General features: G+C 33.7%; 48 protein-coding genes. 9 read left to right on the forward strand and 39 right to left on the reverse strand.

Annotation, left to right across the window (positions count from 1 at the left end; all coding sequences use genetic code 11):
- From ACSVDA_RS18670 to ACSVDA_RS18690, 5 genes are all read right to left on the reverse strand, one after another.
- A partial coding sequence (locus ACSVDA_RS18670; RefSeq protein ID WP_485885100.1) for a helix-turn-helix domain-containing protein occupies nucleotides 1-320 on the reverse strand: 320 nt, incomplete at its 3' end.
- A gap of 234 nt (nucleotides 321-554) precedes the next feature.
- Complete coding sequence (queD, locus tag ACSVDA_RS18675; protein ID WP_485885102.1) at nucleotides 555-1,034, reverse strand: 6-carboxytetrahydropterin synthase QueD; 480 nt, start codon at nucleotides 1,032-1,034, stop codon at nucleotides 555-557.
- 236 nt (nucleotides 1,035-1,270) lie between these two features.
- Nucleotides 1,271-1,546, reverse strand: a complete 276-nt coding sequence (locus tag ACSVDA_RS18680) for an HU family DNA-binding protein (RefSeq protein WP_214481923.1) — start codon at nucleotides 1,544-1,546, stop codon at nucleotides 1,271-1,273.
- Between the two features lie 103 nt (nucleotides 1,547-1,649).
- The gene (locus ACSVDA_RS18685) at nucleotides 1,650-2,834 is read right to left on the reverse strand and encodes an acyl-CoA dehydrogenase family protein (protein WP_485885104.1); all 1,185 of its coding nucleotides are present in this window, start codon (nucleotides 2,832-2,834) and stop codon (nucleotides 1,650-1,652) included.
- A 456-nt stretch (nucleotides 2,835-3,290) separates the two neighbouring features.
- Nucleotides 3,291-4,085 (reverse strand): DUF3298 and DUF4163 domain-containing protein, encoded by a 795-nt coding sequence (locus ACSVDA_RS18690; RefSeq protein ID WP_485885106.1) that lies wholly within the window; start codon nucleotides 4,083-4,085, stop codon nucleotides 3,291-3,293.
- A 472-nt stretch (nucleotides 4,086-4,557) separates the two neighbouring features.
- On the opposite strand from ACSVDA_RS18690, the gene ACSVDA_RS18695 reads away from it, so the two are divergent.
- Complete coding sequence (locus ACSVDA_RS18695) at nucleotides 4,558-6,051, forward strand: UDP-N-acetylmuramoyl-L-alanyl-D-glutamate--2,6-diaminopimelate ligase (protein WP_485885108.1); 1,494 nt, start codon at nucleotides 4,558-4,560, stop codon at nucleotides 6,049-6,051.
- Nucleotides 6,052-6,418: 367 nt separating this feature from the next.
- Here ACSVDA_RS18695 and ACSVDA_RS18700 read toward each other — a convergent pair whose 3' ends face one another.
- The gene (locus ACSVDA_RS18700) at nucleotides 6,419-7,228 is read right to left on the reverse strand and encodes an alpha/beta fold hydrolase (RefSeq protein ID WP_485885178.1); all 810 of its coding nucleotides are present in this window, start codon (nucleotides 7,226-7,228) and stop codon (nucleotides 6,419-6,421) included.
- Between the two features lie 555 nt (nucleotides 7,229-7,783).
- Here ACSVDA_RS18700 and ACSVDA_RS18705 point away from each other — a divergent pair.
- Nucleotides 7,784-8,029, forward strand: coding sequence for a phospholipase (locus tag ACSVDA_RS18705; RefSeq protein WP_485885110.1), 246 nt, complete (start codon nucleotides 7,784-7,786; stop codon nucleotides 8,027-8,029).
- Nucleotides 8,030-8,265: 236 nt separating this feature from the next.
- On the opposite strand, the gene ACSVDA_RS18710 is transcribed toward ACSVDA_RS18705, so the two are convergent.
- The 6 genes from ACSVDA_RS18710 to pflB all read right to left on the reverse strand — a co-directional run bounded on the left by ACSVDA_RS18710 (nucleotide 8,266) and on the right by pflB (nucleotide 16,852).
- The gene (locus ACSVDA_RS18710; protein ID WP_485885112.1) at nucleotides 8,266-9,867 is read right to left on the reverse strand and encodes a glycoside hydrolase family 43 protein; all 1,602 of its coding nucleotides are present in this window, start codon (nucleotides 9,865-9,867) and stop codon (nucleotides 8,266-8,268) included.
- Nucleotides 9,868-9,894: 27 nt separating this feature from the next.
- Nucleotides 9,895-10,920: a Gfo/Idh/MocA family protein gene (locus tag ACSVDA_RS18715; RefSeq protein WP_485885114.1), complete on the reverse strand. Its 1,026-nt coding sequence runs from the start codon at nucleotides 10,918-10,920 to the stop codon at nucleotides 9,895-9,897.
- A gap of 151 nt (nucleotides 10,921-11,071) precedes the next feature.
- On the reverse strand, nucleotides 11,072-11,857 hold the full coding sequence (locus ACSVDA_RS18720) for a DsrE/DsrF/DrsH-like family protein (protein WP_485885115.1): 786 nt from the start codon (nucleotides 11,855-11,857) through the stop codon (nucleotides 11,072-11,074).
- Nucleotides 11,803-13,545: a CoA-disulfide reductase gene (locus ACSVDA_RS18725; protein WP_485885117.1), complete on the reverse strand. Its 1,743-nt coding sequence runs from the start codon at nucleotides 13,543-13,545 to the stop codon at nucleotides 11,803-11,805. Before ACSVDA_RS18725 ends, ACSVDA_RS18720 begins: the two co-directional genes overlap by 55 nt.
- 326 nt (nucleotides 13,546-13,871) lie before the next feature.
- Nucleotides 13,872-14,600, reverse strand: a complete 729-nt coding sequence (gene pflA / locus ACSVDA_RS18730) for a pyruvate formate-lyase-activating protein (RefSeq protein ID WP_485885118.1) — start codon at nucleotides 14,598-14,600, stop codon at nucleotides 13,872-13,874.
- Nucleotides 14,601-14,605: 5 nt separating this feature from the next.
- Nucleotides 14,606-16,852 carry a formate C-acetyltransferase gene (gene pflB / locus ACSVDA_RS18735; protein ID WP_485885180.1) on the reverse strand — a complete coding sequence of 749 codons (2,247 nt, stop codon included), beginning with the start codon at nucleotides 16,850-16,852 and terminating at the stop codon, nucleotides 14,606-14,608.
- 364 nt (nucleotides 16,853-17,216) lie between these two features.
- Between pflB and ACSVDA_RS18740 the strand changes: the two genes are divergently transcribed.
- Nucleotides 17,217-17,447: a YjcZ family sporulation protein gene (locus ACSVDA_RS18740; protein WP_485885120.1), complete on the forward strand. Its 231-nt coding sequence runs from the start codon at nucleotides 17,217-17,219 to the stop codon at nucleotides 17,445-17,447.
- Between the two features lie 88 nt (nucleotides 17,448-17,535).
- Here the strand turns inward: ACSVDA_RS18740 and purU are convergent, their stop codons facing one another.
- From purU to ACSVDA_RS18765, 5 genes are all read right to left on the reverse strand, one after another.
- Complete coding sequence (gene purU / locus ACSVDA_RS18745) at nucleotides 17,536-18,435, reverse strand: formyltetrahydrofolate deformylase (RefSeq protein WP_485885122.1); 900 nt, start codon at nucleotides 18,433-18,435, stop codon at nucleotides 17,536-17,538.
- Between the two features lie 490 nt (nucleotides 18,436-18,925).
- Nucleotides 18,926-19,420, reverse strand: a complete 495-nt coding sequence (locus ACSVDA_RS18750; RefSeq protein WP_485885124.1) for a GNAT family N-acetyltransferase — start codon at nucleotides 19,418-19,420, stop codon at nucleotides 18,926-18,928.
- A gap of 1,570 nt (nucleotides 19,421-20,990) precedes the next feature.
- Nucleotides 20,991-22,382: a lanthionine synthetase C family protein gene (locus ACSVDA_RS18755; RefSeq protein ID WP_485885126.1), complete on the reverse strand. Its 1,392-nt coding sequence runs from the start codon at nucleotides 22,380-22,382 to the stop codon at nucleotides 20,991-20,993.
- A 44-nt stretch (nucleotides 22,383-22,426) separates the two neighbouring features.
- A complete protein-coding gene (locus ACSVDA_RS18760) occupies nucleotides 22,427-24,334 on the reverse strand; it encodes an ABC transporter ATP-binding protein (protein WP_485885128.1) in 1,908 nt (635 codons plus the stop codon).
- Nucleotides 24,331-27,621: a lantibiotic dehydratase gene (locus tag ACSVDA_RS18765; RefSeq protein WP_485885130.1), complete on the reverse strand. Its 3,291-nt coding sequence runs from the start codon at nucleotides 27,619-27,621 to the stop codon at nucleotides 24,331-24,333. The genes ACSVDA_RS18760 and ACSVDA_RS18765 overlap by 4 nt, the downstream gene beginning before the upstream one ends.
- Nucleotides 27,622-27,856: 235 nt before the next feature.
- On the opposite strand from ACSVDA_RS18765, the gene ACSVDA_RS18770 reads away from it, so the two are divergent.
- Nucleotides 27,857-27,991 carry a hypothetical protein gene (locus tag ACSVDA_RS18770; protein ID WP_485885132.1) on the forward strand — a complete coding sequence of 45 codons (135 nt, stop codon included), beginning with the start codon at nucleotides 27,857-27,859 and terminating at the stop codon, nucleotides 27,989-27,991.
- 463 nt (nucleotides 27,992-28,454) lie between these two features.
- On the opposite strand, the gene ACSVDA_RS18775 is transcribed toward ACSVDA_RS18770, so the two are convergent.
- The 3 genes from ACSVDA_RS18775 to ACSVDA_RS18785 all read right to left on the reverse strand — a co-directional run bounded on the left by ACSVDA_RS18775 (nucleotide 28,455) and on the right by ACSVDA_RS18785 (nucleotide 29,651).
- Nucleotides 28,455-28,664, reverse strand: a complete 210-nt coding sequence (locus ACSVDA_RS18775) for a hypothetical protein (RefSeq protein WP_485885134.1) — start codon at nucleotides 28,662-28,664, stop codon at nucleotides 28,455-28,457.
- Nucleotides 28,665-29,083: 419 nt separating this feature from the next.
- Complete coding sequence (locus tag ACSVDA_RS18780; RefSeq protein WP_485885136.1) at nucleotides 29,084-29,284, reverse strand: FDLD family class I lanthipeptide; 201 nt, start codon at nucleotides 29,282-29,284, stop codon at nucleotides 29,084-29,086.
- Nucleotides 29,285-29,510: 226 nt separating this feature from the next.
- Nucleotides 29,511-29,651: a hypothetical protein gene (locus ACSVDA_RS18785; RefSeq protein ID WP_485885138.1), complete on the reverse strand. Its 141-nt coding sequence runs from the start codon at nucleotides 29,649-29,651 to the stop codon at nucleotides 29,511-29,513.
- Nucleotides 29,652-29,806: 155 nt separating this feature from the next.
- Here ACSVDA_RS18785 and ACSVDA_RS18790 point away from each other — a divergent pair, with 155 nt between their 5' ends.
- A complete protein-coding gene (locus tag ACSVDA_RS18790) occupies nucleotides 29,807-30,691 on the forward strand; it encodes a helix-turn-helix domain-containing protein (protein WP_485885140.1) in 885 nt (294 codons plus the stop codon).
- 277 nt (nucleotides 30,692-30,968) lie between these two features.
- Here ACSVDA_RS18790 and ACSVDA_RS18795 read toward each other — a convergent pair whose 3' ends face one another.
- The 9 genes from ACSVDA_RS18795 to ACSVDA_RS18835 form a co-directional block, all read right to left on the reverse strand.
- Entirely contained in the window at nucleotides 30,969-31,907 is a 939-nt protein-coding gene (locus ACSVDA_RS18795; protein ID WP_485885142.1) for an ABC transporter ATP-binding protein, read from the reverse strand.
- 6 nt (nucleotides 31,908-31,913) lie between these two features.
- On the reverse strand, nucleotides 31,914-32,966 hold the full coding sequence (locus ACSVDA_RS18800) for an ABC transporter ATP-binding protein (protein WP_485885182.1): 1,053 nt from the start codon (nucleotides 32,964-32,966) through the stop codon (nucleotides 31,914-31,916).
- Between the two features lie 18 nt (nucleotides 32,967-32,984).
- Nucleotides 32,985-33,932, reverse strand: coding sequence for an ABC transporter permease (locus ACSVDA_RS18805; protein ID WP_485885144.1), 948 nt, complete (start codon nucleotides 33,930-33,932; stop codon nucleotides 32,985-32,987).
- Between the two features lies 1 nt (nucleotide 33,933).
- Nucleotides 33,934-34,866 (reverse strand): ABC transporter permease, encoded by a 933-nt coding sequence (locus ACSVDA_RS18810; protein ID WP_485885145.1) that lies wholly within the window; start codon nucleotides 34,864-34,866, stop codon nucleotides 33,934-33,936.
- 205 nt (nucleotides 34,867-35,071) lie between these two features.
- The gene (locus tag ACSVDA_RS18815) at nucleotides 35,072-36,718 is read right to left on the reverse strand and encodes a peptide ABC transporter substrate-binding protein (protein WP_485885184.1); all 1,647 of its coding nucleotides are present in this window, start codon (nucleotides 36,716-36,718) and stop codon (nucleotides 35,072-35,074) included.
- A 649-nt stretch (nucleotides 36,719-37,367) separates the two neighbouring features.
- The gene (locus ACSVDA_RS18820) at nucleotides 37,368-37,760 is read right to left on the reverse strand and encodes a GNAT family N-acetyltransferase (protein ID WP_485885147.1); all 393 of its coding nucleotides are present in this window, start codon (nucleotides 37,758-37,760) and stop codon (nucleotides 37,368-37,370) included.
- Nucleotides 37,761-37,775: 15 nt separating this feature from the next.
- The gene (locus ACSVDA_RS18825) at nucleotides 37,776-38,375 is read right to left on the reverse strand and encodes a GNAT family N-acetyltransferase (protein ID WP_485885149.1); all 600 of its coding nucleotides are present in this window, start codon (nucleotides 38,373-38,375) and stop codon (nucleotides 37,776-37,778) included.
- Between the two features lie 336 nt (nucleotides 38,376-38,711).
- Nucleotides 38,712-40,367: a DUF4179 domain-containing protein gene (locus ACSVDA_RS18830; protein ID WP_485885151.1), complete on the reverse strand. Its 1,656-nt coding sequence runs from the start codon at nucleotides 40,365-40,367 to the stop codon at nucleotides 38,712-38,714.
- Entirely contained in the window at nucleotides 40,345-40,911 is a 567-nt protein-coding gene (locus tag ACSVDA_RS18835) for an RNA polymerase sigma factor (protein ID WP_485885153.1), read from the reverse strand. Before ACSVDA_RS18835 ends, ACSVDA_RS18830 begins: the two co-directional genes overlap by 23 nt.
- 431 nt (nucleotides 40,912-41,342) lie before the next feature.
- Between ACSVDA_RS18835 and ACSVDA_RS18840 the strand changes: the two genes are divergently transcribed.
- Nucleotides 41,343-41,810 (forward strand): hypothetical protein, encoded by a 468-nt coding sequence (locus ACSVDA_RS18840; RefSeq protein ID WP_485885155.1) that lies wholly within the window; start codon nucleotides 41,343-41,345, stop codon nucleotides 41,808-41,810.
- A gap of 170 nt (nucleotides 41,811-41,980) precedes the next feature.
- A complete protein-coding gene (locus ACSVDA_RS18845; protein WP_320259622.1) occupies nucleotides 41,981-42,151 on the forward strand; it encodes a DUF8096 family protein in 171 nt (56 codons plus the stop codon).
- A gap of 304 nt (nucleotides 42,152-42,455) precedes the next feature.
- Here ACSVDA_RS18845 and ACSVDA_RS18850 read toward each other — a convergent pair whose 3' ends face one another.
- Both ACSVDA_RS18850 and ACSVDA_RS18855 read right to left on the reverse strand, forming a co-directional pair.
- Nucleotides 42,456-42,818, reverse strand: a complete 363-nt coding sequence (locus ACSVDA_RS18850) for an RNA polymerase sigma factor (protein ID WP_485885157.1) — start codon at nucleotides 42,816-42,818, stop codon at nucleotides 42,456-42,458.
- 23 nt (nucleotides 42,819-42,841) lie between these two features.
- Nucleotides 42,842-43,105: an RNA polymerase sigma factor gene (locus ACSVDA_RS18855; protein WP_485885159.1), complete on the reverse strand. Its 264-nt coding sequence runs from the start codon at nucleotides 43,103-43,105 to the stop codon at nucleotides 42,842-42,844.
- Between the two features lie 90 nt (nucleotides 43,106-43,195).
- On the opposite strand from ACSVDA_RS18855, the gene ACSVDA_RS18860 reads away from it, so the two are divergent.
- Nucleotides 43,196-43,630 carry a VOC family protein gene (locus ACSVDA_RS18860; protein WP_485885161.1) on the forward strand — a complete coding sequence of 145 codons (435 nt, stop codon included), beginning with the start codon at nucleotides 43,196-43,198 and terminating at the stop codon, nucleotides 43,628-43,630.
- 1,125 nt (nucleotides 43,631-44,755) lie between these two features.
- Here ACSVDA_RS18860 and ACSVDA_RS18865 read toward each other — a convergent pair.
- The 7 genes from ACSVDA_RS18865 to ACSVDA_RS18895 all read right to left on the reverse strand — a co-directional run bounded on the left by ACSVDA_RS18865 (nucleotide 44,756) and on the right by ACSVDA_RS18895 (nucleotide 54,001).
- A complete protein-coding gene (locus ACSVDA_RS18865) occupies nucleotides 44,756-45,193 on the reverse strand; it encodes an NUDIX hydrolase (RefSeq protein ID WP_485885163.1) in 438 nt (145 codons plus the stop codon).
- Between the two features lie 308 nt (nucleotides 45,194-45,501).
- Nucleotides 45,502-46,785, reverse strand: coding sequence for a histidine--tRNA ligase (locus ACSVDA_RS18870; RefSeq protein WP_485885165.1), 1,284 nt, complete (start codon nucleotides 46,783-46,785; stop codon nucleotides 45,502-45,504).
- A 1,067-nt stretch (nucleotides 46,786-47,852) separates the two neighbouring features.
- On the reverse strand, nucleotides 47,853-48,272 hold the full coding sequence (locus tag ACSVDA_RS18875; protein ID WP_485885167.1) for an NUDIX hydrolase: 420 nt from the start codon (nucleotides 48,270-48,272) through the stop codon (nucleotides 47,853-47,855).
- 163 nt (nucleotides 48,273-48,435) lie between these two features.
- Nucleotides 48,436-50,589: a peptidoglycan D,D-transpeptidase FtsI family protein gene (locus ACSVDA_RS18880; RefSeq protein WP_485885169.1), complete on the reverse strand. Its 2,154-nt coding sequence runs from the start codon at nucleotides 50,587-50,589 to the stop codon at nucleotides 48,436-48,438.
- Nucleotides 50,590-51,457: 868 nt separating this feature from the next.
- Nucleotides 51,458-52,207, reverse strand: a complete 750-nt coding sequence (locus ACSVDA_RS18885) for a class I SAM-dependent methyltransferase (protein WP_485885171.1) — start codon at nucleotides 52,205-52,207, stop codon at nucleotides 51,458-51,460.
- A 365-nt stretch (nucleotides 52,208-52,572) separates the two neighbouring features.
- Nucleotides 52,573-53,484: a hypothetical protein gene (locus ACSVDA_RS18890; protein WP_485885172.1), complete on the reverse strand. Its 912-nt coding sequence runs from the start codon at nucleotides 53,482-53,484 to the stop codon at nucleotides 52,573-52,575.
- Entirely contained in the window at nucleotides 53,468-54,001 is a 534-nt protein-coding gene (locus ACSVDA_RS18895) for an RNA polymerase sigma factor (RefSeq protein WP_485885174.1), read from the reverse strand. Before ACSVDA_RS18895 ends, ACSVDA_RS18890 begins: the two co-directional genes overlap by 17 nt.
- 512 nt (nucleotides 54,002-54,513) lie before the next feature.
- On the opposite strand from ACSVDA_RS18895, the gene ACSVDA_RS18900 reads away from it, so the two are divergent.
- Complete coding sequence (locus ACSVDA_RS18900) at nucleotides 54,514-55,539, forward strand: metalloregulator ArsR/SmtB family transcription factor (protein ID WP_485885176.1); 1,026 nt, start codon at nucleotides 54,514-54,516, stop codon at nucleotides 55,537-55,539.
- Between the two features lie 128 nt (nucleotides 55,540-55,667).
- Here ACSVDA_RS18900 and ACSVDA_RS18905 read toward each other — a convergent pair.
- A partial coding sequence (locus tag ACSVDA_RS18905) for an IS3 family transposase (protein WP_485884303.1) occupies nucleotides 55,668-55,749 on the reverse strand: 82 nt, incomplete at its 5' end.

Below are 55,749 nucleotides of genomic sequence, written 5' to 3' on the forward strand. Positions count from 1 at the left end.
TTATTCTTTTTAGATTTGAATCTAGGGATGTCATTTTGCTTTTTGAAAAAACGGTTAAAAGCATCCGAAAGGTTGCGTAGTGAGGATTGTAGTGAAATGCTATCAACTTCTTTAAGCCATAGCAAATCTTTTTTCAACTTTGTTAACTCCGCAGAACAAGCGCTGTATGTTAAACCTTTTCCAGTCTGTTTGTATGTTTCATTCCATGCAGCTAAAAAATGATTGAACACAAAACGGCTACAACCAATGGTTTTAGCAATTAATATTTCTTGTTTTTTAGTGGGATAGATACGAAATTTAAAGGCTTTGTTGACTAGCATTTGATTCACCTCACTTATCTATTAATTAGGTTAATTATACCATATTAGAAGTGAGTTTTGGCTTACGCAAACCGCCATTCATCACCCACTTAACCTTCACTCGCTTCGCATTGTTTTGGTTTGAAGTGGAGGTCTTCTGTCTAGGGTTGATAAAATGCTTTCGCATACGAGGGTTCATTAATGCAGTGTAGGAGCTCACTCTACTTAGCTCGATTAGTTGAATTAACATGTACATTAATACCTGTCTTCCATCCACTCTCTTTTCGCTTCAGCAAAGCATGTAGGAGTTTCATATAAGCGAACAAATTCAACCCTAGCACCTTTCAATTTATCTTTTCTCATTTCAATTGACTCATGCATTTGCTCATAAATCCATACAACCATGTTTTCTGCTGTCGTATTCATAGGGGGCAACATTTCATTTATATAACGATGATCTAGAAAAACTTCAATGTTATTTGTCCATATATCTTTGATTTCTCCAAAATCTATTACTAATCCTATGTCATTAACGTAACCACTTATACCAAAAACAACTTTGTAGGTGTGACCGTGCAAATTTTTACACTTTCCATCATAACAATGTAAATGATGCGCAGCATCAAACGTAAATTCTTTGCTTACTAATACACGTTTTGTATGATATTTTAGTTGACTTCTATGAATATCCTTATCAATTTTTTGAAGCTTATTAACAATATTAAATCCATACATGCTGTAAAAATCCCTTCTGATTGCAATTATTATTTACCTCTTAAATGTTAACAAATTTTTAAATTTGCATGAATGGACAATTTGTGAACGATAGATTCAACAACTATGAGCAGCAATTACTATAGCAATTAATTATATTGCTCATAAACAATTATTATTCTTATAATACATTCACTATTTCTATCAAAAAAAGATACGTCATCCAAAATGGATGACGTATCTCTATGAGATCATTATTAGTTATTGACAGCTTCTTTTAACGCTTTCCCTGCGACAAATGCTGGTACTTTACTTGCAGAAATTTGAATCTCTTCACCTGTTTGCGGATTACGCCCTTTTCTTGCAGCACGTTCACGGACGACAAAATTACCAAAGCCAATTAATTGAACCTTTTCTCCTTTTGTCAATGGTTCCTGAATTGCGTACAATACAGCATCTACTGCCTTCGCAGCATCTTTTTTGCTCAACTCCGCCTTCTCTGCTACAACATTTACTAATTCTGATTTATTCATAATCTTTCAATCTCCCTTAGTTTAATTTTTTTCACTATCATATTGCCCTAGCTTAAGGAAAAATATACGTGTTTATATAAAAACTTCCATAAACCTGTTGAATTTATTCTTTCTTTGTTGATTGTATTTTCGATTCTGTATTCGTTATCTCTGAAAATGCATGCTGTGCAAGAGTTCCAATTACAGCATCATCCATTGGTGGATTATGAAGTCCTGCTCGAACATTACGATAATATCTCTCGAGTGGTCGATCGTTAAACAAGCTTTGGGCACCTATTATACGCATTGCCTTATCTACTACTGAGAGAGCACTGTTTGTCACCACATGTTTTACTGCACCTAATTCAGGAATAAGCAATTGTTTATGTTGAGATGTATCGTATCGTTCTGCAACTGAATACATAAAATGGCGTGCTTGCATAAGTTCCAGCTCCATTTCTCCTGTCATTCTTTGGATGTTTGGCAGTTCTCTAATTGGTCCACTTATACTACTAGGTGAATATGTATGAGCAAAATGTAAGGCATAATTACGTGCCGCAATAGCTATCCCCATATAACAGGCAGGAATATGAAGTAACCATCCATTTGCTAATCCTTTTCTTTCCCTCGTTTTCCTTTCAACTAGAAATTTTTCTTCTACCTCAACTTGGTCTAAAACAAGATCGTGGCTGCCAGTTCCACGCATGGACATTGTATCCCATGTTTCCTCAATTCGAAGTCCAGTGGAGTCACGAGGTATTAAAAACTCATATAATTGATCATCAACAGCTGCACTAACAAGAAAGAAATCCAAAGCTGGAGCCATTGTAGTAAAGGTTTTTCGTCCATTAATAATCCAGTTTGAATTCTTTTTTTTAGCATACGTTTGTGGTTTACCACCCCGTGTAGGACTTCCAGTTTGCCGTTCAGTTGCGGCTCTATTAATAAGCTTTCCTTTTTTCACTTGATCACAAAGATAGGTTAACATATTATGCTCCCATCTACTTTTTTCTGTTATATCCATGATGCAACCTATATGCCAACCAATTGAGAGTGCTGTAGCTCCATCACCTTGTGCAAGCCTTTCCTGTAGCAAAACAAGCTCATACAATGAGATATTTTGCCCCCCAAATTGTTTAGGAATCGTTAATGATGTATATCCAGCTTCCTTTAGTTGTTCAATATTGTTAAATGGAAAGGCTCCATGATTATCATAATGTTTCTCACGTTTTGCAAATTCATCTGAAAGCTTACCTATCTTGTTATACCACTCTTGTTGAAAGGGAGTTTTCACAAAATCTAAGCCCATGTTGTTTCACCTCAATGATTTTTATTATGGCTCTTTCCTTACATTTTGTTACTTCTTTTGCTTAAGGCTGGATATTATCACCAAATTCGTACCAAAAGAAGTGGCTTCATATGTTAGTCACCATATTAAAGAAGAAAAGATGAAACAAACACTAGTTGTGTAAATACTTACTTCCTAATAAGGTAAACAACAATCAATGCGATAACAACCTTGTTTATTAAATAAGAGGCTTATGCAAATATTATCGTTTTATAAAAAAAGACACATCAAAACTCTATGTATAGTTTGTTTCTTAGTACGATAACATCAATCAATGTAAAAGCAGCCTTTAGTATAGTTTATCAAATGTTACCTTATTCTGACGGATAACCTTTTTCAATTCAAGTAAAAAAGCCTCTTTTCCAATAAGGTATTTAGAGGCTTTTACAACTGTTCATATTAATATATGTGACTATTTTATTTTTTGGCACTAATTATACTTTTACCAATAGGTGTTAAGTTATTTTCGAAATCCTTAAGAGGAATTTCAAAACTTGGCAAACCTGATGCATATGATGTTAATTCGTAGGCTTTAAATTGAACGACAATGGCATTGTCTTTAATAAAATAATTAAAGTTTACATCTAGACGATCAACTGTAACTAAAGCATCTTCAAAATATTCTTCAGGTTGTTTAGAAATTTCTTCTTTAATTTTTTTGTTTATTTCTTTTTGAAAATGAAAGTCAGATTTAAATAAATCACTCACATAGATCAATTCACCTGTTTCTAAATTAAAGTTATATCCAATAATTTCTGTATTTGAGTGTGCTCCCCCAGCATATTGTGTGTATGTGACTGGTATACTGACAATTTTATCATTATTAAACGTTACTTCATAAGTTGCATCACCACTAAATCCAAATGACGTTTCACCGTTAAGGTCTAAATACGTTTGAGCAAATTGATTACGCAGTCTATTTTTAAAGTCTATGATTTCATAGTCCATTATCGTATTAATTCTTTGTAATGAAGAAATATTATTTTCATTTTCAATTACTGGGATGTTAATCGTAAATGTTGAAGAAATTTCTTCCAAATTCTCGCTTGCTGTTTTATTAGTTATTGTTAGTCCGTTTAGATCCTTATCAGATTTTACTAGTACTGATTCTTTTGCTTTAGCCTTTTCAGGTACTTGCACAAAGCCAGTCACTGTACCTCCTACAAGCAATGCAGACAATACAGTTGTTACTATTACTTTGTTTCGTTTCATGTAAAATTCCCCTTTCACTTACTTCTCTATATTTATCCTCCATTTCATTTTAATAGCAACAGGGAAATGATTAGTTACAAACAAGTTACAATATAGTTATTATAGGTTCTTTTCGACAACTTTGTTGCTATTATCAAGAAGGGGCTATATATGTTAGTCATCATGTTAGACAAGTAAGGTGCTACAAAACATATTTAGTTCTTAGTCCCAAAAGCAACAATTAATACAAAAACAGCCTTTAACTAAGGATTTTTGTTCATATACTTCAACAGTCTAAATGATGTAATTGTGTACAAATAATAACGAAAAGAATTATTAGTATAAAGGTAGCTTTAGCTTTCATGTTAAAATTGTTGTATATTTTAAGCTTGCTTAACAATAATGCCGAGAAAATTTTACATATTGACAATTGATTTAATGTAAAGAGACTTATTTTTGTTTTGCAAAACATACTACGAAGAGGTGGAAAATGTTGAGGTTACAAGAGATAGCATCCCTTTTCACTATTAAGCGAACTGAAGGGAACTTAGAAACGGAAATTACAGGATTACAGATGGACTCAAGAAAAATAGTAAAGGGAAATTTGTTCATTTGTGTTCCTGAAATAAAAGGTTTTTTAAAGGATAGACACCTTTTCGCAAAAGATGCAGTAAAAAATGGTGCAGCAGCACTTATCGTTGAAAAGGATGTAGATGTAAATATTCCAAAGATATTTGTTAAAGATGCAAGACACGCCTTAGCAATTATTGCTTCACACTTTTATAATTATCCATCTCACGAGATGAAACTTATTGGGATAACTGGAACGAACGGTAAAACTACTACCTCTTACATCATAGATAAGATACTATCAGATTATAGCTTTACAACAGGTTTGATGGGAAACAATGGGACAAAAATTAACGGTAAAGTAGTCCCTTCTGATATAAATACACAGGAAGCTCCTGTACTGCAACATAACCTTCGAAGAATGAGGGATTGCGACACAGATTATTGTGTAATGGAAGTTACATCTCAAGGGTTAGATATGAATAGAGTGTTAGGTTGCAACTTTAGAACGGCTATTTTTACAAACCTTACTCAAGATCACTTAGATTATCACGGAACGTTTGAAGACTACAGAAATACAAAAGGTCTATTGTTCACTAGATTAGGTAATACATTTAATCCAAATGAAAAAAAATATGCTATTTTAAATGCTGATGATCCATCTTACCACTATTTTCGCAAAATAGCCTCATCAGAAGTTATTACATATGGGATAAACAATGATGCAGATATTTCTGCTACAAATATAAACATGACATCAAAAGGGATCCATTTTCAACTTGCTACTTTTAAAGGAGAAGTTGATATAAACCTCCAATTAGTAGGACTGTTTAATGTCTACAATGTATTAGCAGCTATAGCAGCAACTTTAGTTGAAGGAATACCACTTCAAAGCATTAAAAAAAGCTTGTCTCAATTAAAAAGTATCGATGGTAGAATGGAGATTATCGATGAAGGTCAAGATTATGTTGTTTTAGTAGACTATGCACATACACCTGATGCTTTAGAAAATGTACTAACTTCCATTAAAGATTTTGCAACTGGGAGGGTTATTACAGTATTTGGATGTGGTGGAGATAGAGATACGTTAAAACGACCAATAATGGGTCACATAGCTAGCAAATACAGTGATATTGTAATAATTACTTCTGATAATCCACGTTCTGAAGACCCACATAACATTATGAATGATATTAATCAAGGGATCATAGAGTCCCTTTCACTACAATATGACAACATAGTTAAACGTGAAGAAGCAATCAATCAAGCTATTAAGGTTGCTTCAAAAAATGATGTTGTGCTGATAGCTGGTAAAGGACATGAAAAGTATCAAATTCTAAAAGATAAAACAATTCAGTTTGATGATAAAGACATCGCTCGCAAAGCCATTATAAGAAAAGAAAGTAAAAGAACATAATATTCTAAAAGTTAACTTAGGTATGTGTAGAGAACAGTCTGTAATAAAGATTGATGTATGATAAAGCTTTTAACCTTGGTATACATTTTTTTGCCTCCGTCGAGATTATAAGACGGAGGCAAAAATGTATAGTTAATAAATTTATGTCTTTGTATGTTGATTAGTTAAAAACGTTATAAGTTGTTATCCCTTATAGCGTCATCACAATAAAAATATCATGTTATCACAATCCAGAACCTTCGATCCAAAAGGCTGTTTTCGCATTAATTGAACTTAATAATCCTTGAGAAAAAATTAATTAAAACCCCTATTTATTTATAAATTGAATATATAAAGATCAATATTCTCAATTCGTACTAAATATAATTTATGAAAAAAATTCATAGGTGATTTCTATCATTTTTTCTGGACATTCTACAACAGTCCAATGACCACAATTATCGATTTCTACTAGTCTTGCATGAGGGATATATTTAATCAACAAGTCTTCAATTAAAGTTGGTGTTAAAATATCATGACTACCTTGGGCTACTAGAATTGGTATATTTGAGAGCAAAGCTAACTTTGGTGATAAGTCAAAGTTGTTTAGTATATCCTTTCCTATCATTTCATTAACTACATGATTATTAATGGTTTTTTCTTTACGGTTTAAGGCTTCTGTATTATATACATAATAAGGGTCTAAAATACTAAAAATTTTATCCAGAGCCGAATGGTCAGTTTTTAATCTCACTTTTAATTTGGCTAATTTGTCTTTTGCCTCTTTGGGAAGTTTTTTCTCTACTTCTCTTCCAAACATTTCAAACCCTTCTTTTGTTACTCCGATTGCAGCAGTTAATAGTATTTTGTTTACTCTGTCCGGATATGTTGTTGCATATAATAATGCAAGCATTGATCCCCAAGACTCACCAAATAAGTTAAGCTTGTCATAACCTAATTTTTCACGAAGTAATTCCAGTGTGTTTACTTCATCTGCCATAGAATAATCGTGTTGTTTAGATCGTTCTGATTTACCACAACCTCTTTGATCATACAATATTAATTTATAATCTTTCGCTAATGGGAGAATATGTGGCAAAAAGAAACGATGCTCACTTCCAGGACCTCCGTGAAGAAAAACAATCGGTTCACCTTCACCAACACTAGTCGTATAAAAATTACTTCCATTAACATTTATGTATTTTTCTGAATACTTAGAACCCTACACTTAATCTCCTCCTAAATATATCTAACTCAAAATCCATATAAGGTAAAATTCTAGTGTTTTAATTACAAAATATCATAATTTCTTTAGAATTGCTCTCTTATTCATTTATGAGCGGCACCGAACCATGGTTATTCCGTACTTTCTATTTTGGTTTAGTTAGCCTTCATCATTCATATACCTATCTATCTGTTCATCAAAATTTATCTTTAACCTGTCTTCAGGCTATATTCTACAAAAGTTAAAACATCTTTTTCACAAGGCTGTTTTCGTATAGATTGTTGCTTTCTTGACCATCTCACAGTTAGTTTCAATAAAAATACCTCTTAAACTACGCATTCTAACTATTTGTAACTGATGTGTAATTTACTAGGTGAAGAAACACTCACTATAACACTTCCATTCATATACTAATTATCAAAACACTCCTTTATTAACGCGAAATATCCTTCTTCTGAACGGTTTAATAATAAGTGGAAAAATTGATTGAAAGGGGGTTTCACCACTGTGATTATAAGGAGGACGAGTTTGCGTCCGAGAAGGTGCCTTTTCCCCGGCTATAAATGGTGTGGCCCAGGCTGTAGTGGACCTGGTGCTCCAATCAATGATGTTGATGCAGCATGTAAGGCACATGACGAATGCTACCGTATATACGGCAGAACTTATGAATGTGATTTAATGTTTGTTCGCCAACTACGCCCAAAAGTCAATCCTTATACTGAAAAAGGCCGTCATGCTCAACTGATGTATAATTTTATGAAGTCTCGATTGTAAAATTTCCACAACAAAAAACTCTAAAGTTCTTCTACTAACGATTTCTATGAATTAACTTGAATAGCAGTTTAGCATACAGAGAACAACTATATTATCCTGATTTAATGTACCTATCTAAGAATTGCAGAAAATAATCAGATATTAAAAGGGCTGTCTCTATACAGATACAGCCCTAATCAGCGTAAACTTACGTTTAAATTTTTTATTGTTCGATTCACACCAAAACTATTATCAGCTTAATCATGTTCAATATACTTAAAATAATCAAAATCCGCATACTTCTGTTGACCAGTCAAATCTTGTACTGCCATGCCAATAAACGCCCCGGTGAAAGCTAATTCAGTAGCCGAACCATCTTCATAATTAGTGATGTAATCATCAGAAAGAATACTAGCATCCAATTCAGCACCGATTTTTTCCCATTGGACACTATCTTCTGAATAATAGAATTGTAGTTTTTGGTGATCGACAGTTATCTTTAACAATATGTTAGCAGACTCTTCAACTGATACCTTCTGAAAACTCAGTTCATGATATCTACCCTTATCACAGCTAATCAAGCCGATATGTTTACCTAATTCTTCATCCTGACTTATATATAAGTAATAGTGGTTATTCGTATTATAGTAATACACTAACCCAGCCATTTGTTGAAAATTGCTCGGGTCAAATTGAACGGCTGTCTCCGCTTCAAACGTAAATGCTTGCTGCCTTCTAGCAAGTAGGCTTTGTTTATGAAGTGAGTTCAGCGATTCTCTGCCTTTCATCCTTAAATAGCCTGGTCTTGTCGTCAATGAAACCCACTCCTCACTTGCAAAATCGCGCAATGCGCTAAGATGTATATTCATTTGTTCTTTATTAAAGTGATCAATTTCACAATTTTCTTCGAAGTAGTGTTCAGGTAATTGCGGGGCAGTAACCTCAACTTTTGGGTTACTTCCTTCTTGAAGCCTTAACCAGCCATCATCAGTCCAATACACCTTCTGAATTGCTGTCTCACGTCCTAATATACACCTCATTTGTGGCTTTAGTGGACGACTACATAAATGGACAATATACCATTCATTTGATTGGGTCTTCACTAGACTGGCATGTCCGGCTTTCTGCAATAGTAAGTCAGCATGATTCTTTGACGTTAACATTGGATTTAATGGATCAACTACATACTCCCCTAGTAAAGATTTCGAACGAGCAATTGTAACAGCATGCTCGTACCCCGTTCCACCTTCAGCTACCATTAAATAATAATAATCATCTTTTTTATACATATGAGGGGCTTCAGTGCAACCAAGATTTGTTCCTTTAAAGATTTGACGGGTTGGACCTATTAGCTTTTGCTCTTCTTCTGAATACTGTTGCATAACGATTCCATGAAAAGGATTTTTGCCCTGTCGATGATCCCACACCATATTTAGTAGCCATTTCTTTCCGTCATCATCATGAAACAATGATGGGTCGAAGCCACTACTATTCAAATAAACAGGCTCTGACCATGGACCCATAATGTCCTTTGCAGTAATGAGGTAATTATGTGTATCTTTATATGCTCCAGTTAAGCTTTTTACGTTTGTGTATACAAGATAAAATATGCCATTTTCATAACTAAGACAAGGAGCCCATACGCCACCTGAATCGGGATTTCCAATCATGTTCAATTGACTTTTGCGTGTTAAAGGATGAGTCAACAAGCACCAATTTTTTAAATCCTTTGAATGGTGTATTTGCACACCGGGTGTCCATTCAAATGTAGATGTAGCGATGTAATAATCCTCACCAACTCTTAAAATAGAAGGATCTGGATTAAAACCTTTTAAAATGGGGTTTGTTATCATTGACATCAATTTTTCCCTCCTATATTGTCTTGGTCAAACCATAACAACTGTACGTGTCTCTGCTGATTTAACCATGGCCATAATAACTTTCAAAGAAGCTAACCCATCTTCTCCAGTAACTAATGGCTGCCTTTGATGAATAATACTATCTACAAAGTTATTAATAACACCGCTATTTGTATCATGATGATTTGCATCGCATTGATAAGTTTGTTTATCACCATCAATTGTAGTTATTTCAATATCAAATTGAGGGTTGTGATTTATTTTTATGCAGCCTTTTTCAAGATGAATAACTGTACTATCATCTCCATCACCATAATAAGTCCAAGAAAAAGAAGCTGTTCCGAGAGCACCCTTTTTAGTTTTAAGAATTCCAACGATGTTATCACAAACTTCAATCGGACTTCCCTCTTCGTCTTTTTTATGAAGTGCTCCTAGAAAGGAACTTACTTCTTCGATGTCATCATTTAATAAATAACGTAAAAGATCAACCTTATGTATACCTAGATCTCCTGCTACACCAATAAATGATCGCTCTTTCTTAAAAAACCATGTTGCATTACTTTTCGTTACACCCCAATGCTCAGGGCCTTTATGACCAAAGCTTGTGTTAAATGTTAAGACTTTCCCTAAAGTACCACTATGTATTATTTCTTTAGCTTTATTGTGAGCTTTAGTAAACCTCTGGTTTTGAGCTATCATAAGAATTTTACCTGATGCTTTTGCGGCTTTTATCATTTTTTCAGCATCACTGATTGTGTTTGCAATTGGTTTTTCACATAACACATGTTTATCATTAAGTAGTGCTTGTGTGGTTACTATATGATGAGACTCATTAGAGGAACAATCACTAATTGCATGAATAGATGGGTCTTTAAATAATTGCTCAATCTCATCAACTACCTTACCATTAAAGATACTGGCAAGTCTCTTTGCCCTATCTAAATTACGATCATAAAAAAACACATCTTTCACGTGTGGATGATTCGTGTACTCTGGAGCATGACGGAATTCTGTTATAGACCCACACCCAATTATTCCAACATTAATTTTCATATACAGTCTCCTCGCAACAAATAAAATCATTCAATCCATAAACCGAAAACATACTCATTACTAAAAGGGAAAAACAACAATGATAATACTATTTTAACATATAAGAAACTGACCTCCGGTGTCGCAATAGAGCACCTGAGGTCAGTCCCCATTATATAAATAAATTTATATTTGATTCTTCAGCTTTACCTAAATATGTTGCAACACCACCGATTTGTATGCCGTCAATAAGTTCTTCTTGATGAATACCCATAACATCCATACTCATAGAACATACAATCATGTCAACGCCTAATTCCATCGCTGTATGCATAAGCGTTTCTAAATTATCAATATTTTTATTTTCCATGACCCTTTGTATCAGTTTTACGCCTAGGCCACCCATATTCATATTTGATATAGGTAATTTATTTGGTCCCGCAGGCATCATCGTTCCAAACATTTTACTCGTAAAATCTTTATCTTTTTTCTGGGATATTGTTTTTCTTAATATATTGAGCCCCCAAAAAGTAAAGAACATCGTCACTTTTTTCCCCATAGCAACAGCTCCAGTCGCAATGATAAATGAAGCAATCGCTTTGTCATAGTCTTGATCAAAGACGATTAAAGTTACACCTTTTTCTTTTGAATGAGCAGGAATCTCCGGTGTTGAACTCATGTCTGCAGGACCTTTTCCTTTTTGGATGAAAACTGAGTATTCAGCATCGTTTTGTGATTTGGATAAAAAGGTGTTACCAGTTTTATCACACCATTCCTCAATATCTCTAGCGAAGCCTGGATCTGTTACTTTGATTTCTAATATATCACCTGGATTCATCGTATCCATTCGTTTAAATACTTCAGTAATTGGACCAGGGCATTGTAAACCTATACAATTAAGCTCTATTGTTGGCTTATCGTCTTTTTTTTTATCAAAATATGATCGTTGTCGGTACATACTTTGTCATTTTTCACATTGTTATTACTGCGTCCTTTTTTATCTCTTTCATAATAACAATATGTTTTATAGCCACCACTTAAATTGTATGCATCGAACCCATGTTGCTGTAGAATACGAGTCGCTAAATAGCCACGTAATCCTACTTGACATGTAATGTAAATTGGCTTATCTTGCGGTAATTCTGCTAATTGTTCTCGCAAGTCACCCAGTGGAATGTTCACGGAACCTTCAATATCTCCAAGCTCCAATTCCATCGGTTCACGAACGTCGATTAAATAACCTCCGTCATTAATTATTTCATCTATTTGGTCAAAATGAACTACGTTCAACTCTTTATCTACTACATTAGTTGCTACATATCCTAACATATTAACTGGATCCTTAGCTGAAGAGTACGGAGGTGCATAAGCTAGCTCTAAATCTGGTAAATCATGAACATACAATCCACCTTTAATGGCTGTAGCAATTACGTCAATTCTTTTCTCAACTCCATTAATTCCCACGCCTTGCACCCCAAATATTTTCCCACTGTTCGGGTCAAAAGTCATTTTAAGTGAAACGGGACTTCCTCCTGGATAATAACTCGCATTAGAGTTTGGATGTACGTGCACAGCTTCGAAAGTAATGTTCAAGTGCTTTAATGTTTTTGCATTATTCCCCGTTACTGCTACAGTTAAGTCAAACACTTTGGCTACTGCAGTACCTAAAGTGCCTTTGTAACCAACATTTAAACCATAAATATGATCTGCAGCTAAACGGCCTTGACGATTGGCAGGCCATGCTAGCGGAACCATTGTTGCTGTGCCTAATATATAATCCTTCACTTCAATTGCATCACCAATTGCATATATATTTTTATCAGTTGTTTGAAGGTGCTCATTAACTACAATGCCACCGCGTTTTCCTACTTCTAACCCAGATTCAATGGCAAGTTCATTCTCTGCTTGAACACCGATAGATAAAATGGTGATATCACTGTCTATCTCTTTACCACTGTTCAACACAATTGTTTTACCATTATTTTTGAAAGCTTTAACTCCATCCTCTAAAATGAGATTTACATTCTTGTCACGTAAATGCTCATGAACAATCGCAGCCATCTCTGGATCAAGTGGGGCCATCACTTGTTTACCGAGTTCAACTACAGTCACGCCAATGCCACGATGATGAAGGCTTTCTGCCATCTCAAGCCCGATAAACCCACCACCAACGATAACCGCTTTTTTTGGTCGTTGCTGATCTACCCACGCTTTTATGCGATCGGTGTCTGGGACATTTCGTAAAGTGAACATGTTTCTGGCTTGCTCAAGACCTTCAAATGGAGGAACTATTGGTCTTGCTCCTGGAGATAAGATCAACTTGTCATATGTTTCTTTATATTTTTTACCAGTTTGTACATGTTGCACCGTTACAGTCTTTTCTTCACGGTTGATTTTTACCACTTCTGAAAAGTTTCGAATATCTAGGTTAAACTTCTTACTCATCCCCTCAACAGTTTGAACGAGTAGACTGTCCCTCTGCGGAATCACTTCACTAACATGATAAGGTAAACCACAGTTTGCGAAAGATATATATTCTCCACGTTCAAACATGATAATTTCTGCATTTTCATCTAATCTTCGTAACCTTGCTGCTGCTGTTGCTCCACCTGCAACTCCACCGACTATCACAATTTTCTTTTTCATTGTTATCCTCCTCAATTACCTATATGGGTATATAATTTGTTAAAAAATTTATTTGCTCAATGTTTCACAAATGATTTGTTATTTAGTACACCTACATAATACTGTATACATAGTGTCATTGTCAATATACCCCTGTATGTATATTTTGTGACATCTTTTTTCATTTATTTATCACTTTTTTTTATTGTTTAATGATCCTTCTCGTTATCGTAGATTTTATCGGTCAATTCGTAAGCTTTATGGGTCAATTCCACATATTTATCCCTCAAAAACGGTCATCATCATAAAAAAAAGTAACACGATGTTTCGTGTTACTTCTTCTTTAATTATTTCATAAGTGTAGGTGAGTATGATGTAACGATGTTGTATGCTTTGTCAACCTCTTCGGCTGAAGGTGGATTTGTATCAATCAATTCATTGTCCAAACAAAGTGCTTTCCATTTATATTCACCCATTTTATGATAAGGTAGTATTTCTACCTTTTCAACATTCGATAACGTACCTATAAATTGTCCAAGTCGGTCTAAATCTTGTACCTGATCTGTATATCCTGGAACGAGAACATGTCTAATCCATAAAGGAATCCCCTTATCATTTAAACGCTTTGCAAAAGAAATCGTATTATTATTAGATAAACCTGTAATGTCTTGATGTTTTTGTTCGTCTATATGTTTAATATCTAGAAGAACAAGGTCAGTCAGACTTAAGAGTTCATCCAAGTTAGCAGGTTGTAATGACCCCGCAGTATCTAATGCAGTATGAATGCCGAGTTCTTTACATTTCTTAAATAAATCAATGACAAAATCAGATTGAACTAGTGGTTCTCCACCACTTACAGTAACACCACCATTTGAAAAGTTCATATAAGACATATATTTTTTTATATCTTCAATTAAATCATTCGTATCTTCTTCTTTACCTCCAGCTACTTTCCAAGTATCTGGGTTATGGCAGTAAATACAACGTAACGGACAACCTTGTGTGAATACGATATATCGTAATCCTGGTCCATCTACTGTACCACAAGTTTCAACTGAATGAATTCGTCCTATCATGCTGATCACATACTTTCATGGAATGTTCTATTAATGACGTCGATCTGTTGCTCACGAGTTAACTTAATAAAGTTCACTGCATAGCCAGAGACACGAATCGTTAATTGTGGATATTTTTCTGGATGCTCCATTGCATCTAATAATTGCTCTCTTTCAAATACATTTACATTAATATGATGTCCCTCTTGTCTCATATAACCGTCTAAAATCGAGACAAGGTTACTTGTTCTTGTGTCAGCTTCTTTTCCGAGAGATTTTGGAACCATTGAAAAAGTACAGGAGATTCCATCTAAACAGTCATCGTAAGGAAGCTTAGCTACTGAATTCAGCGAAGCTAGTGCACCTTTTTTATCACGTCCATGTAAAGGGTTTGCTCCTGGTGCAAATGGTTCACCAGCTTTTCTACCATCAGGAGTTGTACCTGTTTTTTTACCATACACCACATTTGATGTGATCGTTAAAATGGATTGAGTAGGCAATGAATTTCTATAAGTCGGGTGCTGGCGTAACTTATTCATGAAATTCTCAACTAACTCTGTTGCAATTGAATCAACTTTGTCATCATCATTTCCAAACTGAGGGTAGTCGCCTTCGATTTCAAAATCTACAGCGATTCCGTATTCATTTCTAATTGGGCGCACTTTTGCATACTTAATGGCACTTAATGAATCTGCTACAACAGACAACCCAGCAATACCACATGCCATCGTTCTTAATATTTCTTCATCATGTAGAGCCATTTCAATTCGTTCGTATGAATATTTATCATGCATATAGTGAATTACATTTAATGTATTCATATATAGTTTTGCAAGCCAATCTAACATCTTATCATATTTTTCAAACACTTCTTCATAATTTAGAATATCTGCTTTGATCGGTTCAAAGTCAGGTCCCACTTGTACACCCAATTTTTCATCAATTCCACCATTGATTGCATATAATAATGCTTTGGCTAAATTCGCACGAGCCCCAAAAAATTGCATTTGCTTCCCGATTTTCATGGCAGACACACAACATGCAATCCCATAGTCATCACCATATTCTTTACGCATAAGATCATCATTTTCGTATTGAATGGAGCTTGTTTTAATAGACATTTTTGAGCAATAACGTTTGAAATGTTCCGGTAGCTCTGTCGACCATAATACTGTTAAATTCGGCTCAGGAGCTGGCCCTAAATTATCTAACGTATGCAAAAATCTAAATGATGTTTTCGACACAAGTGGACGTCCATCTAAGCCCATGCCACCAATTGATTCTGTGACCCACGTTGGATCACCGCTAAATAATTCATTGTAATCTGGCGTACGTAAAAATTGAACCATCCGTAGCTTCATAACAAAATGGTCAACTGTCTCTTGTACCTCTGACTCAGTCATCGTTCCATTATTCAATTCTCTTTCAAAATAAATATCTAAAAATGTTGAGACGCGCCCTAGACTCATAGCAGCACCATTTTGTTCTTTTATTGCAGCAAGATAGCCAAAATATAACCATTGAATTGCTTCGTGTGCATTTTTGGCAGGCTTAGAAATGTCAAATCCATAAGAAGCTGCCATATCCTTCAGTTCTTGCAATGCCCTAAACTGTTCAGAAATTTCTTCACGATCACGAATCACTGCTTCACTCATCATCTCATTTTCAAGTTTAGCATGGGCTTTTCTTTTTTCATCCATTAAACGATCTACACCGTATAAGGCTACTCGACGGTAGTCACCGATAATTCGCCCTCTCCCATATGCATCAGGTAGTCCAGTAATGATTCCAGCTTTTCGAGCCTTTCTCATTTCAGGAGTATACGCATCAAATACTCCTTGGTTATGGGTTTTTCGGTACTCAGTGAAAATTTTCTCCACTTCTGGTTCAAGCGTAAATCCATATGCGTTACATGCGTCCTTCACCATTCGAATACCACCAAATGGTTGTATAGAGCGCTTTAGTGGTGCATCAGTCTGCAAACCAACAACACTTTCTAAATCTTTATTTATATATCCTGGCCTATGAGAAGTAATGGTAGATACTGTTTTAGTATCAACATCAAGTACACCACCGTTTTTTCGTTCTTTTTTCGTTAACTCTAGAACTTCATCCCATAAGCTAGATGTTTTTGCTGTTGGTGGAGCAAGAAAATCTTCATTACCTGTATATGGTGTTACATTATTTTGAATAAAGTCTCTTACATCAATGGCATGCATCCAATGCCCTTCGTTAAAATTCTCCCATGCAGTTTCTCTTATCATTGTGCTCATTTTGTCCATGATAACTTCCTCCATTATTATCGTTAAATTTTCATTAAAGCGATTTCATTTGTGAAATACTTCACAACTCAGAGTCAGAAAATAAGTAATAATTGTTTATTTATTACCAATTATACTATTAATATGGTGTATATGACGGATCGTTATTGACGACATTGTGAATTTTTTCACGGATTAATTGTATTATAGGGAAGAAATTAAAGATTGTAGCATCTGCATAATTCGACTTAAAACCAAATAAATACTAAACATGTTGTAATGAGTATCGTCAATTAAATATAAATAATCTGTATTCTTATAGACAATTTGCCCATTCTTTCATACACATATATGGAGAAGAAAGGGAGGTTAGTTTATGCATAATTATGGGGGAGCTCAAGGATATACTGGTTACAACTACGGGGCTGTACCTAATGTTAGACACTCTACCTATAGATATGGCTACGAGAGAGGTTGTGTAAATCCTGCACCCAGTTACAGTCAACCTGTCCTTGTTGGAGACTCAGTGGGTACTGGGTTTGCGTTAATTCTTGTGTTATTTATTCTACTGGTTGTCATACTTGCAACAGTAGTCAAAGCCATTTAATCACATCTTAAGGAGAGGTGCTGATTCTCACCTCTCTCTAACATAAACTTTAATATGTAGCCAAATACGTTACGCTACTACAATTATCTTAAAATACAATGGTTTTGTTTTTGTAAACAATCACTCGATCTTCTAGGTGCCATTTAACTGCTAGAGCGAGAACACTCCTTTCAATAGAACTACCTATTTTCTTCAAAGACTCAACATTATCACGGTGATTTACTCTCATAATATCTTGCTCGATGATCGGTCCTTCATCAAGATCATTCGTAACATAGTGGGATGTAGCGCCGATGAGTTTTACACCTCTTTGGTATGCTCTGTCATACGGTCTTGCTCCTACAAATGCTGGTAAGAACGAATGATGGATGTTAATAATTTGATTAGGATATGATTCAACAAAATCTGATGTCAATATTTGCATATACCTAGCTAAAATAATCAGATCTACCTCATACTCTTTTAACAGTTGAAGCTGAGTTCTTTCTGCCTCTTTCCTATTGTCTTTATTTGCAGGGATATAATAGAAAGGTATATCTAAAGATTCGACTATTTCCCTTGCATCTTCATGATTACTAATCACTAATGCAATATTCGTCATCAAATCACCATTTTGCCATTCCCATAAAAGTTCCTGGAGACAATGAAGCTCCTTTGAAACGAAAATTGCCGTTTTCTTTAATTCATGAACGAATGTAAGTTGCCACTCCATGGAGAATTGATTAGCAATGCTTTGGAACTCCTTTTTCATAACAGTCCCTTTATGCAGTAAGTCTGGACATTCAAATTCAATTCTAATAAAAAAGACCCCACCTTCTGGATTTGTAGAGTATTGACTTGATTCAATAATGTTTGCACCATGGTTAAACAAAAACTCTGAAATTGCAGCTACGATCCCTTGCTTGTCTGCACAACTAATTAAAAGCCTGCCACGATTCTTTTGTTTTTCACTATATTGATTGAGCATCTCCTGTATCGAATTGTTCATACACTTTCTCCTTTATTAATTCATGTATTATACATGCCTAATTATTTTTATTATATTCTCATAATTCAATAAAGAATACAATGGCAGTTTATAAACTTTTTTAAGGATAACTTCATAACAATTTATTTCAATTTTTAAAAATGATCCTAGCTAATATACACATATGCTATTGTTATGAATTCATCGTACATAAACTACTCATAATTTCTTGTTGAGTTCGTGTTAACTTTCTTACACGGAGATATTATGAATACGAAACGGTATTAAAAATGAAATGGGTGATAATATATAGATAGCTTCATTGAAGCTATCTTTTTACGTGGAGTCTAACTCCTGACAAAAGCATTAAAGCCATCATTGAGCAATAAACTCAACGATGGCTTTACTTATATTTTGTTTTATCCACTTATATGCTCAGTAGTACAAATTGTGAATTATTGTAGTTACTATTATTAATAGATAAGTTCATGTAAAAGATAGCGGCTACGTGTTATAGTAACTTGTACAAATAGTATTCGTTCATAGGTTGACCATTTATGATTAATGAATTCACTTTTTCACCCTCAATAACAAACCCCATTTTTTTATATAAGTTAAATGCCTTTATATTGTCTTTTATAACGGTGAGTTCCAGCCTAGATATTTCTTTATCTTTAGCCCAAGCGAAAGCACTATTAAATAGACTTGATGCTATGCCTCGTCCTTGGAAATCATCAAGTACACCTAAAACAAGATATGCCGAATGTTGATTTCGTTTAACTTTTCCTCCAAATGCGTTCATAAATCCAACTAATTTATGCTCTACTTCTGCTACTAGAAATAAAGAGTTCTTTTCAGCTATAATATTTTCTATAGCTTTTCTTTGCTGCTCAAGTGTCATTGATTTTTCGCCTGGTTCAAATAGCATAAATCCTGATTCATCAATACTTTTATTTAATTGTAAAAAGTTTTCTGCATCACTTAATTCAATTGGTCTGATAATCATCTTAACGCCCCTTATAATCATAAAAATACAAATCCATAGTTTTGTTTATTCTTATTCTTCTTGGATTGATATCACATTCTATTCAACCTCTTGTTTGTAACCGCAAGCTTTACACCTTTTCAAATATGATTATATGAAACTTCCAGTAAAAAATAGTTAAGTGATGAAGAGGATATATAAAACCATTTTTTCTCGGCCGTTATTAAGTATTTTATCATATAGGTTTTTTCGTTCTTTAGTCAATTTGACCATTCAATATTACTAGTAGAAAATTCAAATCAACTAACCTACCCTTTTTCTTGTCATACATTAAAATATGTAACAACCCTTCTTTTTTTGAAGAATTATACTCCTAATATATCTTCAATCACTATTATAAGGTACTACCAATTACTGACTAAGGCCCCCGTCCCATGTTTAGCACTGTTACTAAAATTGAAAAGATTAAAATATAACATTTTATATGGAAGATACATATTAAATATAGAAAATTATATCAAAATGATTGAAGACCTTCAATCCATTTTATCCTTACAACAATGTTTGAAATGTTGCAAAAGAAATGCTGATTTGCCTATTCAACATATAACTTTAGACAATAATACTAATTCTGTGTGTGAACTAGACACTATGAACGTTTTCTCATTATTATGAACATCTTATGTTCCACTAAAGTGTCTGATGAATTTTGAATAATACTAGATTCCTACAACAAAACTTTGCAACTATTAAACCCCATTATGAATATAAAAACTTATAAACTATTAACTTCCTCGGCACTATCAATTGATCAAGCCCTAGCTTTTTAAAAGCTTTTAAATAGAACGTTCATCCCTATTTAGCGATGGAAGAGTAGAATCATAAGTTGAAAAACCTCATTGTTAGTTTTTCCATTCATATCACTCTATGCCAACCCCCCCCCCTAGTGAAGGGATCAATGATATTTGATCTTTTGAATCTACTAGAGTATCTAAAAGGAGTATAACTTCTTGAAATTGCTTTGTACCGATCACAGTTTCCCTACATACACTAACCGGAATACCTAACATCTCTATTTATTCATATAAATATTTATGTAACATACCAAAATCACTAAACTCAACCCACAACTAAAAAAGCAAAAGAAATATGATATATTTCTTTTACTTCTTACCTTTTATGAATCTTTCCAACCATTCAAGTTTTTTTAGAAATATGTTACAGTCACCATAGAGCAGATTCTTTAACAAAAAATAAGAATACCCTTGAATTACTAAATTAGCAAATTAATAAAATATTATTTTAGATTTTCAGCATATATCGCTTGTTCCACACCCACAATTACTAAATCTTGTTATACAATCGTTAGTATCACAATTGTCTGTAGGACAAACCAAACATGAGTTACAAGTACACCCGGACATAGATGGACCATCTGAGTTTAATACTATGGTCTTATCTACATTAATTTGTAAATCTAAATCAAACATATCCTGTTTCATGTATCTCACTCCTTTTAATACTTCAATTTTTTATAGAACATATTTTTCAATGCTTATAAATTGGTCTGTATTTTTATAGGAAATAATTATTATACGATAAGGAAGATAGAATCCCAATCTGAAGGTTTGTCATTAATTAAACTTAGTAAAACTAATGCGGTACCAGCTGCTCCTTCAAGTAATCCAGGATTATGAACAATCTGTTGTTCACAATTTCCTTTAGGTATATCATAATATCCAAATGGAAACTCAGTATTGTACATACCCAAAACTTTGTTAATAAGCTTGTTCCGTCCGTCTAATATCTCTTTTTCTCCAGAATCTAAATACATCCGATGAGCAATTTGCAATAACCCAGCATATCCATGACAGAAATTAGGAGCATTTATATTCCATTGACTCATTGGTCTTCTAAATGTCGCTTTGAAGGAATCTACTGAAATTTCCTTCCAATATTCTACTCCTAACACCTCTCCTGCCATCCAAATAACCCTTGCCACGCCTGGAGAGCCATAGCACCAAGCTTCCATACTCCGTTGATTCCCCTGTAAATTACCATCCATTAATTCCTCAAATGAAACGTTAAACGGCCAAATCGGACCATATTCGTCTTCTCTCTTCCATTCCAACAGCCAATTGACTATTCGTTCAATAGCCTCTGTTTGCCCTTCTATCTCTATACCAACTTTCTTTGTTAAGACAAGGAAGGCTAATGGTCCAGGAATACCATGTGCTAAACCTACATTAAAGTTTCCATTAGTAAACTTCTTTCTTTCACTCTCCAAGAAAAGGTTTTCACTTTTAATATGCCACCCAGGTATAGATACTCCATTCAGTTCCTTAAATTTCGATAATCTTATCACATACTTGATTATTTCATGTATAGCTTCTAAAACATTTGGTTCATCTTTATATAATAGTAAATACCGTCCAATTCCTGCTACACCTTGGACAACATCATAATCTGTCATTTTTACGCTATCTTGTTTTAAATTGTTTGTAAAATCCTCGAGCATGTCAGGGAGGTTAGATAATAAATGTGTTTTAATCGTGTTTAATAACTTCGTATACCTAGTGCCTTGTCTAGATAAGGAATGTGCAGCAAGCCCTATCCCCGCTAATCCACCATATAGTGAGTAAGATAAAATCCCTTGAGTTTGTAGCTTTTCTTGAATCTGGACAAGAAATTGATGACCTTTCAGATCCCACCCCCCCTCTGGATAGTATCTATCTAACTCACCAAATAATAGAGCAAAACTTGCTAAGCCTCCCGCTAACCCCGTCCCTAGAATACTACCCAATTCTTTAGATGTATCGGTTTTCTCATCCGATACATCTTCCTGGGATTGTATTTCCAGTAATAACTTATTTTCAATCACTTCTGCGCTTTGTAACTTTTTAGCTAGATCAAGAACAGTATTTTCCACCTGCTTATAATGTTCCTTAGCTAGTTGAGAAATCAATTCTTGTGTATTGTTCATCATTACCTCTCCTTTTAAACTAGGCAGTAGTCCTTACATTCCTTTTAACTAACAGATGCTTTCTTTATACCCTCTTGTTTCCCAAAAAAAGAAGACACTTGTAAATTGTATAATTGGGCATAGTTACCACCAAGGTTAATTAGTTCATTATGATTGCCACTTTCAACAACGACACCTTTATCCAAAACGATAATTTGATCTGCAAACTGAACTGTTGAATAGCGATGAGTTATAAACAGTCCAATGCGATTTTGAAGAAGGGATTGAAACTTGTCAAACACTTCCTTTTCTGCGAATGGATCAAGGAATGAACTTGGCTCGTCCATTATGTAAATATCAGCATTTCTAATAAAAGCTCTTGCAATAGCAATTCGTTGCCACTGTCCACCAGATAATTGGTGCCCATCAGTAAACAATTTTCCTAGCTGTGTATTTATTTGATTAGGAAGTTGCTCAATCATCTCGACTATACCTGCTTGTTCTGCTGCTTGCATGATTCTTTCATCATTCACATGCTTTAAATCCCCAAAACCTATATTTTCTCTCACAGGCAACTCATATTGAACAAAATCCTGAAACACTACTCCAATCTGTTCCCTTAAACCTTCTTGGTCAAATTCTCGGATTGATATCCCATTTATCAGAATTTCTCCTTCAAAATCTGTATATAATGAGGTTAAAAGTTTCACTATTGTACTCTTTCCTGAACCATTCTTACCAACAATGGCTAATGTCTCTCCCTTTTTTAATGTAAAACTTACATTATTTAAGGCATACATTTCTGTTCCCTTATACTTAAAAGAGACATTCTGAAATTCAATCTTCTCTATGGCTGAAAGAGTCGGAGTTGGTCTCACATTGACTAGAGAATTATTGTCATCATTTAACTGTATAGCTGTATTAATCAATACTTTTTGATTTTCCTTTGTAGAAATATCTAAAAAGTGAAAGAGTTGCTCTAAATATAGATTATTTTGGCACAGTGAGAGGATACTTTGGACAATTCCTTGTGCCGTTGACTCTGTCAAACGAATGGCTTGAATTAATCCTACTACATTTCCAATTAGGATCTCCTTCATATAAGCAGACCAAAGAACTAATAACACAATAGAATAGTTAATTGAGAGAGTGATTATTTTAAATACTGATGAAATTTTCATTCTCTTGATGAGAATGAAACGGTCTTCACTATAAAAACTATCAATTATCTTTTTATACTTACTCAAGAAAAAGGCTCCTAACTGATAAAGCCTAACTTCTTTAGCTGTTTTATCTTGTGTGATCAAATGACTAAAATACCAAGACTGTCGGCTCTTTTCAGCTCGATTCCAATACCGTAGAAACTCCTCTTGTCCTAAGCGTAGAAAAGAAACAAATGATATAAAAGGGATAAGTACTATAAACAAAGCCACCCACCATTTCCACAATAATATAACAGTAATTGTAGAAAGTAACGTAACTACGTTACTAATCATACCAAGAATTACCTTTAATACTTGAAATGGACGAGAACCTGAATCATTTTGGACACGTTTGAGATGATCTTGGATTGTAGGATTTTCAAAATCTTCCAAACTCAAACATAGAGATTTTTCTAAAATTAATATGTTAATTCTGTTTGATAATAACTTCCGGAGCAAAGTATCATAATATTGATATAATGATGCTATAACCATATCTAGTAACGCTACTCCAATAAAAAAGAAGAAAGCAATTAATATAACCTTAAACCCTAGATTCAACCCAGTTGCGATTGAATTAATGAGATGTTGTGTAGCTAATAATGAAAGAACAGGGGAAACGCCTTGAAACAAGGATAGTGTGAGAATTGCAACAAAATAGCTCTTTTTCGTTTCCCATAACAACTTAAAGACTCTAGGCCAATAACTAAATGAACGAAAAATATTTTTTATGTTGAGCTGAGTATAATTCAACTCATCTTGTTTTATCAATCTCTGATCCCCCTCGAATATCGAAGATTATGCAAAGTATGACGAACCAGATGCATTACCCTCCTCTCATCCTGAAAGCTAATACCAAAACGATTTAACGTCATATGAATTATACTCGCAAGGATTCCATCTGGATTACTATGTAAGATTCCGTCTTGTTGATTTAAATGAACTTGTTGTGCATAGTGCTGTAAAGTTTCTCGACGATGTAACATGTTATTGTAAATTAAAATTCCCTCTGGATCATTTCTTAAACTCTCCCAATCATTTTTCGAATTACCAAGTTCCATGTAAGGTTTTCTGTTTTTTCTAAATACTTTTAAATGTTCTTTATGTGAAAACCTTTTATTAAACCAATCTAACTGCTCTTTAAATGAAAGAGAAAAACGTTCCATGATATCAATTGTACAAATAACAGCAATCATATCTAGGTCTATGGAGACTGCTCCTTCTCTTTTAAGTCGGATCAAATTGGTCACCATGATACTATCACCCTCAAACACCTTTTCAGCTAACTCAATTAATTTAGGACCTCCATACCTTTCTATTTCCGGATCATAGGAATCAATGACCATTTGTGAGACTAATCCTTCTCGTTGTAAATTTAGACCCCATTGGTGAATTATAGGCATAAGTTTGGAGTATAGCTGTTCTTGCTCTCCTTTGAATCGCAAACGAATATGTGGATTTGGATCAGAATATCTCATAAAGAACCATTGATCTGCCACTTGATTACCTTTAGCTAGTTCATACAGTTCTTTCATGTGCCAACCAATGAACTCTTCAATCCTACTAGATAGACCATACAATTTTAGAAAAATCCATTTTCCTCCAGGGAGATGAACCCGACTATGGTTAGCGATGGGAGCTTCTATAGGAGTAATTTCTTTTTCTACTACTTTATGTTTTTTTACACCTTCAAAGCTTACGTCAGTCGATTTTTTCACCTTGTATGAATTATCACTCTCAGATAATTTTTTTGGCTCATGCTTTTTAACGATAGGAAAGACACACTCCATAAGAAAATGTCCTTCTTCTCCTTTAAGAGGATTTTCAATAAATTCAAATCCTGTTTCTGTTAGTAATATATGTTGACCTTCTTGTTGTTTCTCGTAATCTCGACGTAATTCTGACACCGTTAAAGGATTCTCTAAATCTAGTAATATACGATTATCAGCTTCTGTCATATATACATAACGAGGTATATCCCATTCATCTCGCCATTGCTGTAGCCTTGAAAACCATTTTTCATGACTCCATGATTTCTTTGACGATAAAGTATTAGAGTATAATTTCCATCTTGCCAAAGATAAAATAGCTTTACCATAGCGTAGGCGGGGTAAAAATGGCGAAGATTCTAGCGCTCCCCATGAAAAGTGCTCCCACCTTCGCTCGTTATCGTTTGATAACTCTCGTAAGAAACGATAAATGTTTGGTGCATACATCATGTTGAGCATATGACCGCAAGTAGGAATTATGTTTTTTCCTAATTTCTTGGATCGAAGATAAAAGGAATAATTACCATTTTCCATAGTAAGACCGACAACGATATCATTTAAAGGTATGGTTTGATCTTTTCCTTTTGAAGAGTTTGTTCCAAAAGTTATTTCATAAGGGCGAACACTTGGAGTAATAGTTACATTTGTAGCTCTCCCCTTCGCAGGTAGATAAGATAATTCTGCAAATAGATGGTCTGGGTTTGAATATTCTTCTATTTGGTGTACTTGTTTTAAATTATCAATTACATCATCTCCAAGTAAAGATGAAAATCTTCCAAAAGTTTTACCTGCACCGTTAGAGCCCGTATTCTGTGTAAGTACTAAATTGTAGTTTCCTTTATCCACTTCTTCTTGACTAACAGAGGTCAATGTAAAATATAATTCAAGTGAAGAAGGACTATGCTTATTATTTGGAGAGCTTTCTTCCAAAACTTGAATCATATTATCATTTAATTCAATCTCCGTTTGGTTATTTTTTTGAGCTTTTAAAAGCCATTCCATTAATAAACCTTCTCGTTTTTTAGAATATCTTGACACAGTAGTTTCTGCTTTCATACGACTCACTGGATATTGATAACCAGGTGGAGCACCTAATCCTAAATCTTCATCTAATAACGTAAGAATAGGTACCTCCCTAGCTGATCCGTATTTGTTTAAAAATTTTTCTTTATATGTATCTAAATGGCTATACCCTCGTTTGTGTGGTGACAATCGCCAAAGCACATCCGCTACTTTAGAAACCTCATTTTGTAAGTGCCCTGGTAAGCTTACTGGCTTATCAGATATTTTCATATCTACTTGAATCGGATTTTTTACTTTAGCTATTTTGTTCATAGTAGAAACTAGATCTTTATATTTTTTTTCACCTTTTCCTACTTGTAAGGTATCATATTCATTTAGTAACTGACTGACTTCACTCAATTTTTCCTTAACATGATCTAATTCTTTTAGCTCTTTAAGCTGGTTTAAAAAATAAGAGAAGGGGTCAGAAATTGTTATCGGTGGTCTTAGATTACTAATAAGAAATTCTTGTTCAAACAATTCCATCAAAAAGTGATTAATTCTCTTCTCATCTGCCTGGGGGTATATTTCTCGTATTCTCTTTAATAATTCGGTATATAAAATCGGAGCCTTTGCTTCATTTAAAACAAATTCCACTACCGGTGTGATACGAATCGATGAATTGTCTATAATACCTGTCCCTCTTTTCTCACCATAACGACTCACGTAAGGAAGTTTTGCTCTACTCCCAGAAAAATACACCATTGGGTTAGCGGAAACGTAGAGTTGAGAAATAATATTAGGTAGGGTTTCAATTGATTTTATTACAGATAATAGCCACTCCATATCAGGTCGAGATTTCTTCTGATGATTGGAAATACCACCTATGTTTAACGATGTAGAATTACTTATATTTCCATATAAGACACCTGAACAAAGACCATAAGGTGTTGGTCTACTTATCATTCTAATAAGATATCGAGTAAAACCTTTTATTGCTTGATCCCTTTTCTTTTTATTTTTATTATTAGAAATATTAGGTAATGATTCTAGTAAAGAAAGACTTGAGACAGCTATACTTTCTCGAATTATCGGGCTTTGTGCTAAATTAACTAGCTTATCAATCATCTGTTCTTGTTGCTGTTCATAATCCATTAATGACAAATCAAATATCTCTATGTAAGTTTCTAAAGGAAGTAAAGGAGACCTAACCATATAAAAATCTAATGCTTGAAAATATTTACTCTGTTTTAGTTGGCTATCTGGTTTATTATCAACAAGTACCATAACAAACTCCTTTCTCTCAACGATGATAGGTAATTGATGGTTATTTTATAGATATTAAGCAAAGTACTTATTAGGCAATCAATACCATTAATTAATTGATATTGACTGCCTACGTTCTAAGTATAGTTAATAAGGCTTATTTAAGTGAGTTTTACAATATGTTATAATACTACTTGTTCCATGTTTATACTTCTAACAAATATCTGTTGTCCCACAACCACATACACTAAACTGAGTGACTACACAATTATCTGACCAACAATTACAAGAGTCTACTGAAACACAATTACAAGAATCACAAGAACAAGAGTTAGCTGAACAAGTATTAGCACAGCTACAAGATTCACTCATAAATCCAATAGTACCTTGATTTTTTGATACACTCGAACCTATCTGTAAATCTAAATCAAAAATATCTTTCATTTCCATTTCACTCTCCCTATTAATTTTGTTAGGCGCGCCGTAACTACATTTAATCATAATTTTGAATTAACGTTAAATTCTGATATTTCAATAAAATTAAAGAATTACCTTTTAATCTTCTTTATTTCGAGTAGAATACTACAAATTCCACATAAAATATTCATATAGTTATATATTTTGTAAGTAAATGTCATAAAATTGTATTACAACCTAAAAAAGAGCATGTTTTTGATTTGCATTATCAAAACATACTCCTTTTTTCTTTTTTTGAACAATGATAAATAATTTAAGATATAGCAGTATTAACAAAACCTATCAAGTTATCAATACCATAAATGATGAGGTATGATAACCTACAATCTAGATATATCTATTAAAACCTAATTTCTACTTGTTCCATATTTCCATTACTAACAAATATCGGTTGTATCACAGCCACATACACTAAACTGAGTCACTTCACAATCATCTGAGAAACAATTACAAGTAGCAAAACCCATAGTACAACAACCTGTACAACCGGTAGGACAGCTACAAGAGTCACTATTAAAGCCACTACCACCATTATTATTAGATACACTCGGTCTAATCTGTAAATCTAAATCAAAAATATCTTTCATTTCCATTCCCCTCTCTATATCTTATTAGGCACGCCCTTTATCATTTAAACAAAATTTTAAATAAATCTTAAATTCTGATATTTACAATAAAATTATTTAATGCTTTATACTCTTCTTTATCCCAAAGCAAATATTATAGTTTTTACAAAAAAATTCATTTAGTTATATATTTTGTAATAAAATGAAATAAAATAGTATAAATAACTTAAAAAAGGATCATGTTTTGAAATATATTATCAAAACATGATCCTTTTTTACATTTCTCTCAGCGGTGATAAGTAATTAAATATATAAATACTTTTTAGGAAATGAATACTATTAATAAAAAGATGTTGATTTCCAACGTTCTAAGTATAGTAATAGAACCTTACTTTAGATACGCTTATGTTACAAACACTGTTTGTTCCTTATATCCGTTACTAGCAAATATCTGTTGTACCACAGCCACATACACTAAATTGGGTGGCTTCACAATTATCCGAGAAACGATTGCACGGACATGATGTTACTGTACAACCTTTACAGGAACATGATTCACTTGCGAAACCAATTCTATCTTGGTTAGTAGATACACTCGAACCTATCTGTAAATCTAAATCAAAAACATCCTTCATTTCCATTTTCATCTCTCCTCTTTAATAAGTGCGCATTTAATAATTTTCATAACTTAATCAATTCAATTCAATATATCTACATGTTATTCGTGTAATATCTAATATCCAAGGGTATTTTACCAGATAGATACTCATTCAATAATCTAAAAATATATCCCACCATAACTCATAAATAAGTTACTTTTCACTTTTACAAAGATATTTATATTAACTTTACTCCCTATGGTAAGTGTTAATGTTGATTTGGCAAATCATCGTCATCAGAAGGAACTTCAATACTATAACTATATTTTGTTTCTTTATGAGCATCATTATCTGATGTAAAACCAAATAGAGTAGAAATTAATACAGTAACAAGTAATATCTTTTTCATAGACCTCTCCCCTTTCTTTATTTTATAATAACAAAATTATATTTGAAAATCTTTCTAAACTATCTTTATTTTGTTATAATTTACTTATTATTTCCTATTTAATCTTTAATATTTCTTATAAAATATAACTTTAGGAATAGTGGTGAATAATTAATATGGAATATATCGCTACAATAATTGGGAATGAAATCCGTTATTTGAGAAAAAAAGCAGGGCTTACACAAGCTCAATTAGCACAAAAAACAGTAACCCAAGCTCAAATAAGTAAAATAGAAAAAGGAGAGGTGTTACCATTGTGTACAACTCTCTATGAAATTGCGGAGACACTAGGAGTAGATGTAAATTATTTCTATAACTTAGCCTATACACCAAGGTATGATTACGTTACAGAGGTAAAAAAACAAGTTCGAAGTGCTATAAGAAAGAGAGATTATTTAATGGTTGAAGAATTAATAAAGCATGAAAGTACTACTCCTGCTTTTAGAGTAGACCATCTTTCTCAGTTTATGCTTTGGCATAAAGGGATAGTTGAATTTTATATTTATAAGAATATCCAATCTTCTATGAATATATTAAATGAAGCCTTAAACTATGGAAATGATAGTGAGATGTCAATACTAAAATTACAACAGGTAGAAATATTAAATAGTATTGGGATTATATATAATGAAATTGAAGAGTATAATAAGTCAATAGAGGTCTATAAGGAAGCTCTTAGTAAACTAAAGGATCTTCCCCAACAAAACTTTAAAATAGAAATAAGGCTTTGCTATAGTTTAGCAAAATCGTTATATAAAATTAAGGATTACCGACATTCAATTTCATATAGCCAGAGAGGAATTAATTTATGTATCAAAAAAGAATTGCTATATTTGTTAGGTGAGTTATACCATATAACTGCGCAAAATTTTAAAAATCTTGGAAACAAAAAAGATGCCTATGATAATTTTATTAAAGCTAAGAATTTATTTGAGATTGAAGATCGATTTACATTCGTTGAAATTACACATGAAAGTATTAAAAAACTAATCGAAAGCTGATCTTTTTCATTGTTATCATTTAAATAATTTGATTAAGAATCTGGTACTAACAATTAAATTACAAAAAAGATCAGAAAATTCAAAACTATTAAAACGATAAAAAACAAATGTTTAAGTTATCGATAGCATCTCCAATAACTTAAACATTTTTCCACAATTAATATTCTATCCAATAATAATTAATTTACAATTTCAACTGTTACATCTGGCACATCCGACAAATACAATAGATTGCTACTTATTTATTTACTTCAATATAAAAACTTCAGCCCCTGCATTATCCACGTTCAGCTTTGTACATCATATATTCTGTTTCTGAGCAAAATACATAATGTCCTTGTTTTATTTCCCTCATTGTAGGTGTCTCTTTGTCATAATTATGCTGCAAAGGGTCATAAATTATTCTTTTACGAGAACGCTCATGATCTGGGTCTGGTAATGGAATTGCCGACAATAGTGATCTAGTATAAGGGTGTATAGGGTCGTTATACAGTACATCACTCTTGGCTAACTCTACAATTTTCCCACGATACATTACGCCGATTCGATCACTAATGTATTTGACCATAGACAAGTCATGCGCAATAAATAAATATGTAAGTCCTTTTTCTTTCTGAAGTTTTTTCATCAAGTTCACGACTTGAGCTTGAATAGATACATCCAACGCTGAAATAGGCTCATCTGCAATAATAAATTCTGGATCTACTGCTAGTGCCCTTGCAATACCTATACGTTGTCTTTGTCCGCCACTGAATTCATGAGGATAACGACTCGCATGCTCTCGGTTAAGCCCAACGATTTCTAATAACTCATGGACTCTATTCATTCGTTCTTGTTTAGAAGTAGCGAGGCCATGAATATCAATTCCTTCTGCTATAATGTCAGATACTTTCATCCGTGGGTTTAGTGACGCATATGGATCCTGAAAGATCATCTGCATTTTTCGATTAAACGCTTTTAATTCCTTTTTCGACTTCTTCCCGTGGACATTCTCGCCATTATAAAGTACCTTACCATCTGTTGCGTTGTATAAGCGAATAATTGTCCGCCCTGTTGTAGATTTCCCACAACCAGATTCTCCAACTAAGCCAAACGTTTCACCTTTATATATATCAAAGGAAATACCATCAACAGCCTTTACTGTATTTTCTTTGTTAACTTTAAAATGTTGTTTAAGGCCTTGTATCTCCAACAGTTTTTCTTCTTTTAAGTTCATCTTCAATTACCCTCTTTCATGACTGCGTTTGAAAGATTTATAGTGTATTTTCATTCTATTGACAATTTCAGGAGGATCAACTTTCGGTGCGTTTTCATGTAATAGCCATGTTTTTGCATAGTGAGTATTTGATACTTTAAACATCGGTGGTTCCATTTCAAAATCAATTTTCATCGCGTATTCACTTCTCAATGCAAACGCATCTCCTACTGGTGGGTTAATTAAATTAGGTGGTGACCCCGGAATCGCGTAAAGTTCATCTTCGCTACCTTCAAGACTTGGCATTGACCCTAATAACCCCCATGTGTACGGATGCTGTGGGTTATAAAAGATTTCATCAACAGTCCCAGTTTCAACAATCTGTCCAGCATACATAACCGCAACGCGATCAGCTACATTAGCTACGACGCCTAGATCATGGGTAATGAATATAACTGCCATATCCATCTTTTCTTGTAAATCCTTTAATAATTCGAGAATTTGTGCTTGAATGGTCACATCGAGAGCAGTTGTTGGCTCATCACAGATCAATAGTTTTGGACGAGATGATAATGCAATCGCAATGACAACACGCTGTCTCATACCACCACTAAATTGGTGAGGGTATTCATCCACACGCTTTTCTGACATTGGAATTCCAACCATGTTTAGTAAATTAATTGCTTCCAACCTTGCTTCAGCTTTAGACATGCTTTGATGCTTGATTAACCCTTCCATGATTTGATCTCCAACTTTCATCGTTGGATTTAATGAGGTCATTGGATCTTGGAAAATCATCCCAATATCTTTACCGCGGATTTTTTCCATCTGTTTCTCTGATTTTTGGACAATGTCTTCACCATTAAACATGATTGAGCCCCGTACATACTCCCCAGGAGGTGTTGGAATAAGCTTCATAATTGATTGTGTTGTTACACTTTTCCCTGAACCTGACTCACCAACGATAGCTAGCGTTTCACCCTTTTTTACGTGAAAATTCACACCACGGACTGCTTTTACTTCCCCCGAAAATGTATGAAAAGAAATTGCTAAATCATTTACCTCTAAAATTGGTTTCATTTTCATTTTTCTTCCCCCTTATTTTCGTAGGCGTGGATCAAGCGCGTCTCGTAAGCCGTCTCCAACAACATTAAAAGCAAAAATGGTTAAACATATAAATATAGCCGGGAAGAATAATTGCCACGGATAATATTTCATTGCTGGTACACCTTCACTTGCCATCGTTCCCCAGCTAGCCAGTGGCGCTGGTACACCAAGACCTAAATAGCTTAAGAAAGCTTCAGTAAAGATCGCCGCAGGAACCGTTAATGTCATTGTAATTAAAATGGGTCCCATTGAGTTAGGAACTAAATGTCGAGCTAAAATTCTTTTCGTGTTTGCACCTAGCGTTTGAGCTGCTAACACATATTCCTGAGACTTTAATTGTAGGACTTGCCCCCGAACGATTCTAGCCATATTAATCCAACCGGTTATAGACATCGCAATAATCATTGTTGTTAAGCCTTGTTCTAATACAACCATTAGTAAAATTACAACTAACAAATATGGAACAGCAGTTAAAATATCGGCGATACGCATTAATGTTTCATCCGTTCGCTTGCCAAGATAACCTGCTAAACCACCCCAAATAACACCGATAATTAAATCAATTGTTGCAGCCGCTAAACCGATGAACAATGAAATTCGTGCACCATGCCAAACTCTAGTAAACATGTCACGACCAAGACTATCCGTGCCAAACCAATGTTCACTTGAAGGTGCTTTATTCGCTTGGGTTAAATCATTTGTCGCATAATCATATGGGGTCAAGCTTGGACCAACCCATGCCATAATTCCGAGTACGAACAATAAAAAAACACCGAATACAGCTAATTTATTACTTTTAAAGCGCAGCCAAACGTCTTTCCAAAATGTAATGCTTTTCCCTAATTTCTCTGCTTCATGTGCTTCAGCATTTGTTCGTTCGAATAGTTCTTTAGGTAAGTTTTGTTGTATCGTTTGTGATTCATCTAATTGTCTATCCATATTAATCCCCTTTCCCTTGAGCAAGTTTAATTCGAGGATCAATTAATCCATACAATATATCTACTAAGAGGATTGAAACGAGTAACAGAACACTATAAAACACAGTTACACCCATAATTGTTGTATAATCGCGATCTGAAATCGAGCGAACAAAGTGGCTGCCTAAACCAGGGATACCAAATATACTCTCGATAATAAAGCTACCTGTTAAAATCCCAGCTGTTAGTGGACCCATATAAGAGACTACAGGCATTAAGGCATTACGAATGGCATGCTTGACGACGACAACGGTGTTTTTAATGCCTTTTGCCTTCGCTGTCCTTATATAATCTGAAGCTAACACTTCAAGCATGCTTGATCTTGTAAGTCGTGCGATAAATGCCAGCGGTGTCGACGCCAAAGCAATTGCAGGTAAGACATGATAAGAAAACGATTCAAATCTAGCGACTGGAAATAACCCCAATTTCATCGCAAATACATATTGTAGGACCGATGCAATTATAAAGCTTGGTACGGATATTCCTAATACTGCTAAAATCATCACAGAATAGTCTTGCCACTTATTATGTCTGAGGGCTGATATAACACCGAATAGAACACCAAAAGCCAATGCTAGAAAAATAGCCTCCAGTCCTAGTATTAACGACACAGGGAATCCATCCTTAATAAAATCATTTACAGATTGTCCGTTATACTTAAAGGACGGTCCGAAATCCCAGCTAGCTACTGAAACTAAATAATCAAAATATTGCTCATACCAAGGCTGATTAAGTCCATAATATTCATTTAGTTTTTCTAGAATTTCAGGTGGTGGTGGCTTTTCTGAAGTGAATGGTCCTCCAGGCGCTGCTTTCATAAGGAAAAAGGTTACAGTAATAATTACTAAAAGAGTAATTATTATAAATCCGAGACGTTTTAAAATATACTTAATCAAGGTTGTACACCTCCGCAACATAAAAATAAGTGACTCACAGCTAAAGGTCAGACCTACAAACACCAATTATTGTATAGTATCCGGGCAACATTCCCTATATACAATAATTGGGTTTATGGTCGGACCTTTCATGAGTCACCCTCGTTAGTTCACTTTTATACTAGTATATATCTATTTATATCGCTCACTATCATTTATCGATTGGTTATTCAGCTTCGAAATAAGCCCATTTATATTGTACGTCTCCTAATCCAGAAACTACAACGCCTTTTAAGCTGTCTTTCTTCACATACTTATTCGTGTAGTAGTAGATTGGAATTGCTGGCATTGCATCTGTTAATAGCTCATCAGCTTGTTTTAGAAGCTCTTCTCGTTTAGCAGGGTCTTGTTCTCTGTTAGATTCATCTAATAAACTTCTATACTCTGCATCTTCCCAACGAGTATTATTATTTCCACCAACTTCTTTGTATATTTCTAGGAAGTTCATTGCATCATTAAAGTCAGCTATCCAACCAATTCGAGCTACTTGGAAATTACCTGAATCTAATGCATCAAGATGAACAGCAAATTCTTGGTTAAACAATTCAACTTCTATACCAAGATTTTTCTTCCACATATCTTGGATTGCTTGTGCCACTTTAGCATGAGTATCATTCGTGTTGTACGAAAGCTCGATAGAAGGAAGGTCTTCCACACTTGCATAGCCTTCTTCCGCTAAACCTTCTTCTAACAGCTGTTTTGCCATCTCATAGTCCGCATTTTTAAAGTATCCCCCATCAGCTGCTTCAGGGAAGATAGTTGGTGGCACGTTACCGAATGCTGCAATTTCTCCACCTTGTGTAACATTTTCTACAATAGCTTTACGGTCAATTGAATACGCAAACGCTTGACGTATTTTTTTATTATTAAATGGTGCTTCTTCAGTATTAAATTTATACCAATATACTCCAGCAATTGGTTGAATCGTTAAACTTCCTTCATCTTTAAGAGATGGTAGTGCCTCTGATGGTAAACTACCGGTTGGTGAACCCGCCCAATCTAGCTCATCATTTTGATACATCGTTAATTCAGTATTTGCATCATTAATCATAATGATCTCAATTTTTTCTAGTGTAACAGATTCAGCATCCCAGTAATGTTCATTCTGTTCTAGCACAATTTTATCGTTATGCTCCCATACAGATAGTTTAAATGGACCGTTTGAAGTATAGTCAGCTCCAGCATCCAAAGCCCAGTCAGCATTTGCTTCAGAAACTTTACTATTCACTGGAAAATAAGTATAAAATGCAGTAAGTTCTAAGAAGTAAGCAGTTGGATTTTCTAGTTGAACTTCTAGTGTCTTATCGTCTAGAGCTTTAACACCAACTTCAGAAATGTCAATTTCACCTTTTCTAGCTGCTTCAGCATTTTTCACATAGTCAAGAATATAAGCATACGTTGATTCAGGATTTTGTAGCACCCATTTCCATGCATATTCAAAATCGTGTGCTGTTAATGTATCTCCATTGGACCAGGCAATTCCATCGCGGAGCTTGAACGTATATGTCAAGCCATCATCCGACATTTCATAATCCTCAGCCATTGCCATCTCTGGTTCGCCATCTTTACCGATTCGAGTTAAACCTTCAAAAGTTTGTAATAGTACTGTAGACGATACCGCATCTTCTGCTAAGCTAGGATTTAACGTACTAGGCTCAGAGTTATTATTAATGCGTAATACTTGATTTTCTGCAAGGCCTGATTCATTCGCTTCTGTTTCTTCTGTTGTTTCTTCTTCTGTTGTTTCGTTACTTTCTGTTACCTCTTCTGTCTCAGAGGTTGTTTCACTATTTCCGCATGCAGCAAATACCATTGTAAAAGCTAACAGCAATGTGAGAAGTAAATATAACTTTGTCTTCTTCAAATTGAATCTCCCCCTAATTGTAATTTTTTGTATGTAGTGGTAATAGCCCACTGAAACTATTATATTATTTACTGAAAATATTGTAAATTAATATTTTTCTTCTTTTTACAAATTTTATGACTTTTTTAGTCGAAAAATGACACATTAAACCAGTTGTTGTTAATGAAGAATATGGCACTAAAAAACTAATTAACTTTTATAGATGAAGACAATAGAGCCCCAACTAGCTTTCTTTATTCTAAGTGGTATTAAAAGAATATATTTTAGAATGATTAGATCTTGTCACGGGCAAAATTTCAAAATATTAATATGCCATCATCGAATAGGTCACCCTACAAAAAACAATCGAAAGATAGTCGACAGATTCCTTTTTAATAATAAAAACAGCAAATTCCCGATAAAAACATGTGCTCACAGCAATATTATTTGATTGTAAATAGGATTTTCTTAAACTTTAAACTAAGTTGCTGTAAGACATGAGATTGTTAAGTTAGCAGGTAATCTACTTTACTTAGTTAAATGATAAAAGACAATCCCTTGTCTTTAAATTACACTTGAATCCCACATTCTTTTCATATCAGTTATAAATACTATCAATCTATTTCCTTACCCATACCCCACCCGAACAATGAGTAAATCCACATTTCCTATAAAAATTCAAATACTTTTGATCATGTGTTAAAGTGATGATTTCCAAGCCAAACCTTTCTGACTCTCCCAATAATTCTCTTACTAGAGCTACACCAATACCCTGACATTGATAGTCAGGATGTACGAGTATATCTTCCATATATCCATGTTGTAAGCCCATACCTGAAACATAACCAAAAGCAATCAGTTTTTCTTTTTCATCACGAACACCAGCCCAAAAATTACAACGTTCAAATAGGGTAGGATAATCGTTATCACGCCTATCCCACCCTAAAACCTCTCTTAAATCTGGTACTTCATACCTAGATATAGCAGGGTTTATCTTTACTATGTATGTCACAATCTTCCCTCCAAGTTATTCCAAGTTAACAATATAGTTTTTTTCGCTTTCATTTTGTTGCAAATAATCTTCTAGTAGAATTCCCCAAACAGCACAGTCCTTGTATTGTTTTTTTGAATTGCGTATCATATGTCTAATTACTCCTTCTTGCACCATACCGACTTTCTTCATAATCCTACCAGAAGCAGGATTGTCTATGTTATGTGCTCCAGAAATTTTATGAATGTTCATATACCTAAAGCCAAACTCTACAACCGCTCGTAACGCTTCAGTCCCATAACCCTGATTCCACCATTTGTAACCTAGCGAATAACTTATTTCACAATTTTCAGTTGCATGATCAAAATTATATAAGTCTATTTCTCCAATTAAATCCCCACTAGATTTTAGTTTAATAGCCCAGTAACAACATTTTTCATTCTCATAATCTGATACAATCTTAGTTATTCGCTCAACGGCTTGTGAAACATTCTTATGTGCTGGACTTATCCGATTGTCACTTACTTTTTCGTTAGAAAGCCAATTAGTAAAAGCATCCTGTGCATCTGTGAGTTCAAACTTTCCAAGGATTAATCTGTCTGATTCTAGTTGTGGTGTTCCTGAATAAATAATCATTTGGCTCTCCCTCTTCAGAAAATTTTTCCTTTTCTACTCTTCTTTGATTTCTTCATTACCACTGAATAAATATTTATCATTATCACACATATATTGTGTCATTATCGAATTCAACAGCGTTCGTAACATCTATTCAACTTTAAAATCGGAAAGAACTTCATATTTATGTTTTTTCTTTAGGCTCTATTCGTAGATTTGAAAATTGATAATAACCAAATATTCACTGTAAAGTCAGAACCTTATTATTCCGTATTGAATAATAAGGTTCTGACCAGTTGTTATATACAGATAAAGTTGTCATGCTGATGAACTAGACTCTAATAAAGGGTTACAAAATCATTCTTCAATTTGATAAAGAGGAACCTGCCATTGTTTATCCAATTCATAAAAGCGTTTAACCGAAAGTAAATGTAATGTTAACTCTTTTGGAATCTCCTCCATATCGTACGCTCGAATGTCAATTGTCGTATTATAACGATCGTTTTTATCTTTTTTATTGAGAATTGATTTTGTATCGAATGTAGGATATACGTTGCCGTTATCATCTTCTATTATCCAATGAACGAACTCAGACGCCAACTCATCCTTGCCACCTTCCAATTCAATAGTGAAGTTGGTTTCTATTTCAATAGGAATAATAGCTTTTCGCAAAGAATATTCATTACGTTTTTTTGCTTTTGTAATTGTCATATAGTTTCCTTCATATTCAAATGTAACTGGATTTTTCTTTAACTCTTTAGGATTTATTGTTATCGAAAAATCTGAAGGGACTGTTTTTGCCACGCCGTCAAGCACAAAAGTCAGTTTTTCATCGTCGTTTGGAGGTGCGAATAACTGACGATAAGTTATATGCCCAAGTTGTTTTAAATCTGTTCCAGAAGCCTCAAGGGATTGGAGCCCTTTACCATCTGATGGAACAGAACTCTTTTGAAAGAAAGTATGATTTTCATATACAACTTTGTTTTGCTCATTTTCAAGATGGTATTGAACATCAGACCCATATAGTGTTAAATCACTAATGATGTCTTCACCATACTGTTCTTCAAAATTTTGTATATTTTCTTCAACCTTTGCTAATTCTTCCTCCGTAAATGATGTTTCATACAGTAGTTCATATGATGATGGAGCATAGCGTGTTTCCTTCATCGTGATCATCACTCCATTATAGGTAGTACTTACATCATTTAAGGGTAATGTATGAGTTAATTGTAGACTCTTTGTTAAGTCCACTGGAACATCTAGCTGCCAATTGCCCTTTACACCATTAATATTAGATATGTTAAATACTAACGTGAACGCCTCTCCTAATTCCTCGTATTCTCTTAAAGGGAATTCAATAAACCCATAATCATCTTCACGCTTCATCCAACTCTTCCGTTCCATAGGAATAATTTTGCCATTTTGAATGATTGCTGAAATGTCATTGTCCATATCCTTAGGATGGACAGACCAGTCAATGTCATAGTCAATTATTTTGCCATGCTCATTTATCAATTGATATGATATAGCTAGACGAGAAGGATCTGCAATGACATCTTCAACTTTAAATGTTATATTTTGATCAGTAACTTCAAGGTTTACTCTTTCACCGACACCAGCTTGGGACGCCATTCTTAAGCCATCATCCACTTGATTTGTAGAAAACAGCCCACCAATTAATTGAGCAAAGCTAGGCTGTAATACCGCACTTAAGCTTACAGTTAAAATGATGCCTGCTACAGTGAGCATGATTCTTTTTTTAGTCGACCTCTTCTTGCGAGTAACCTTCTGTTTGTATGGTTCTAACTGGTCTAGAACGGTGGAAGCAAATTGATCAGGTAGTGTAGGTGTTTGTAATGTTTCCTTTATAAATCTTTGCTCATCTTGAAAAGCATTTACGACATGCTGACAATGCACACAATCTTTTAAATGATGTTGAATTGTATTGTGTTCTTGTATCAGAAGTAATTGATCTACATACTGAGAAAGTTTATCTGTCGTTGGACAATTCATAGAAGTAATCCCCTCCTTGTTTTACAGTACGTCTCATCTTGCTCTTTGCCCGATGAAGTTTATTTCGAACAGTTGATAAAGGCAAGTCTACCAGCTCACTTATTTCGTTATAGCTGAGTTCATTTACATACCGTAACAAAATAACCATACGCTCATCTTCTTGTAACGTTTCGATTAAGCGTTCAAGCTGCCTTTGTTTCTCTTTTTTCAAGAAAATGACTTCAGGATCATTCATGTTTAATAGATCTCCTTCGTTGATTTCAACCTGCTTCATCTTATATCGCTTCTTCCTAAATTCGTCCATACAATGGTTAATAGCCACTCGATACATCCAGTTAGAAAACGAACCTTGGCTGTCATATTTATGCAACTGATGATACACCTTTATAAATGCCTCCTGCACTAAGTCTTGTGCGTCTTGTGGATTTTTTGTCATCCGTAGAATCGTTGCAAATAACGAATTTTTGTATTTATTAATAATGTGTGCGTAGACTTGTTTATTGCCACTTAGCACTTCTTCTACCCATTTCAGTTCTTCTTCCATAATGACCTCCTGACAAGTTAAAACGATCATGCGCATTTCTCGATTCTTCTATCATTTATAATAACGGGTATATGAGTGAAATAATTTCAAATAAACATAAAAAATTCCTTAAGTTAACATATTTTTATAGAATAGGGTGTATTTCACATTATACAATTGAAATGGTCATAAAGAGTTTAAAGTAGGGGGTTTCATAACACGACTCAAGAAGGTGAAAAACCTATATTTGCATTAGTGGAAGCAAGCGCTGAAACAGGAGATTAGATTTTGTTATAAGGATCATTACATGTGATAAAACTGATATCTATACAATAATTCTCCATTTATATTAATGATTTAATCATCAAAAACAAAATACTTTATTAGCATATAGTATACTAATACGTTATAACGAAAAATATTATATAAGTTAAATAGAAAGGAGATAAAAAATGAAAAAACTAATGTATACTCCTATCATTTTTTTCGTACTAATTACAGCTGCATGTTCTAATAATCAAGTGATTGAAAGTGAGCCACCAATTGCACTAATTGAGATAAACAATAAACAGTATGAAACAATACTAGGGAGTTACTGTTGGAAAACTTCAAAAAGCTCAAACATTTGCGTTGACACTGCTGGGCCAGTGGAAATGTTGGAAGGAGAAACACCTATTGAGGTAAGGTCAGGCGAAGTAGTAAGGTTTGTCATGCATTACGAACCGAAGCCTACCAAAATCCATGTAACACAAATTGAAGGTGTTAAAATTTCTGATGTTATCGTAGAAGATAACACCTTTTTCGCTCCAATGAGCAAAGGAATTTATTATTATAGCTACGGTGTATGGTGGATGGATAAGGAAAATACAAATGTATCTGATGGTAGTGCTCTTTATAATTTTGTGTTAGAAGTGAAGTAAACGATATATTTAGTAGTCTTCTAACATTACTTCAAATGGTTATTTTCATTGTAAGAGTACCTAAATTTGTTATAAGCTTTTTACTACTTATCCTATACATAGTCATATTTAAATTTGTGTGTAGTTTTGATAAAATGTATTCATAAAATATAATTGATTGAGGTAATGAAATGACAGATCATACAGAGATAGATTTAAATAAAGTATACGATTACAAGAAATACCCTGACAAAGTAAGTGGTCGTTGCGATAATTGTAACTCATCCATTTTTAAAAGTTCTGCAAAGGACTATGTTTTTATACGTGAATGTACGAATTGTGGAATGAAAAAAAGCATCTAGCCTAGAGGCTGGGACAAAACCCAATTAAAATGAAGAAACCGCACGAAATCAAATTTATAAACCTTGATTTCACGCGGTTATATTTTTGATTATTGTATAAAAATCAGTTAGATTTGAACTTATGTCCCAGCCTCTTTTTGTTTTTCCTAAGGAAGAATTGAAAAAAATAGCTATCTACCCTGTCCTCTCTAATTTCTATAGCTAAGTTTGCATGGTAAGATACAACGAAAATTAACTACAATGACTATACTAAATAACATCCATGACTTTTTACATTCATATAACCTACTTACTCTTACGCGAATCATAGCGAAGATAGCAGCTCGAGTATATTTCCATCAGGATCTATCACATGACATACAGACTGACTACTACTTCTCCTTACTTTAAAGTTACGGGCTTCAAGTAATCTGTAATAATAAAAGATTTTGTTAGCATTGGCCTCCTTTATTGCACTAGAGAGCCCAACAATGATTTGATGGTTTTGAACATTAACATCTGCATTAGATTTTGGAGATGATTTTAGTCTCTTTCTTGACCGATGTAACGCAGTTTTTATAGATTCGTTACTTATGCGAAGCATTGAGCTTAGTTCTTTTATCGTATAACCAAACACGTCTTTAAGCGTTATGAGCATAGCTTGTTTTAACGGTAAAGATACAAGCAATGATTCAATTAAGTTATCGTATTCTAAAAAATCATTCGTCTGATTATGAATCTCTTCATTGAAATAAAATAAGTCTCTTTTTTTCTTTTTTCATCTATAAAAAGGTTTTTAGCCACAGTATAAAGAAAAGCGTATGTAATTTCTCGGTTAGGTTCTGAGTCTCTCAACCTATAAACCTTTAATAAAGTCTCTTGAACAAGGTCTTCTGCCATCCATGTTGAACCTGTTAGTTTCAAACAGTATTTATATAGTTTTGTGATTGTTAATGCTAAATTGTCAAATACCATCTAAAACCCCCTCAAAAAAAATAAAATTGTTGTAACCTTTTTACCATTATAAACGTTATACTTAGGAATTTATATAAAAGGAGAGATTTGATGATGCAAGTTGGAAGTATATTTATCCCTGTAACTAACATTAAAGAAGCGACAAAATGGTATGAAAAGTATTTAGGCGTTAAGAAAATTAACGGATGGGAAGATGGTGCCGGTTTTTATTTTCCAAACAGTTCAACTCAATTAGCCCTTGTTCAAGTTGAATCTCCACAACCAACTGAATTTATCATTAAAGGGAAGAAAAAAAATGTCTATTTTAATTTTGTAGTTGAAGATATTAATTCAGTTTTTGACCATCTTCATAGTAATGGTGTTATAACTACAGACATTGAAGATTATGAAGGAATGAAAGGTTTTGAATTCTTTGATTTAGATAATAATACATTTAGTGTTGTTAGTGAAAGTATTGACTCACCTTTTCATATTGAAAACGTTAAAAAGATTCAGGAGATGAACAAAAAGACATTAGAAAGTTAATAGAGTGTCCAATGATCAAAAGAGGCTGGGACAAAAATATTTTAACTAAATAAAAGCCGAACAATGGTTGTAGTTCTAGTTACGCCGCTCCTGAAATATACTCCGCTTTCCACGGGAAACTGGCAAGCCTCCTCGTGCTACGCTCTGCGGGGTCTAGCCGTTGCTTTTCATCCCGCAGGAGTCTACGTATATTTCATCCGCTAAGTTATTACTTTGTTCGGAATTTTAGTTAAACACTTAAGTTATGTCCCAGCCTCTTTATTAAAACAGCGTTGTTTCCATATCTCTTCTACTTTGATATTAAACTACTCGTAGCTTAGAAGGTAGGCATCATTTATCACTTATGACTCCTCCTTAGCCTTTTCACGCGAACTAAATCTCACCCAAGAATGCCATTTTATATATTTTAGATGTATTAAATATGACACCCAAATCATAATGACGAATATCATTCCTCCCACATAACTATTCCGTGAGTTCCTAGAACTTTTTTTCAGTTGAAAAATCTAATAACAACTGTTTAAGTTCAACAATACCACAAATTATTAGCCTCTCCATTTGCAAATACAAAGTATGGATTAGATTATGATTTTTTCAATATAGGAAGGATATATATCTTTATCAGAAATTTGTTTCCATGTGTAAACAGACAGATATTCCGATATTGAATTTTAAAGCTGTCTTCACATTATGATAAATCTCATGTTCGTTCATTTTCAGTTTACAAGTATTCACATGCTAATTTAACAGGAGATGCGTTTGAAAGTTCCAATTATGTACTTCTTAATCATGCTTTTAATCGACCTTTGGCAAGAGGAAAAATTCCGTCTTAAGAATGAAGCCTAAACAACCTTTCGATCGTATTTAAAAATGACGCATCAGTTTATACTTAAATCATCAAAAAACAAAGGGTGATGATCTTGTTAAAAAAATGGTTTACACGCCATCTAAAACATGCATCTACAATAGATTTATATAATGAAATTGAACGAGGGAAGCTAGAGATAATGCTCAAAAATCATGCTTGTCGATTATATTTAAGATATTAGATAGCAAGATTAATAAAAATTATACAACTTCTATTTCCATTCCTTCTTCACCTTTTTCCAATCAGTCAACATATATTTAGTCCTTATGACTGACTCTACCTCTAAGTAAATAAGGGGCTGATGATTTACTTTTAATCAACCCCTTTTCGTTTGTAATATGTACATATTGCTCTGCTTTCGCAGATTCCATCCAGGTGATTTCTTCAATCTCATCAGGCAATGATATGCCCATTTCTCCACCTATTATTTTTCCCCTAAAAGTAAAAAAAACAGCGTGGTTACCACTTTCTTCAAAGAATGCTTCACTTATAGAAAATATGCCGTCTAATTCTACGACAAACCCTGTTTCTTCTCTAACTTCACGGATTGCAGCATCTTGCAGGGTTTCTTCTTGTTCTACTGCCCCTCCTGGTAAAGTATAGTAAGAGGTCTTTTCGCCTTTATTTTTAACTAGTAATACTTGTTCGTCATGCTCATCAAAGATGAGTACGTATGCAACGTCAACTCTTTTCACCGTTCGTATTTCCCCCTTAAGAAATAGTAGTATCATTGAATGGTATAAAGCTATTTTTTCTTAGGAGATCTCCTTACACAATATCCAGCAGATTAAAATCTGTTCGTGTAGATCTTACCAATGGAAAATAAATATAATCATACCCTTCCTTACCCATTTTAATCATATTCTTACATATTGACCTTGTCAAACTGCGGCATATTTAATCGGAAGCAGCAACATATAACCTTGGCTTGTAACAGAGTATACCCCAATCTATACCGCTCATTCACTGTTTATATGGTTGAACCATTGATAATATAAGAAGTTTAACTTTTAAATTGAAAAGCTTCGAACTTCTCTTCTCCTGAAGACATATTTTTTATTTTTAGGTGATTTTTCTTCACTTCATCTTCTCCGACAATAATTACATTTGGTATTTTCTCTTTATTTGCCTTATCAAGCGCCTTTCCTAATTTTTTGTTACTCATTTCCATTTCAACTTTATAACCTTGATTCCTTAAATAGTTGGCTACTAACAAGCATTCTCTCTCAGTGTTTATTGGTACTAAATAATAATCTATATCCGTCTTGTCAGTTAGTTTCTTAGACTGACTCATAGCTGTATATATGATATCTAAACCAAAGGAAATTCCGACTGTCGAATATTTTTCATTCGTTCCAATAAGTCCACCAATTGTATTGTCATATCTCCCACCACTCCCGATGCTCGATTTCAGTGATAAATCAGATAAAAAAACTTCATAGATCGTACCTGTGTATATTTCTAACCCTCTTGCTAAAAATGGATTAAATTCACATCGCTCACTAGCATCATATAATTCCAAATAATTATCAAGCTCTTGTAATTCATTGAGCCCTTGTTTTACTCGTTCATTTTGTTCGGAGTATGATTGATAGTAACTGTAGCTTGTATTATTGTTAGCAGTGATAAATTGTTTTATCGATTTAATCGTTAACTTCGACAGTCCTAGTTCATCAAGCTCATTTATTACATTGTCTAAGCCAACCTTTTCAAGCTTATCTAATATCACCACAACTTTATTAATCTTTTTTTCCTCTGTTTGAAATACTTCCAATATGCCAGTTAGTAATTTTCTATTGTTATATTGGATAGTGATATCTAAATCAAGTTGGCGGAAGGCATCCAATGCCATGATTATTAATTCAGCTTCAGCTAATTGTGATTCTACTCCAACAATATCAACATCACACTGCGTAAATTCTCTAAGTCTACCTGTTTTTATAGGTCCATCCCTGAATACTTTACCTATTTCATATCTTTTCATAGGCATCCTCAAATTCGGATTCAACGCAACTACTTTGGCAAACGGTATCGTGAGGTCATATCTTAAAGCCAAATCTCTTGCTCCTCTGTCAGATAATGTATACATTTCTTCTAATATTTCAGCTCCACCCCCATATTTTGAAGCAAGTAATTCCGTATAATTTAAAATAGGTGTCTCTAGTGGTTTGCATCCGTATTTGATAAATACATCTTCTAACGTTCTTTTAATATCTCTTCTTATTATCTCAGCACTTGGTAAGTAATCTTTTGTTCCTTTGACATTTTGATAAGCCATTTTTTTCATTTTTTTTCCTCCATTAATTAAAGTAAGTTGTTTTCTTATTAAGACACACATACACAACTAGAGTTCGTTACATCTTTTGTTCGTACAACAATGACCATCAATATAAAACCACTTTTTGGTACTAATTTGATACCAATTGCAACAAATCTTTTTAAAGAACCTTAACTAGTGTTTAAAACGATGGCGACATATCCTTTTGTAAATAAAGGCTGTTATCACATTAATTGTTACTTTCCTATTAAGTACTACACACGAATATAACTAATACTCCTGGCATTTTTTCTTCTCTAAATACTATAAAAACCACATCATTTGCTCAAATTTATGTAACAAAAAGCAACAATGTTTACGATAAGAACCTAAATAAAAAAACCGCATCTGAGATAAGTTGTTAACTTAGTCAAATGCGATTTATTAAGTAATAGCCATCCTATGTACGATTTTTTGATCGTATAGCACGGCTAAATGTTATGATGATGAAACTGTTCGAATGAAATAATACTTATAAAATAGGTCATGCTTACCACCTCTAATTTCCAGTTACTATATCATACTTCATTGGTAGTATCAAATTATTTTTTCTTAATTTTTTGATTTTTTAACACATTATACTGTAACTCATATGTATCAGCCTTCATCATGTCCTGAAAATCATATCTGTATTATGAGTCAAAATAGGTCATTAACATAAACGTTTCCATAAGTACCAATAATTGGCTTTCTTACCGTTAAAATTAGTTAGAAGTCTTCTAATGGCGTATAGCACGATTATATACAACTCTAATAGACTCCCAAGCTGACAGGCCATAATTAATATTCCCATACATAATTTGTAATTTTTGAGATTATAAGGTGCAAACAGTTTACAAAGTAATATCAAGAATACTTTGATAAAGCGACATACTATAATAAATGATGTTATTTGAATTACTTAGTGAAAAATTAATACCACAGCAGTACATTCATTAAAGTTATATAACGTTGGTGTGTTGATTGATATCGGATCGCTTATACAATATTCAATAGCAATTTTTAAAAATTAAGTTAAGGGAGCTTAGTTGCAATGTTCAATCAAAGACAAGCTTTAAATAATCTCCATGTCCTCTAATAAGTTCAACTTCATTTTCTGAAGAAATCCAGAAAAAATGGAACGTTAGTCCTTCTTCCTCACCCCCGCCTGTTGGCTCGTAGTCCCATTCATTTGATGCAGTCGTTGCAGAAATTTTATAAAAAAACCGATGATGTATAGCACCGTTATCATTTTCCCATAAGTCTTCCGCAATTAAATATTCAACATGAAAGTTTTTCAGTCCAGTCTCTTCTTCAATCTCTCTTATTACAGCATGATAAGTATCTTCATGTGGTTTAACTGTGCCTTTTGGTATTTGTATTCCTGCTTCAGATATTGGGTGTTGAAAGACTAAAACTTGTGTTTTTCCTTCTTTCATTCTAGTAACATACCCATAAGCTTTTTTTATCGGTGTCAATATTGGAATCCCCCTATCAAAAAGGTTGATTTGTTTGCTCTATGCAGTTATACATAAAACTGAAAAAGAAAATTCTAGTACTATTTAAAATGACTACCTTTAAAATTAATATGAGGGGCTAATGTATAGACTTTTCCATAACTTAGCCCCTCTCTCTTAATCATTACTCATTTTCATCTCCACTTGTGGAATCGGTTAATTCAGACTCAACCTCATCGATAACTTCTTGTTCCGTACCATTGGCTCTTTGTTGCTTTAAATTGAAGTATTCATCTAAAATTCTTTCGCCTATGTTTAAATTGATGAAAGTATTACTATTCCCGTAGTCTGCAGTAGGCGCGACTACCGAAAATGCAACCTCTGGATTGTCATAAGGTGCATAACCAATAAGAGTTAAATTATGAGCATAAGCTACATTTTCAGACATATCTACATCTACTTGAGCGGTTCCTGTTTTCCCAGCTGGTTTATAAGGTTTGTCTCCAAAAGAACCGACAGCAGTACCTCTAGATTCTTGCATTACTTGACGAAACCCCTCTTGCACTTGTTCAATATACTCTTTTTTCATATCAACTCTATTTAAGATTTCAGGTTCAAATTCCTTTAAAATAGGACCAAGTCCATTTTGATTAGCAGATGGTTGATGAATATCCTTGACAATTTGTGGTTTTACCCTGTAGCCACCATTAGCAATAGTAGATACATATTGTGCTAGCTGGAGTGGTGTATACGTGTCATATTGCCCAATAGATAGATCCAATAATAAACCTGGGAGTTTACCTGTTCCAGCAAACCCAGTTTGTTCACCAGGTAAATCAATCCCTGTTTTTACCCCTAGTCCAAATTGACTAAAATAATAGCGAAACGTATCAAAAGCAGCTGTATTTATATACAATGGCTTTCCATAAGCATAATTACCTTCACCTATCTCAATGGCAGTATAAAACATATAGACATTAGAAGATCTTTTAAGCGCATCAAGGTCATTTACAGGACCTAACTCTTTATATGATCCTTTCGGTAAACCATTAATATTCAATGGACTATCAATAAAGGTTGTACCTGGTCTAATTGCATTTGTTTCAAAGCCTGTTAACACTGTCGCACCTTTTACTGTTGAACCCATCTCATACGACAATTGAAAAGTTCCCCTAGCAAAATCCAAAAATTCCACTTCACCTTGATCATTTTTCACATATTGCTTCCCAGCTAATGATAGTACTTCACCAGTAATAGGGTTCATCATAACGACAAAGGCACGGTCTAAAAATGCAGCTCCAGGTTTGCTTTTTGCAGTTACTAATTCCTCTTCAATAATTTTTTCAACCGCAATTTGCAAATCCATATCAATAGAAAGAACAAGATCTTTACCATTTGCACCTTCTGTAATAACTTCCTGATTAAGAGGGTTACCTGCCTTGTCTGTAATATTTTTAACCTTCTCTTTTTGACCATGTAGAACATCTTCGTATTGCTTTTCAATATAGCTTTTACCTACACGGTCATTACGACTATATTCCTTAGCAACATAATAGCTCGCTACTTCAGAAGGTAACCCTTCCTTTGATGATGTAATATTTCCTAATACTGTTCGAAAGGTATCATCATACGGGTATTCACGCACCCAATCTGTAGTCGTATCTACACCTGGTAATTGTGATAAATGTTCACTTACAACTGCATATTCCTCTTCAGAAACTTCATCATTCTCATTTTCACTGTTACTTTTTACAATTTGTGGTGTCAGCGCATAACCGCTAAATTCACGATAAATTGCAAGCACCTCAAGCTCCTGACCTGTAATTGTTGCAAGCTCCTCTTCAGTAATTCTGTCAAGCTGAAGCCTGTATATATCTGTTGCTTCAAGATCACCATCATCTAGCTTCTTTAATTCTCCATCTGTTACTTTTTCTAAAGCTTCTTCAGGATGAGTTAACATCCAAAAGTCTTTTTTATCACGTTCAGTAACATCTTTAGTATCTTTGTCAATGAAAATTGCTAGATCTCTCGCAACCTTAAGGCGCTCCTCGGCTGATGTACCTTGATAACCAGTATATGTAATTGCGTTTAACGGTAAATTGTCTACAATGACTTTACCGTTTCTATCATATATTTTCCCTCTTGGAACAGACGCACTTACAGTCACCTCTTCTTTTTTTTCAATTTCACGGCGATAATCTTCCCCATATACGATCTGAGTAAGTCCAAGCTTTAAAATCAATGTTGAAAATAGCAAAAAGACGATAAAAAATAACACATTCAATCGAAATGGGAGATGATTCCTTTTCTTCTTATTGTTTTTCTGTTTCTTTTTCATCCATGCACCTACTATAGTTATTTTTCCATTATTTTCAAATTCACAAAAGGATAATTTACTCTAAAAGCCCATTCAACTATACGAACAAAACATAGCGTTGAATTTAAAAGCCGTTGAATGTATCCATTAGTAAGGATACTTACAATCACTTATGACTTTTATATCTAATTTCTTTTTTTACTTTAATGCATATGTTGTTCTAAGAAGGGAGCCACGATTTAGTTTAAACTACTGTGTTATCCCACTCTCTCATTCGAGTACCTTTCACTATTAAATTTGTAAATTGACGAACCCTGAGTTTATCCAAATGATGATGATGATAGAAATTCGTAAAAATTTTACTCATACTCCCCCTTTTATAGAAAACTTCTCATATTGTTTGACGAGTAATGTGATTTATAAGTTGCATAATTAAGTATAAAAATTACTATAACAGTAAAATTTTGATAAGTTTATCATTTTGAACTGACATAGTTTGAAAGAATAGTGTAAGTATAAAAAATGAATTGACAGAATTCATTCAGAAGACTTATAGGAGGTTATAGAAGGTGATCTTATAAAATATCAACTATATTATTCAAATAAAATAATTGGGCTTAACTTAACGACCGATTACATCATTGAATTCCAATATGTAATTTGTGAACGACATATTGGGATTTATCATTAAAGAATCAAATTCCGATACTTGTCACCAAGATGTTCACATGAAAAACCTCCATATTCGATTAAGGTTTGTTCCCTTTGCTGAATATGGAGATTCACTCTTAAACATTGATCTTTTAATAAATAGTAAGCTTCTCATAGGTAATAGGCAGCATAATTTATCTCAGAATGAATGCGTCTATAGTTATAAAATTCTATTCTATTATTTAGTTGCTATTATGAGAAATCGCTTAGAATTCGAACAAATTCCTTTACTAGTATTATTTTGTTCTATAAAGTCCTTCAATATATCTAAGTCTTGCTTTTCCTCTCCAAATCTAGGAATAATAGGTGTATGCTTTAACAGAAAAATAAGGTCTTCTGGTCTGTCGTAATAAACAAAAGCATTTTCATCGAAGGTTTGGACATTTGAAAAACCTGCTTTGATTAATTCTTGTACATAGCTTTCTTGTAATGTTCCATCCTCTTCTCCAAACGATTGTCCGCGACCAAATGCTGTTTTTAAATTTAGTTTGTCGCCTTCACTGACTTGTTGAGTTAAAAAAATTCCGCCTTTCTTTAATACCTTTGAAATTTCCTTTGCATTAAATGGGGCATGACAGCATGAAACGATATCAAAAAATTCTGCAGGAAATTGTAAATTATCCGATGGTAATTGACAAAATCGTACATTTGAAACATTTGATTTCGCAAGATTTGCTTGAGCTGTTTCCATCATTCCACTAGATATATCTACTCCAACCAAGAAATTTGCTGAACGAGCAATTTTCAACACATTTTCTCCGCCACCTGTACCAATATCAAGCAATACATCAGAACGTTTGCACCTTTTCACTACTTCATCGTAAAAATGCCACTTTACTCCTTCTGAAGAGGACTTCAATTTACTAAAATCCCAACCATTTACTTTTCCAACTTTGTCATAAAAATCTTTATATTCTAATTCATTCATTGTTATAAATCCACCTTTCAAATATAAAAAGCCAAGGCACATAGACTTACTCAAAAAACAGTCCAGTGCCTTGGCTTTAATAAGTATATTAATGACTTTCGACACTGTTCAAAGATTTCGTTTTCGACAAAAGGGCAGACTTCACCCTTGATGGCTGGTACGCGTTTTTTACCCAGCCCGAAAACTAATTACTTCGAACAATACGATAAGACATTTCATTCACCCCGTTTGAAAGATTATATTTATTATAATTGAAACAACTATTATTTTAAAGGTATATTTTAATAAATTTTCCAATTGTACAGTATTAAGTCTAGCTATACTAATTTTTTTCATTAATAACAAGCTTTGCATAACTTATATAGCTACTCGTCTTGATCATGGTAAACAAACTCATATGCTATTTCTTTACCATCTAAAGTGATTGATAATTCAGTATCAAATCTTCCATCAACAAATGTATAAGTAAGCCCGTTAACAGATCGCAGCTGCCAATCTCCTGATCCATTAACAATTTTATCTACGTAGTCAGAATATACTGTATTCGAAGCATTTGGCCAGTAATAATGTTCTTTCTCACGAGAAATGGAAACCGGCTCTAACCCAGCAGGATACAACAAGTCATCATAGCCGTGTGTGACATAGAGCTGTTCATTATGAACATATGGTTCTTTTCCTTTAAGCTCTAATGTGGACACTGCGTGAAAAATTTCAGCATATTCAAGCTTAGGGTAATCAAATGTAATGTGAATCCAATTCTCATCGGTAAATGCAACAAAGAAGTGATAGCGTAACGCAACATCCATCATCTTAACATGCTCAATATACATAGTCATAGGATAAGGAAAATTCTCAAGCGTTTCATTCACAAACATTGGTAATGAATGAACCAACTCTTGTTTCTCCTCTTCAGAAACTTCTGTCACCGTCCCTACTTCAACTGGATCATCTTTCCTATAAAGAAGAATATCGTCACCACTTTTTTCGGGATAGACATCTGTTAACATCCAGCTGAGCTGATTATACTCGAATGATTCTTCATATGCCGTTCGTGGCTGCTCACTTTCTTGTAGAATTAGCCATAAAAAACTTCCACAAATCAATAGTAGGATAGTGGCAGCTATGAAATTTTTCAATAGAAATGGCCGTCTTGACGTGTGGACAACCTGATGATCTTGAATTGATTTCAAAAGCCTTGTTCGCATCTTATCTTTTTGATTTTTCGTTGGTCCAATTTGTTGGAGCAGCTTCCATTGGTCGTCAAAATGTTTGTTCAATACGGCCGCCTCCTTCTTCGATTCCTTTCATTTTTTTAAGTGATTGCAATGCTCTTGACAATGTTTTACGTACTTTTGCTTCGGACCAGCCAAGACTTTCTGCAATTTCTCTTGTTGAACACTCCTCCACTTTCTTTAAAATAATTACTAGTCGGTAATTTGGTTTTAACTGTTGAATAGACTCCATTAATTGCATGACCGCTTCTTTATTTTCAATATACTGTTCGATATTTATAGTTGAAGGAATTTCTTTAACAACCGAAACAAGCCTTCTTCTCTTTCGTTTGCGAATTTCATCAATTACTAAATGCTTGGCAATACTGAACAACCATGTTTTTATATTCGAGCGATTACCAAATTTGTCATATGAAATATGCGCACGTACGAATGTGTCATGAACTAGATCTTCACAGCATTGTTTATCACCAAGCATAAAGAAAATAAAGCGGTACACGTCATCATAATATTTTTCGTACCAATCCATTACAAGTTGCTGCTTATCTTCGTTCAATCCCATCATCACCTTCTTTTCCTGTTTATACTTTATCAGTCGTTTGAAAGTTCAATTTGTGACACCTGTAAACAAATTTTTCTAAATAAAGATTATGCAATTTTCACTCATTCCTTCAGTTAAACTAATTTTTGACCATATTCATCTTCTGAAGTGTTGTGGTGAATCATGGCATAAAGGTGAAGAAACGTAGATTAATAACTAAGACACTACGAATATAACAATAAATTCTAACAATGGTATATTATAACTTAATTGACTTACCCTAATTCAATAAAATTAACAATAATAGATACCATAACCAATATGTAACAAGCTAATTTGTATGATGTTTTCATTTGATAATTCTGCTCATGCATTACTCAAATGTTCAACTTTTTTCCTTAGAAAAGCTAGTGATCATCCTTCTACTTTCATGAATCATATCTATCTTTAACTTAATAGAGTTTTATTTGACATTTATAAGATGAATATTTATGTTAAGAGTATATTAACAAATCATACTGTGAGGTCATTAAATGGCATTTGAACAAAATGAAAATAACAATCCAATAGCTGTTGATCATTTTTCTTCACCAGTCGTTGAGTGCGTGGGATTATTATCTAGCTTTATTCAACCAGCACATCACACCACATTCGAAGAAGACCACAATCAATTAAAGAGAGAACTTGGTGAAGACTCGCTTCAATTCGTTACTGAGTGGAAAAAGAATACAACTTGGGACTTAATGCAGTTATTAAATTTTTTACTACCTTGTCCAGTCTATAATGACGTACATTATTTTGTACAACAACTAACCCATCTAAGTACTGAAGACTTTCTATACCACTTTTTTGGCGAATCACTTAGTGAATCACAAATTTACGATGGGTTATATAATCCTGAAAACACCAAACATTTTACTGAATGTATTCCAGAGATGTTTGAGGATAATGAATCCTTTAGTAAACAGTTTTTTATGAATATTGAGTTCTACCGAGATGAGATATGTAAATTAATCGTTGATGTATACAATACAACTATTTTTACTACAAAGCTAACTGAGCATGAAGTACTGTTCACTTCATCTATTAATTCGGTAAAATCAAAGAACATGAAACCATTACCTTTAGCACAATACATAATGGGGAAACCCTTCAAACGACTAAGTAACTATGAGTCTTTTTTATTTATTCCATCGTTTTACATGACGCCACATAAAATAAGAATATTTAACGTTCATACTTGCTTAATTATTTATGGATGTAGTGATACGACAAGAGATATTATTAATGAAAGTAAATTATTAGAAAAACAACTTAAATCACTTTCAGACAGTAATCGGTTATTGATATTAAGATTGTTACGAGATCGTAAAGAATACGGAGCCAAACTTGCTCAGTATATAGGTGTAACTACTGCAACAATATCACATCATTTAGAAATATTAAAAAAAGCTGGATTTATTATAGAAGAAAAAATTGGTAATATAAAGTACTTTTCATTAAATCAAGAGCATTTTGATTCCTTCATGGATGACTTAAATAAATTTATTAAACGATAAGTCAAGAGTGATTACTCTTGGCTTTTTTATTTTGACTGCTTTCGCATGGATTATTGTTTTTCGTATAAAAAATAAAGACGTATACAACTAGATGAAGTGACCCCAAAAAGTTAGACACGTTATTAAATTTATGCAACTTTGGCATGAGTTCGGTATTGTACTGGGCTCATGCCATTTAATTTACCTTTTATCCTTTTATGATTATAGTAA

It is taken from the genome of Cytobacillus sp. Hm23 (assembly GCF_051842895.1).
Classification (GTDB): domain Bacteria; phylum Bacillota; class Bacilli; order Bacillales; family SM2101; genus Nanhaiella.

Bases quoted from the DNA above. Each gene is read 5' to 3' on its own strand.
- ACSVDA_RS18720 (WP_485885115.1), bottom strand. From the start codon at position 11,857: ATGTACCGACAACGATCATATTTTGATAAAAAAAAAGACGATAAGCCA.
- ACSVDA_RS18715 (WP_485885114.1), bottom strand. From the start codon at position 10,920: ATGAAAATTAATGTTGGAATAATTGGGTGTGGGTCTATAACAGAATTC.
- ACSVDA_RS18740 (WP_485885120.1), top strand. From the start codon at position 17,217: ATGCATAATTATGGGGGAGCTCAAGGATATACTGGTTACAACTACGGG.
- ACSVDA_RS18685 (WP_485885104.1), bottom strand. From the start codon at position 2,834: ATGGGCTTAGATTTTGTGAAAACTCCCTTTCAACAAGAGTGGTATAAC.
- ACSVDA_RS18680 (WP_214481923.1), bottom strand. From the start codon at position 1,546: ATGAATAAATCAGAATTAGTAAATGTTGTAGCAGAGAAGGCGGAGTTG.
- ACSVDA_RS18860 (WP_485885161.1), top strand. From the start codon at position 43,196: ATGATGCAAGTTGGAAGTATATTTATCCCTGTAACTAACATTAAAGAA.
- ACSVDA_RS18755 (WP_485885126.1), bottom strand. From the start codon at position 22,382: ATGAACAATACACAAGAATTGATTTCTCAACTAGCTAAGGAACATTAT.
- ACSVDA_RS18880 (WP_485885169.1), bottom strand. From the start codon at position 50,589: ATGAAAAAGAAACAGAAAAACAATAAGAAGAAAAGGAATCATCTCCCA.
- ACSVDA_RS18795 (WP_485885142.1), bottom strand. From the start codon at position 31,907: ATGAACTTAAAAGAAGAAAAACTGTTGGAGATACAAGGCCTTAAACAA.
- ACSVDA_RS18895 (WP_485885174.1), bottom strand. From the start codon at position 54,001: ATGGGATTGAACGAAGATAAGCAGCAACTTGTAATGGATTGGTACGAA.
- ACSVDA_RS18845 (WP_320259622.1), top strand. From the start codon at position 41,981: ATGACAGATCATACAGAGATAGATTTAAATAAAGTATACGATTACAAG.
- ACSVDA_RS18825 (WP_485885149.1), bottom strand. From the start codon at position 38,375: ATGATTATTTATTCAGGAACACCACAACTAGAATCAGACAGATTAATC.
- pflB (WP_485885180.1), bottom strand. From the start codon at position 16,852: ATGAGCACAATGATAAGAGAAACTGCATGGGAGAATTTTAACGAAGGG.
- ACSVDA_RS18800 (WP_485885182.1), bottom strand. From the start codon at position 32,966: ATGAAACCAATTTTAGAGGTAAATGATTTAGCAATTTCTTTTCATACA.
- ACSVDA_RS18710 (WP_485885112.1), bottom strand. From the start codon at position 9,867: ATGTCAATGATAACAAACCCCATTTTAAAAGGTTTTAATCCAGATCCT.
- ACSVDA_RS18805 (WP_485885144.1), bottom strand. From the start codon at position 33,932: ATGGATAGACAATTAGATGAATCACAAACGATACAACAAAACTTACCT.
- ACSVDA_RS18885 (WP_485885171.1), bottom strand. From the start codon at position 52,207: ATGAATGAATTAGAATATAAAGATTTTTATGACAAAGTTGGAAAAGTA.
- queD (WP_485885102.1), bottom strand. From the start codon at position 1,034: ATGTATGGATTTAATATTGTTAATAAGCTTCAAAAAATTGATAAGGAT.
- ACSVDA_RS18870 (WP_485885165.1), bottom strand. From the start codon at position 46,785: ATGAAAAAAATGGCTTATCAAAATGTCAAAGGAACAAAAGATTACTTA.
- ACSVDA_RS18830 (WP_485885151.1), bottom strand. From the start codon at position 40,367: ATGAATTGTCCAACGACAGATAAACTTTCTCAGTATGTAGATCAATTA.
- ACSVDA_RS18780 (WP_485885136.1), bottom strand. From the start codon at position 29,284: ATGGAAATGAAGGATGTTTTTGATTTAGATTTACAGATAGGTTCGAGT.
- ACSVDA_RS18840 (WP_485885155.1), top strand. From the start codon at position 41,343: ATGAAAAAACTAATGTATACTCCTATCATTTTTTTCGTACTAATTACA.
- ACSVDA_RS18725 (WP_485885117.1), bottom strand. From the start codon at position 13,545: ATGAAAAAGAAAATTGTGATAGTCGGTGGAGTTGCAGGTGGAGCAACA.
- ACSVDA_RS18815 (WP_485885184.1), bottom strand. From the start codon at position 36,718: ATGGTATTTGCTGCATGCGGAAATAGTGAAACAACCTCTGAGACAGAA.
- ACSVDA_RS18855 (WP_485885159.1), bottom strand. From the start codon at position 43,105: ATGGTATTTGACAATTTAGCATTAACAATCACAAAACTATATAAATAC.
- ACSVDA_RS18775 (WP_485885134.1), bottom strand. From the start codon at position 28,664: ATGAAAGATATTTTTGATTTAGATTTACAGATTAGACCGAGTGTATCT.
- ACSVDA_RS18750 (WP_485885124.1), bottom strand. From the start codon at position 19,420: ATGATTATCAGACCAATTGAATTAAGTGATGCAGAAAACTTTTTACAA.
- pflA (WP_485885118.1), bottom strand. From the start codon at position 14,600: ATGATAGGACGAATTCATTCAGTTGAAACTTGTGGTACAGTAGATGGA.
- ACSVDA_RS18835 (WP_485885153.1), bottom strand. From the start codon at position 40,911: ATGGAAGAAGAACTGAAATGGGTAGAAGAAGTGCTAAGTGGCAATAAA.
- ACSVDA_RS18785 (WP_485885138.1), bottom strand. From the start codon at position 29,651: ATGAAAAAGATATTACTTGTTACTGTATTAATTTCTACTCTATTTGGT.
- ACSVDA_RS18690 (WP_485885106.1), bottom strand. From the start codon at position 4,085: ATGAAACGAAACAAAGTAATAGTAACAACTGTATTGTCTGCATTGCTT.
- ACSVDA_RS18900 (WP_485885176.1), top strand. From the start codon at position 54,514: ATGGCATTTGAACAAAATGAAAATAACAATCCAATAGCTGTTGATCAT.
- purU (WP_485885122.1), bottom strand. From the start codon at position 18,435: ATGAACAATTCGATACAGGAGATGCTCAATCAATATAGTGAAAAACAA.
- ACSVDA_RS18765 (WP_485885130.1), bottom strand. From the start codon at position 27,621: ATGGTACTTGTTGATAATAAACCAGATAGCCAACTAAAACAGAGTAAA.
- ACSVDA_RS18790 (WP_485885140.1), top strand. From the start codon at position 29,807: ATGGAATATATCGCTACAATAATTGGGAATGAAATCCGTTATTTGAGA.